Origin of the sequence: Azohydromonas lata (assembly GCF_034427735.1) — a bacterium.
GTDB classification, from domain to species: Bacteria; Pseudomonadota; Gammaproteobacteria; order Burkholderiales; family Burkholderiaceae_C; genus Azohydromonas; species Azohydromonas lata.
This window is the reverse complement of the sequence record NZ_JAXOJX010000002.1, coordinates 56486-111807: the sequence shown is the minus strand read 5'-3', so window position 1 is coordinate 111807 and position 55322 is coordinate 56486. Positions and strand designations below refer to the sequence as shown.

Below are 55322 nucleotides of genomic sequence, written 5' to 3'. Positions count from 1 at the left end.
TAGAGCGCCAGGCCGTGGGCCGCGCTTTTCTCCGGGTGGAACTGGGAGGCAAAAATGTTATCCCTGGCCACCACGCAGGTAAAGCTGCCACCGTAGTCGGTTTCACCCGCACTGTGAGCAGCGTTTTCAGGCACGGCGTAGTAGCTGTGCACGAAATAGAAATAAGCCTCGTCGGGCACGCCGGCCCAAATGGGGTGCGGCTGCGTCTGGCGCACTTGGTTCCAGCCCATGTGCGGCACCTTGAAGCGGCTGCCGTCGGCCTGCAGCCGGCCTTCGAGTTGGAAGCGGCGCACGCGGCCCGGGATCAGCCCCAGGCCCGGCGTGTCCTGCTCCTCGCTGTGGTCCAGCAGCATCTGCATGCCCACGCACACGCCCATGAGCGGCTTGCTGGCGGCGGCTTCCAGCACGGCTTCGCGCAGGCCGGAATGGCCCATCTCGCGCAGGCAGTCGGCCATGTGGTGAGGCGCCGCACCGGCCGGCTGGTGGTTGTCCAGCTCGCGCATGCAGTCGCGCATGGCGCCTTGGCCCGGCAACACCACACGCTCGGCGGCACGCACGTCCTCGGGACGCGAGGTGATGACGACGGTCAGGCCGGTGCCCTCGGCCACGTGCAGCACGGCCTGCGACACCGAGCGCAGGTTGCCCATGCCGTAATCGACGACCGCGACGGTGCGGTTGCTCATCTCAGAGACACCCTTTGGTGGAAGGAATCACGTCGGCGGCGCGCTCGTCCACCGTCCAGGCCATGCGCAGCGCGCGTCCAAACGCCTTGAAGATCGTCTCGCACTGGTGGTGCGCGTTGACGCCCTTGAGGTTGTCGATATGCAGGCTCACCAGGGCGTAATTCACGAAACCCTGGAAGAACTCGAACACGAGCTGCGTGTCCAGCGCGCCAATCGTGGCGCGCGTGAACTCCACGCCCATGTGCAGCCCCGGGCGGCCGGAGAAGTCCACCACCACGCGCGAGAGCGCCTCGTCCAGCGGCACGTAGCTGTGGCCGTAGCGGGTCAGGCCCTTCTTGTCGCCCACGGCCTTGGCCACGGCCATGCCCAGGGTGATGCCCACGTCTTCCACGGTGTGGTGGCCGTCGATGTGCAGGTCGCCCGCGCACTCGACTTCCAGGTCCACCAGGCCGTGGCGGGCGATCTGGTCGAGCATGTGGTCGAAGAAGCCGATGCCCGTGGCCAGCTTGGCCTGGCCGCTGCCGTCGAGGTTGATACGCACGCGTATCTGCGTTTCCTTGGTATCGCGCCGGACTTCGGCGATACGGGGTTCTCGGGACGACATCACAGGCTCGCTTTCAGGGCGTCGATCATCAAACGGTTTTCGGCGGGCGTGCCCACCGTCAGGCGCAGGCAGTTGGCCAGCAGCGGGTGCAGCGCGGAGACGTTCTTCACCAGCACGCCGCGGGACTTCATGCCCTCGAAGGCCTTTTTCGCATCCGGCACGCGCACCAGGATCATGTTGGCCTCACTGGGATACGCCCGCGCCCCGGGCAGTTCCCGCAGTTGGGCCAGCAGCGCGGCGCGCTCCTCGCGCAGCACCGCCGCCTGGCGCGCGAACTCGTCCGCATGCTCCAGCGCGAAGAGGGTGGCCTCCGCGTTGAGCGCGCTGATGTTGTAGGGCGGGCGCACCTTGTCGATCTCGTGCACCAGCGCCGCGGCGCCGGCCATATAGCCCAGGCGCACGCCGGCCAGGCCGAACTTGGAGAGCGTGCGCATCACCAGCACGTGCGGGTACTGCGCCATGCGCTGCATCCACGAGCGCGAGGAGAAGGGCTGATAGGCCTCGTCGAACACCACGAAGCCGTTGCCCAGCGCGCCCACGGCGTCCACGATGCGCTGCACCACGGCGTCGTCAAAGAGGTTGGCGGTCGGGTTGTTCGGGTAAGCGATGTAGGTGATGGCCGGGCGGTGCTCTTCGATGGCGGCCAGCATGGCGGCCTCGTCCAGCTCGAAGTCGGCCGTCATCGGCACGCCCACGAACTGCAGGCCCTGCAGCCTGGCCGACATCTCGTACATCACAAAGCCGGGCAGCGGCGCCAGGATCTTGGCGCCGGGCCGGTCACAGGCCAGCGCCAGCAGCGAGATCAGCTCATCGGACCCGTTGCCCAGCATCAGCGCGCAGCCCTCGGGCAGCTCGACGTGCTTGGACAGCGCCGCGACCACGTCGCCCACGCAAGTCGTCGGGTAGCGGTTGATGGCCACCTTGCCCAGGCGCTCGCCCAGCGCCGCCTGCAGCGGCTGCGGCAAGGTAAAAGGGTTTTCCATCGCGTCCAGCTTCACCAGGCCACGGCTGTCCTGGATGGCGTAGGCGTGCATGGACTGCACATCCTGGCGGATGACGCGCTGCATCAGCGCCTGCAGGGAATCCGTCGTGGGGGTCTTGGGGGCCGTCATCACACGCCCTCCTTCTTGATGAGGCGGAGCTCCGCGGCCTGCGCGTGGGCCTGCAGCCCTTCGCCGTAGGCCAGCTCGGCGGCGATGCGGCCCAGCTGCTGCGCGCCCTGCTCGCTCACCTCGATGAGGCTGCTGCGCTTCTGGAAGTCGTAGGTGCCCAGCGGCGAGGAAAAGCGCGCCGTGCCGGACGTCGGCAGCACGTGGTTGGGGCCCGCGCAGTAGTCGCCCAGGCTTTCGCTGGTGAACGCGCCCAGGAAGATGGCGCCGGCATGGCGCAGCAGCGGCTCCCAGCGGTGCGGCTCGCTGGAGCTGACCTCCAGGTGCTCCGGGGCGATGCGGTTGCTGATCTCGCAGGCCTCCTCCATGGAGCGCGTGTGGATCAGCGCGCCGCGGCCTTCCAGCGAGGCGCGGATCACGTCCGCGCGCGGCATGCCCGGCAGCAGCCGCTCGACGGCCTCGCGCACCTGCGCGATGTAGGCCTCGTCGGGGCACAGCAGGATGCTTTGCGCCAGCTCGTCGTGCTCGGCCTGGCTGAACAGGTCCATGGCCACCCAGTCCGCCGGCGTGCTGCCGTCGGCCAGCACCAGGATCTCGCTGGGCCCGGCAATCATGTCGATGCCCACCTGGCCGAAGACGCGGCGCTTGGCGCTGGCGACGTAGGCGTTGCCCGGGCCGGTGATCTTGTCCACGCGCGGGATGGACGCCGTGCCGTAGGCCAGCGCCGCCACGGCCTGCGCCCCGCCCACGGTGAAGGCGCGGTGCACGCCGGCCACGTAGGCGGCGGCCAGCACCAGCGGGTTCTTCTCGCCCTTGGGCGTGGGCACCACCATCACGATTTCCGGCACGCCGGCCACGTGGGCGGGAATGGCGTTCATCAGCACGCTGGACGGATAGGCCGCCTTGCCGCCGGGCACGTAGATGCCCACGCGGTCCAGCGGCGTGACCTTCTGGCCCAGCAGCGTGCCGTCCTCGTCGCGGTAGCTCCAGCTCTTGCCGCTGGCTTCGAGCTGGCGCTCGTGGTAGCTGCGCACGCGCTTGGCGGCGAACTCCAGCGCTTCGCGCTGCGCGGGGGTGATGGCGTCGAACGCGGCCTTGAGCTCCTCGCGGCCCAGCTCCAGAGCGGCGACGCTGTCGGCCTGCACGCCGTCAAAGCGGGCGGTGAACTCCAGCACGGCGGCGTCGCCGCGGGTGCGCACGGCCTCGATGATCTCCGCCACGCGATGCTCGATCGCGGCATCGGTCTCGGCCGACCAATGCAGGACACGCTGGAAGGCTGATTCGAAATCCGCGGCGGCGGTGCTGAGTTGGCGCAGCTGGAGGCTCATGGGATGGACGCAGTGGTTCCGGTTGGTGGAGAAAACTGGAAAGGTTGAAAGGGTCAGGCGGGGATGGCGCCGGCGAAGGCGTCGATGAGGGGCCGCAGCGCGGCGCGCTTGAGCTTCAGCGCGGCCTGGTTCACGACCAGGCGCGAGGAGATGGGCATGATCTGCTCGACCTCCACCAGGTGGTTGGCGCGCAGCGTGGAGCCGGTGGACACCAGGTCCACGATGGCGTCGGCCAGCCCGGTGAGCGGCGCCAGCTCCATGGAGCCGTAGAGCTTGATCAGGTCCACGTGCACGCCCTTGTCGGCGAAGTGCTGGCGCGCGATGTGGGTGTACTTGGTGGCCACGCGGATGCGCGAGCCCTGGCGCACGGCGGCGGCGTAGTCGAAATCGGAGCGCACGGCCACGCTCATGCGGCAGCAGGCGATGCGCAGGTCCAGCGGCTGGTACAGGCCCGTGGCCAGCTCGCCGCCCGCGTGCTCCAGCAGCACGTCCAGGCCGGCCACGCCCAGGTCCGCGCCGCCGTACTGCACGTAGGTGGGCACGTCGGTGGCGCGCACCAGCACCACGCGCACCTCGGCTCGGTTGGTGGGCAGGATGAGCTTGCGCGACTTCTCCGGGTCCTCGCCGACCTCGATGCCTGCGGCGCGCAGCAGCGGCAGGGTCTCTTCGAAGATGCGGCCCTTGGACAGTGCCAGGGTGATGGTGTCGTTCATGGGATGACTACGGCTCAGGCCTTGACGCGCTCGATGTCCGCGCCGACGGCGCGCAGCTTCTCTTCCATGCGGTCGTAGCCGCGGTCGAGGTGGTAGATGCGGTCCACCCGCGTCTCGCCCTGGGCCACCAGGCCGGCGATGACGAGGCTGGCCGAGGCGCGCAAATCCGTGGCCATGACGGTGGCACCGGAGAGCTGCGGAACGCCCTGGATGACGGCGGTGTGGCCGTCCACCTCTATCCTGGCGCCCAGCCGCAGCAGCTCGTTCACGTGCATGAAGCGGTTTTCGAAGATGGTCTCCGTCACCTTGGCGGCGCCTTCGGCCATGCAGTTGAGCGTCATGAGCTGCGCCTGCATGTCGGTCGGGAAGGCCGGGTATTCGCTGGTGCGAAAGCTCACGGCCTTGAGCCGGCCGTCGCCGCGCACGCGTATCCAGTCGGCGCCGGTTTCCATCTGCACGCCGGCCTCGCGCAGCTTGTCCAGCACGGCGTCCAGGTGGTCGGGGCGCGTGTTCTTCAACAGCACGTCGCCGCCGGCCGCGGCCACGGCGCAAATAAAAGTGCCGGTTTCGATGCGGTCGGGGACGATGCGGTGCGGCTCGCGCGGGGCGTGCAGCTCGGCCACGCCCTGGATGCGGATGCGGCTGCTGCCGTGGCCCTCGATGCGCGCGCCCATGGCGATGAGCATCTCGGCCAGGTCGATGACTTCCGGCTCCTGCGCCGCGTTCTCCAGCACCGTCTCGCCCTCGGCCAGCGTGGCGGCCATGAGCAGGTTCTCGGTGCCGGTGACGGTGACCATGTCGGTGGTGATGCGCGCGCCCTTGAGACGGCCGTCGCTGGTGGCGACGATGTTGCCGTGCTCCACCGCGATGGTCGCGCCCATGGCCTGCAGGCCCTTGATGTGCTGGTCCACCGGGCGCGAGCCGATCGCGCAGCCGCCGGGCAGCGACACCGTGGCGCGCCCCAGGCGGGCCAGCAGCGGGCCCAGCACCAGGATGGAGGCGCGCATGGTCTTGACCAGCTCGTAGGGCGCCACGGGCTCTATGCCGGCGCGGGCGTCGATGAGCACCTCGTCGCCGCCGGGGGTGCCGCGTTCGCCGCACCAGTCGGCGGCCACGCCCATGGTGCGCAGCAGCGCCAGCGTGGTGCCCACGTCGCGCAGGCGCGGCACGTTGGCCAGGCGCACGGGCTGCGCGGTCAGCAGCGCGGCGCAAAGCTCAGGCAGCGCCGCGTTCTTGGCGCCGGAGATGACGATCTCGCCCTTCAGGGAGCGGCCGCCGCGGATCAGGAGTTGGTCCATGCTGGGAATGCGGGCAAGGCGGCTCGGCGGCGGCGAAGGGGCTGGCGCGGTCGCCGCGCACGCCCACCGCGGCGACAAGGCCGCGTAGGCGTCAGTGGTGGTGGTCTGCGGAAGGCTGCTGCGCGGCCCATTCGGCCGGCGTCAGCGTCTTCATGGACAGCGCGTGGATTTGCTGGCGCATGCGGTCGCCCAGGGCGGCGTACACACGCTGGTGGCGCGCAATGCGCGAGAGACCTTCGAAGGCGGCGGACACGATGGTGGCGAAGAAATGTTCGCCATCCCCCTCCACCGCCAGGTGCGAACAGTCGAGGCCGGCAGCGATGTAGCTGCGGACTTCGTCAGGGGTGGGATTGGCCATGGTGGCGCGATTCTAGCGGGGCGCGCCAAGCTCCCCCGGCATGCTGGGCCATCTCCCGGGCTTCAACCCGTAACCAAGTCCTTGAAAAACGGCTGGAAAGTGGCCGAAAGCGGCGCCCGCGGCGCGCCGCCCAAGGCCTCAATGCCGCAGCTTGTAGCCGCTGCGCAGCAACTGCAGCGCCACGCCGGCGACGAAAACAAAACTCAGGCCGACCACCGCCAGGCTGGTCCAGGGCGAGACGTCGCCCACGCCGAAGAAGCCGTGGCGAAAGCCGTCGATCATGTAGAAGAAGGGGTTCAGGTGGCTCACGCCCTGCCAGAAGCCCGGCAGCGAGTGCACCGAGTAGAAGACGCCCGACAGGAAGGTCATGGGCATGATGATGAAGTTCTGGAAGGCGGCCATCTGGTCGAACTTCTCGGCCCACAGCCCGGCGATCAGGCCCAGTGCCCCCAGCATGCCCGCGCCCAGCACGGCAAAGACGATGATCCACCATGGCTCGGCCAGCCGCGGCGGCGCGAACCAGGCCGTGACGGCGAACACCCCCAGGCCCACGATCAGCCCGCGCGCCATGGCCGCGCCCGTGTAGGCCACGAACCAGGCCCAGTGCGACAGCGGCGTGACCAGCAGGAACACCAGGTTGCCCGTGATCTTGCTCTGTATGAGCGAGCTGGAGCTGTTGGCGAAGGCGTTCTGCAGCACGCTCATCATCACCAGCCCCGGGATGAGAAAGCTCGTGTAGGCCACGCCCGGATAGACCTGCACGTGCGCCTCCAGCACGTGGCCGAAGATTAATAAATACAGCACCGCGGTGAGCACGGGTGCGGCCACCGTCTGAAAGCTGACCTTGTAGAAGCGCAGGATTTCCTTGCGGAACAGCGTTCCGGCACCCTCGAAACGACCGGCCTTCATGCCGCCACTCCCTGCGCGGCGGCCTCGAACTCGGCGCCCTGCATGATTTCGATGAACACGTCTTCCAGGTCGGCGCGGCCGATTTCCAGCTCCTCCACGCGCACGCCGCTCTGGCGCAGCGCGGCCAGCAGCGTTTCGATCTCGGCGGCGTCATGCGCCTTGAGCTGCACGATGCGGCCGGTGACGCGGGCGTGGGCGGCCAGCGCCGCGGGCAGCACGTCGTCGGTCTTGAAGCGCAGCATGGTGCTGGCGGTGCCCGCGAGCAGGTTGGCCGTGCGGTCCAGCGCCACGATGCGCCCGCGCTTGAGCATGGCGATGCGGTGGCACAGGGCTTCCGCCTCTTCCAGGTAGTGCGTGGTCAGCAGCACGGTGTGGCCCTGGCGGTTGAGCTTGGCGATGAACTGCCACAGCGTCTGGCGCAGCTCCACGTCCACGCCGGCGGTGGGCTCGTCCAGCACGATCACGGGCGGCCGGTGCACCAGCGCCTGCGCCACGAGCACGCGGCGCTTCATGCCGCCGGAGAGCTGGCGCATGTTGGACTGCGCCTTGTCGGCCAGGCCCAGCTCGGTGAGCAGCTCGTCGATCCAGTCGTCGTTGGTCTTGACGCCGAAGTAGCCGCTCTGGATGCGCAGCGTCTCGCGCACGCTGAAGAAGGGATCGAAAACGAGCTCCTGCGGGACGATGCCCAGCTGCTTGCGCGCGCTGGCGTAGTCGCCAACCACGTCGTGGCCCAGCACGGTGACCTGCCCGCCGCTGGCGCGGCTCAGGCCCGCCAGGATGCTGATGAGCGTGGTTTTCCCCGCACCGTTGGGGCCCAGCAGGCCGAAGAACTCGCCCTGCTCGATGTCGAAACTCACGCCGTCGAGGGCGCGGAAAGCGCCGCGCGGCGTGTCGTAGGTCTTGCTGACGTTCTGGAAGCTGACGGCTGGCATAGGGGCGCGATTGTAGGGACGGCACCTCGGCGCCGCAGGCGGCGCGGGTGCGTCACCGGGCAGGCTGCGGGCCTGCGCATGGTCACTGGCCCTCCGCCCCCTGCAGCGCTTTTCTCCGCTGCGCCTTGGGCAGCTTGGCCAGCCGCGCCGCCTCGGCGTGGAACCGGTCCCAGTCGCCGCCCACGCGCTCGAAGAGGCGCATGAAGTCCGGCACCAGGTCGCCGTAGGCGCCCTGCACCGCCAGCGAGGCGTTGTTGGCGCGCTGGACCCAGCCGTCCCAGCCGCCGTCGCCGTGCCACTCGCGCTGCTTGAGCTGCTCGTAGTCGCGGCGGAAATCCGCCATCAGCTCGGCCTTGCGCGCGCGCTTGTCCGCGTCGGAGGCGTCGCTGCGGTAGAGCGCATCCAGCCGCTCGCGCAGGGCGCGCGTGAGAGAACGGAACTGCGCGCGGCGCGCCTCGGTCTCCTGGTACTCCTCACGCAGGTGCGGGTTGCCGCGGTGCGCCATCCAGCGCTCCAGCCCAAGGCGCTCCACCGCCGTGGCGTAGGACTCGTTGAAGGCCGTGTCGTCGTCCGCATAGGCCTTCTGGTGCGCCAGCTCGTGGAACAGCAGCCGCGCCAGGTCCGTCTCCGGGCCGCTCACGAAGGTGTTGAGCAGCGGGTCGCCCCCCAGCCAGTTGCTCCAGCCCAGCGTGGAATAGGCCGGCACGCCGTAGACCGACACCTCCCAGCCCGCATGCTTGAGCTCATCGCCCAGGCCGCGCGCCTCGTCGCGGTCGAAATAGCCGCGGTAGCCCACGCAGCCCAGGATGGGGAAGCACCAGGTCTTCAACTGCAGCGACAGCTCAGGCGCTGCCACCACGTTCCACACCGCCGCGTCGCGGTGCAGGTCGGCGTAGCGGCGGTAGCTGGCGTTGTCGGGCAGCTTCAGCTCGGTGATGGCGAAGTCGCGCATCTCCTGGCTCAGGCGCAGGCGCTCGCGCAAGTCGGCGGGCGTGGCCTCGTCGCTCACCCATTCCTTGACCGGCTTGGCACGGGTGAGCAGGTCGAAGTGGCCGCGCAGCGACTGCGCGTAGTAGCCGACGCTGGCGCAGCCGCCCAGCGCGGGCAGCAGCGCGGCCAGCACCAGGGCCCGCCAGGAGCGGCGCAGCGCGCGGCTCACGCCGGACGAACCTCCACCAGGCAGTCGTAGAAGCTGGGCGCGTTACCCATGTCGGTCAGGCGCTGGTGCGTCAGCTCGTTGACGTTGCGCCCGTCCGGCGCCAGCTTGCGCCACCAAAGCCCCAAGCCCACCACCACGCCCGCCCTCGCCCGCGTGCTCACCCGCGCGCGCAGCGTGATCTCGCCGCGGTCGTTGAACACGCGCACCAGGCTGCCGTCCACCACGCCGCGCGCCATGGCGTCGTCCGGGGTGATCTCCAGCGCCGGCTCGCCCTCCACGTCGCGCAGGCTTTTCACGTTGACGAAGGTCGAGTTCAGGAAGTGGCGCGCCGGCGGCGAGATCATGGCCAGCGGGTAGCGCGCGGCCAGCTCCGGCGAGGCCTGCACGCTCTCGTAGTTGGGCACGAAGTCCGGCACGCCCAGGCCCGGGGCATCCACGACGGCCTTGCCGTCGGCCGTCGGAAAGCCGCCCTCGGCAAAGGGCGCATCCGGCACCGGCAGCCGCGCCCAGCCGCGCGCGCGCAGGGCGTCGAAGTCGATGTTCTTCAGCGCCATGCGCGCCAGCATCTCGTCGTCGTCCTTGAAGCACGGCTCGTCGAAACCCAGGCGGGCGGCGAGCGCTCTGAAGATTTCCGTGTTGGGCCTGGCCTCGCCCAAGGGCGCGATGGCCGGCTCGTTGAGCAGCACGTCGGTGTGGCCGTAGGAGGTGTGGACGTCCAGGTGCTCCAGCTGCGTGGTGGCGGGCAGCACGATGTCGGCGTGGTCGGCCGTGTCCGTCATGAACTGCTCCAGGACGACGGTGAACAGGTCCTCGCGCTGGAAGCCCGCCGCCACCTGGGCCGACTGCGGCGCCACCGCCAGCGGGTTGCTGTTGTAGACCACCACCGCCTCCACCTTGGGGCCGAAGTCCGGCGAGGCCTCGCGCAGCAGGTCCTGGCCGATGGTGCTCATGTTGATGACGCGCGGCCGGCGCCCGGCCAGCAGGTCCGGGCGCTGCAGCGCCGCGTCGTTGCGCGCTTGGGCCGCCCAACCGGAGGCCGAGAGCAGCAGCCCGCCCGCGCGGTGCCGCCACGCGCCCGTGAGGCAGGGCAGCAGCGCGATCAGCCGCACCGCGTTGCCGCCGCCGCGCACGCGCTGCATGCCGTAGTTCAGGCGGATGGCGGCTGGCTTCACCGTGGCGTAGTCGTGGGCCAGCTCGCGGATGAGACCGGCCTCCACGCCGCAGACCTCGGCCGCGCGCTCCGGCGTCCAGGCCAGCGCCTGCTCGCGGATCTTCTCGAAGCCGCTGACGTGGCGCCGGATGTAGTCGTGGTCCAGCGCATCCTGGCGGATGAGCTCGCCCATGAGCGCCAGGGCCAGCGCGCCGTCGGTGCCCGGGCGCAGCGCCAGGTGGCGGTGGCACTTGTCGGCGCTGTCGGTGCGGCGCGGATCAATGCACCAGAGCTTGGCGCCGGCGCGCTTGGCCTGCTGCGCCAGCGTCCAGAAGTGCACGCTGGAGGTGATGGGGTTGCTGCCCCAGATCAGGATGAGCTTGCTCTCTGGGAAGAACTGCACCTGCATGCCCACCTTGCCGCCGTAGGTGGCGGCGAGCGCCGCACCGCCGGCCGAGGCGCAGATGGTGCGCTCCAGCAGCGAGGCACCCAGCTTGTGGAACACCCGCGCGGCCATGGCCTCGCCCTGCAGCAGCCCCATGGTGCCGGCGTAGCTGTACGGGAGGATGGCCTGCGGCTCGCGCACGGCGATCTCCTTGAGCCGCGCGGCCACCGTGTCCAGCGCCTCGTCCCAGGAGATGCGCTGGAACTGCCCGCTGCCCTTTGGGCCCACGCGCTTCATCGGATAAAGCAGCCGCTCCGGGTGGTAGGTGCGCTCGGTATAGCGGCTGACCTTGGTGCACAGCGCGCCCAAGGTGCGCTCATGCTCCGGGTCGGCCTGCACGCGCAAGGCGACACCGTTTTGCACGCTCACGCGCAGCGCGCAGGTGTCGGGACAGTCGTGCGGGCAGGCGCCGTGGACATGGCGCACGGGCGACGCGGCTTCAGTACCGGCGGGAGAAAGAGCGGGGGAAGATGCGGGAAAAGACGGCTGAACATCCATCGGCGAACTATTGCACAGCCCCTCCGGGGTCACCCTTGTGGGGGATGTGACGCCTTAAGATTTCCAGCAGCCGCCTTGAGCAGGAGCGCTTGATGTTGTTGATTGAATCCATCCTGGCCGAAGCCGCGGGCATTGCCGCGCTGCGCCGGGATATCCACGCCCACCCTGAGCTGTGCTTCGAGGAGGCGCGCACGGGCGACCTCGTCGCCCGCCAGTTGGAGGCGTGGGGTATCGAGGTGCACCGTGGCCTGGGACGCACGGGGCTGGTGGGCGTGATACGCAACGGCACGTCGGATCGCGCCGTGGGCCTGCGCGCCGACATGGATGCGCTACCCATCCAGGAGCACAACCACTTCGGCCACGCCAGCCGCCACGCCGGAAAAATGCACGCCTGCGGCCACGATGGCCACACCGCCATGCTGCTGGCCGCCGCGCAATACCTGGCCAGGCACCGCCATTTCGACGGCACGGTGTATTTGATATTCCAGCCCGCCGAGGAAGGCGGCGGCGGTGCGCGGGAAATGATGCGCGACGGTTTGTTCCAGCGCTTTCCCATGGAAGCCATCTTCGGCGCCCACAACTGGCCGGGGCTCAAGGCCGGGCAGATTGCAGTGAAGACCGGCCCCTGTTTCGCGTCCAGTAACGAATTCAAGATCGTGCTGCGCGGCAAGGGCTGCCATGGCGCCATGCCGCACATGGGCACCGACCCCGTACCGGCGGCCTGCCAGATGGTGCAGGCCTTTCAAACCATACTGACGCGCAACAAGCACCCGCTGGATACCGGCGTCATTTCGGTGACCATGATCCACACGGGCGAGGCCACCAACGTCATTCCCGAAAGCTGCGAAATGCAGGGCACGGTGCGAACCTTCACCACGCCCGTGCTGGACTTGATAGAACGGCGCATGCGCCAAATCGCCCAATCCACGGCCGAGGCTTTTGAATTGGAGTGCGATTTCGAGTTCGACCGCAATTACCCGCCCACCGTCAACCACGATGCCGAAAGCGCCTTCATTCGCGAGGTCGGCACGGAACTGCTGGGCGCCGACAACGTGCAGGAATTCGTGCCCACCATGGGCGCCGAGGATTTCAGCTATTTCCTGCAGGAAAAGCCGGGCTGCTATTTCGTGATCGGCAACGGCGACGGCACGCACCGCGACGGCGGCCATGGCTTGGGGCCCTGCACGCTGCACAATCCCAGCTACGATTTCAACGACGAATTGATCCCCATTGGCGCCTCCCTTTGGGTACGGGTGGCGGAACGCTGGCTCAACCGGCCGCGCTGAACGCGGCCCAGGAGATTCAAAATGGACGCGGACGCTCTGAACACCTGTTTCTCGCACAAGTATTCAGAGGCCCGCGAGAAATTCCTGGCCGCAGCCGATGCCGCGGGCCTGGACGCACATGCTGAAATTCACCCCCTGCTCGGCCAGGACGGCGAGACCCTAGCGCTGGACGTAGCGCGCTGCGGCCCCATCTCCGCCGACAAATTGCTGCTGGTGAGCAGCGGCTGCCATGGCGTGGAGGGTTACGCCGGCTCGGCCGTGCAAATTTCCCTGTTGCGCGACGCCAATTTTCTGGAGCAGGCGCAGCAGGCCGGCGTGGCGGTATTGTTTTTGCACGCCCTGAATCCCTGGGGCATGTCCTGGATGCGGCGCACCACGCAGGAAAACGTGGACCTCAACCGCAATTTCCAGGATTTCAACCACCCCCTGCCCGCCAACCCCGGCTACGACGAATTGCACCCGCTGCTGGTGCCCTCCACCTGGCCACCCTCGCCGGAGAACGAGCAGAAATTGCAGGCGGTCTTGGCGCAGCGCGGCATGGCGGTGTTGCAGCAAATCGTCAGCAGCGGCCAGTATTCCGAACCGGAAGGCCTCTTTTACGGCGGCCATGCGCCGACCTGGAGCCAGCAGGCCCTGCGCCACGTCCTGCGCGACCACGCGCGGCGGTGCTCGAAACTCGGCTGGGTGGATTTGCACAGCGGCCTGGGGGCCACCGGACAGGCTGAAATCATTTTCTCGGGCGACGGCAGCGACCCGGCGCAAGTCGAGCGCGCCCGCGCCTGGTGGCCGACCTTGAAAACCATGCACGAGCACACCTCCAGCTCGGCCGTGATTTCAGGCGCGATGTGGAGCGTGATCGGACAGGAATGCCCGCAGGCGGAATTCACGGGGATGGGGTTTGAATTCGGCACCGTGCCGCCGCTGCATATCCTGCAGGCGATGCGGGCGGACCAGTGGCTGGAGAATCACCCGGAAAAGCCGTTGAGGACGCCGCTGGCGCAGGGAATTCGCAAGGCGCTGTTCGGGGTTTTCTTCGTTGATACGATGGAGTGGAAGAAGGGGTTGATCGAGCAGGGACTTGCGACCACGCAGGCAGGATTACGAGGACTGATCGCTGGTTGAGGCCAGCAAAATGACGCATGGAAAAAGATTCAACGAATCAATTCATGTCTTTTGCGGACAGCGAAATATCAGCCATCACTTGCGGCGATGGCATCATCCGTATCCTGTTTTCTGCGGCAAACGTACGGCAGCACAACCCGGAAAATGGCAGTAGGCCGCTGGAAGGCTATGCACGCGGCGTGGAATTTATTTTGACAGGAACGAATCTCGAATTTGAAGATGAAGGCCTGATGGGACGAGTTTCGTTTGGGAGAGCCATGCTCGACAACAAGTGGACATTGCAAATACCTTTGCCATGCTCAATTACCGGGCGCATTGCCATGGAAATCAGTTTCGCCAATCAATCGCATTTGGAAATTGAAGCCACCGACCTGGAATGCCGCTTCACCGGCGAGCCCAATTTCTTCGAATCCATGGCCTGCTGAATTTCAGCACACAGCCTGCAAGCCACCACGCCACGCACCCCGCCCCGTTATTCCAGCGGAGGCGGAAATGATGACGGAGTGATGGGGACAAGTATCAGCCTGGTTAAGGCTTGCCACTAAAAGCCCGAGCACCATAACAAAGAAGCGCCTGCCTCCCGGCAGGCGCCTCATCGTCAGGCAACCCCCAATTCCTTGAGATCCAAGCTCACCTGCCCTGCATCCCTGAACAGCACCGCATTCCACCCGAATTCCCGCGCCGCCTGGATATTGGCCGGGGAATCGTCTATGAAAATAGCGCTGCGCCCCGCCAAATTGAACCGCTCGTGCGCCAACTCATAAAACTCGCGCTCGGGTTTCATGCGCCGCACACGGGCTGAAAACAGGCCGCCGTGGAACAGGCCAAAGAAGCCGTGCGCCTTTTCAATATGCGCCGCATAGCCCAGCGGCATGTTCGAAAAGAAATACTGCTTCCATCCCCGCTGCCGCAGCGCATGCAGCAGCGCCACGCTGTCGGGCAGCGGCTGCAGTTCCTCCGGCACGGCCTGGATGACGGCGTGCACGTCGGCTTCCGTCAGGCCCGTTCGGTGGGCAATGCGCTGCGCCAGGGCAGCCTCTTCCACGTCGCCACGGTCGTAGGCGCCCCAGTCGCCGCCTTCCACGAAGAAGCGGCGCGCCAGCGCCAGGGCGCTGGCTTCGTCGTGCGCGTGGCGCGGCAGCACGCGCTGCAGCAGCACGGCCGGACGCCAGCGCAGCAGCACCGCGCCCACGTCCCAGATCACCACGGGTTTCAGCTCCGCTGCACTCATCCCCTCAATCTCCTCAACAGTCCGGCGGTAGAAGCGTCCAGCCCCGTCACGTCCCCGGATTCAAATCGCGGCAGCAGCGCATTGCACAGTGCCTTGCCCAACTCCACGCCCCACTGGTCGTAGCTGTTGATGCCCCACACCACGCCGCTGGTGAACACACGGTGCTCGTACAACGCCACCAGCGCACCCAGGCTGCGCGGGGTCAGCCGCTCCAGCACCAGCGTCGTGCTGGGCCGGTTGCCGGGGAAACTGCGGTGGCGTGCCAACACGTCCCGGGCGATGTCCGGCGACGCGGTGGGCGCTTTTTCGCCCAGGGCTTCGTCCGCCGTCTTGCCCAGCATCAACGCCTGCGATTGCGCCAGGCAGTTGGCCAGCAATTTCGTCTGCAAGTCGGCATGCGGGTGCGCGGGCTCGCGCACGGCGATGAACTCCACCGGGATCACGTCCGTGCCCTGGTGCAGCATCTGGAAGAAGGCGTGCTGGCCGTTGGTGCCGGGCTCGCCCCACACCAGCGGGCTGGTGGCAAAGGGGACTTCCTCGCCGGCGTAGTCCACGCGCTTGCCGTTGGACTCCATCTCCAACTGCTGCAAATACGCCGGCAGCCGCGCCAGGCCCTGGTGGTAGGGCGCGACGCAGCGGCTGGTGAAGCCGTGGAAGTCGCGGTTCCACACCTCCAGCAGGCCCATGAGCGCGGGCAGGTTCTCTTCCAGCGGCGCCTCGGCGAAGTGGCGGTCCATGGCATGGGCGCCGGCCAGCAGCTCGCGGAAGTTGTCCGCGCCAATGGCGATGGCGATGGGCAGGCCGATGGCACTCCACAGCGAGTAGCGCCCGCCCACCCAGTCCCAGAAGCCGAAGGTCTTGTCGATGCCGAAGGCCGCCGCCGCGCTGACGTTGGTGGTCGTGGCGGCGAAGTGCCGGGCGATGTCGGTGCCGCCACCGGCCAGGAACCACGCCCGCGCCACCGCGGCGTTGGCCATGGTCTCCTGCGTGGTGAACGTCTTGCTGGCCACGATGAACAGCGTCTTGGCCGGCTCCAGTTGCGCCAGTAGCGGGGCGATGTCGTGCCCGTCCACGTTGGAGACGAAGTGGCTGCGCAGCCCCGGCTGCGTGTAGGGCTGCAGCGCCTTCACCGCCATCAGCGGCCCAAGGTCGGAGCCGCCTATGCCGATGTTGACCACGTCGGTGAAGCCGGCGGCGCGCACCTCCTCGGCATAGGCCAGCATGCGCTCCAGCACCTCGTGCACGTCGTCGCTGAAGGGGCCCTGCCCTTTGAGCGCGCGCAGCGCGGTGTGCAGCACGGCGCGGCCCTCGGTGGTGTTGACCGGCTCGCCGGCCAGCAGGGCGTCGCGCCGCGCCTCCAGGCCCACCTCGCGCGCCAGCTCCAGCAGCAGGCGGCGCGTGGCCTCGTCCCAGCGCTGCTTGGACAGGTCGGCAAACACCTCCGGCGCCTGCACGCCGAAGCGCTCGAAGCGCTGGGGGTCGCTCTTGAAGATCTCGCGCAGGTCGAGATCACGGCCGTGCGCCTGCCAGTGGCCTTGCAAACCACTCCAGGCCACGGTCTTGTCGCCGCGCACGAAGGCGGCGACGGCTGCTTGGGCCGCGTGGGACGTCACTTGCACAGCTCCTCGATCATGCGGTCGAGCTTGGCCGCGTCGGCGGCAAAGGCGCGAATGCCCTCGGCCAGCTTGTCGCTGGCCATGGCGTCGTCGTTCAGGGCGTAGCGGAAGCACGGCTCGTTGAGCGTGCGGGCGTGGATGTCCATGCCTTTGGCCGCGGCCGGGTCCAGCCGGCGCGGCACAGGGCCTTCGCTGCCCTGCAGCGCGGCCAGCAGGTCGGGGCTGATGGTCAGCAGGTCGCAGCCGGCCAGCGCCAGGATCTGCCCGGCATTGCGGAAGCTCGCGCCCATCACTTCGGTCGGGATGTCGAAGTGCTTGTAGTAGTTGTAGATGGCGGCGACGCTCTTGACGCCGGGGTCGTTCTCGCCGGCGTTGGCGGCCTCGTCCCAGGCGGCGCCGGCCTGCTTCTTGTACCAGTCGTAGATGCGGCCGACGAAGGGCGAGATCAGCGTCACGCCGGCATCGCCGCAGGCCACGGCCTGGCAGAAGGAGAACAGCAGCGTGAGGTTGCAGTGGATGCCCTCGTGCTCCAGCGCCTTGGCCGCCTGGATGCCTTCCCAGGTGGCGGCGATCTTGATCAGCACGCGCTCGCGCGCAATGCCGGCGCGCTCGTACAGGGCGATCAGGTGGTGCGCGCGGGCAATGGTGGCGGCCGTGTCGAAGCTTAGCCGCGCATCCACCTCGGTGCTCACGCGGCCCGGGACGACCTTCAGGATTTCCAGGCCGAAGCGCACCAGCACCTCGTCCACCACGCGCTCCAGCGGCACACGCGGGTGGGCCTTGACCACCTCGGTCAGCAGCGGTGCGTACTCCGCTTGCTGCACGGCCTTGAGGATGAGGGAGGGATTGGTCGTCGCGTCGCGCGGCGCGAACTGCGCCAGTTGCTTGAAGTTGCCGGTATCGGCCACGACGGTGGTGTGCTGCTTGAGCTGCTCGAGTTGATTCACGGCTTGGTCCTGCAGGCGGCGCCTGCGCATCGGTCTGACACGGTCTGCGGCGCGGCGTCCCCTTTGGCGAACGTGTGCGCTCGTTGACCCTCCTAAGAAACTCTAGCATCATGAACCATGTAACCCGGTTACATCCCAGGCTCGCTCCTCTCGGAAGGTTTTTTCACGATGTCTTTTGATCTGGTGTTCTTTGGCGGTACTGGCGACCTCACCTGGCGCAAGCTGATGCCCGCGCTGTTCCAGGCGTTTCGCCACGGCAAGCTGCCCGCGGGCGGCCGCATCCTGGCCGTGGCGCGCGAGGAGCGCAGCGACGACAACTACCGCGACTTCATCCGCCAGCGCTTCGACGAGGTCGAGCCCGCCAAGCGGCCCAGCGACGAGGAGTTCGCCCGCTTCGCCCAACTGCTGCACTACCGGCAGATGGACTTGTCCAAGCCGGACCACTACGCGCGGCTGAAGCGCTGGCTGGACGAGCCCAAGGCCGAGGAAGGCCGCGCCACCCCGGCCGACACCGCGGTGCTGTACCTGGCCACCAGCCCGCACCTCTTCCCCGTGATCTGCGAGCAGCTCGGCGCCGTGGGCCTGAACCACGACCGCGTGCGCGTGGTGCTGGAAAAGCCGCTGGGCCACGACCTGCAAAGCGCGCGCGAGATCAACGCCGTGGTGCGCTCGGTGTTCAAGGAGGCGCAGGCCTTCCGCATCGACCACTACCTGGGCAAGCCCGCGGTGCAGAACCTGGCGGCGTTGCGCTTTGGCAACGCGCTCTTCGAGCCGCTGTGGCGTCGCGAAAGCATCGCCAACATCCAGATCACCATCGCCGAGTCCTTGGGCGTGGGCACGCGCGGCGACTTCTACGACCGCACCGGCGCGCTGCGCGACATGGTCCAGAACCATGCGCTGCAGTTGCTGACCATGATCGCCATGGAGCCGCCGCCCACCGCCGACGCCTACGCCATTCGCGACGAGAAGCTCAAGGTGCTGAAGTCGCTGAAGCATTTCACCCCCGAGTCGGTGCAGCGCGACGTGGTGCGCGGCCAGTACCGCGCCGGCAGCGTCGGCGGGCAGTCGGTGCCCGGCTACCTGGACGAGGCCAAGGTGCCCGCGGGCAGCCGCTGCGAGACCTTCGTGGCCCTGCGCACCGAGGTGCAGAACTGGCGCTGGGCCGGCGTGCCCTTCTACCTGCGCACCGGCAAGCGGCTGGCCTCGCGCGAGGCGCACATCGTGGTGAACTTCCGCCCCGTGCCGCACCCCATCTTTGCCGGCATGAGCAACGCCAACAAGCTGGTGATCAAGCTGCAGCCGGAGGACGGGCTGGAGCTGCACCTGATGGCGGCCAAGGGCAGCGTGGGCAGCGGCAGCGAGGCGCTCTCCCCCGTGTCGCTGGACCTGGACTTCGACAAGGCATTCCCCAGTGAGCGCGTGGGCGCCTACGAACGCTTGCTGCTGGACGCCATCGCCGGGCGGCTGAATCTGTTCGTCCGCAGCGACGAGCAGGAGCAGGCCTGGGCCTGGGTGGAGCCCATACTTCAGGCCTGGAAACAGGACACCCAAGGCCCACGCCCCTACGTGGCGGGCAGCTGGGGTCCGCCGGCGGCCAGCGCCCTGGTGGCGCGCGACGGTTTCATGTGGGACGAAGAGCAGTAAACACAAGGCGGAGCGCCCACGCCGCCCTCTAGAGGGACATCCATGAGTAACGAAAGCCCGCTGCTGGAGCGCATTCGCGCAGCGCTGCCGGCGCTGTCGCCGGCGGAGCAGCGCGTGGGCGAGCTGCTGCTGGCCGATGCGCGCGCCTTTGCCGACCTGCCCGTGGCGCTGCTGGCCGAGCGTGCCAACGTCAGCAAGCCCACGGTGGTGCGCTTTTGCCGCAGCGTGGGCTACGGCGGCCTGGCGGACTTCAAGCGCCGCCTGGCCGGCGCGGCCAACGAGGGCGTGCCCTACGTGCACCGCGCGGTGGCCCCGGAGGACAGGCCCGCCGAGCTCATCGTCAAGGTGGTGGACAACGCCATTGGCGCGCTGCTGGCCTACCGCAACCAGGCCGCGCCGCAGGCTTTTGAGCGCGCCATGGACGCGCTGGAAGCCGCGCACCGCGCGCACCGCCGCGTGGAGTTCTACGGCGTGGGCACCTCCGGCATCGTCGCGCAGGATGCACAGCAGAAGTTCTTCCGCTTGGGCGTGACGGCCGCGGCGGTGAGCGACGGCCACGTGCAGGTGATGAGCGCCACCATGCTGCAGCCCGGCGACTGCGCGGTGATCATCAGCAACTCCGGCCGCAGCCGCGACCTGCTGGACGTGGCCGACATCGCGCGCCGGCGCGGCGCCACGCTCATCCTCCTCACGGCCAGCGCCACGCCGCTGGCCCAATCGGGCAGCGGCAACGGCGCGCACCAGATCCTGCTGGCCGTGGACCACCCCGAGGACGCCGACCGCTACAGCCCCATGGTGTCGCGCCTGCTGCACCTGCTGGCCATCGACGTGCTGGCCACCGGGCTGGCGCTGCGCCTGGGCATAGAGACGCTGCAGCCCATGCTCCAGGAGATCAAGAAGAACCTGCGCGCGCGGCGCTACGTCAACACGCCCTGAGCACGAGCGTCCGCAAAGAACAGGCGCCGGCTCTTTCGCCTCACGCAGCGGCCTTTGCGCCAGGCAACAGGGTGAAACGGTCGGCAACGAATCGCGGCGGGCTCTCAACTGCCTCCGCCAAGCGACGATGAACAGGGAGACCGGGCCCTGATTTGCCCACCTCCTCCAGGCCCCGGCGACGTGCGTCTGCTTGGCCTCCTTGTGCGGCGCAGGCGCGTGTGAAGAACGCAGGCACAGCGGCGATGGGGCCGGGAGGGCCCCCTCGCCGGGATGAAGCAGATGAACAGGCGCCAACTCGTCCAATCCCTGGCTCTCGCGGGGCTGCTGCCCTCGCTGCCCTTGCCGGGGCGGACCGCCGGTACGGTACGCACGCTCTACCCGGGCATGTCGCTGAGCGCCCTGCTGGCGCAGTGCGTGGACGACGACGTCATCGAAGTCAAGCCCGGCCTCTATTCCGCGCAGGTGGGCGCCATCACGCAAAGGCGGCTGACCATTCGCGGCATCGGCTCGCCGCGCCCGGTGTTCCGGGCCGATGGGGTCTCGGCGCTGGGCAAGGGCATCCTGGTGGTGCGCAACGCCGAGAACGTGCTGATCGAGAACCTGGAGTTCCGCGGTGCGCGCGTGGCCGACCTCAACGGCGCCGGCATACGCCACGAGCTGGGCAACCTCACGGTGAGGAACTGCGCCTTCTTCGACAACGAGATGGGCATCCTCACCAACAACGACGCCAACTGCACGCTGGACGTGAGCAACAGCGAGTTCGGCTTCGCGGCCAACAGCCCGGCCGCGACCTCGCCCTACCCGCCACACCTGATCTACGTCGGCCGCATCAAGCAGTTCAGCCTGACGGGCTGCTACTTCCACGACGGCCGGGTGGGCCACCTGGTCAAGTCGCGGGCGCAGACCAGCCTGATCTCCTACAACCTGCTGGTGGACGGCCCAAAGGGCACGTCCTCCTATGAGCTGGACTTGCCCGAGGGTGGGCTGGTCTGGGTGATTGGCAACGTCATCAGCCAAGGTGCGCTGTCGCCGAACTCCAACATCGTGAGCTACGGCGAGGAGACGTCCACCCTCACCCAGCACGGCCTCTACATGGCCAACAACACCATCATCAACAACCGCAGCGCCGGCACCTTCGTGCGCGTGAGCCCGGCGCGGCTGTCTGCCGGTCTGAGCATGCGCTTCACCAACAACCTGCTGGTGGGCGCGGGCAGCGTGGCCACGGGCACGACGCCGTGGACCACGGACAACCGCCTGACCACGCTGGGCTCGCTGGTGGCGCCGGCTTCGCTGAACTTCAAGCTGCTCTCCACCTCGCCGCTGCGCGGCACCGGCGTGGTGCCGGGCTGGGCCGGCGGCCGTTTGCTCAACCCCATGGCGCAGTTCAAGTTGCCCCTGGGCACCACGCCCATCACGGCACCGGCCGCATGGTCGCCCGGCGCGTTCCAGTAAACGCACGGGGGCGCGGCGGGCGGGCTGCCCGCAGGGCTTCGACCAAAGAAAAACCCGCCGTTCCGCTCACGCGGAACCGGCGGGTTGCTTGTTTCAGGCGCGGGCCGCTGCGCCGTTGACCGTCAATCTCAGGCGGCGGCCTGCTCTTCCAGCCCCGGCAGCGCGCCGTCCACGCCGTAGAGCTGGGCCAGCTCGGCCAGCAGCTTGGGCGCACCCTTGATGCACAGGTCGCCGCCGGCAGCCTGCACGTTGCGGCGCAGTTGCAGCAGCACGGCCAGCGCAGCGGAGTCGTAGTCGCGCAGCGCGGTGGCGTCCACTTCCACCTGCGCCCCACCGCTGCCGGCCAGCGCCGGCTCCAGCCCCCGCAACGCCTGGGTTGCCGTGGCCATCGTCAAGGTATCGGGCAAAGCCAGCAGCGCCACGGTCATCAGCCCTTGCCGCCGGTCTTGTTGCGCTCGGCCAGCTTGGCGATCAGGCCATCGATGCCGCCGGAGGCAATCTCCTGCGCGAAGCTGTTCTTGTACTGATCCACCAGCCACACGCCCAGGACGTTAACGTCATAGATGCGCCAGTCGTCGCCGGCCTTCTCCAGGCGGTAGTCCAACTGCACCGGGTCGCTGCTGCCGCGCACTTCGGTGCGGACCACGGTTTCCGCATCGGTCGCATTGCCGCGCCAGGGCTTGAGCTGGATGGTGGTGGAGCTCTTCACCTGCGTGAGCGCGCCGGCGTAGGTGCGCACCAGCAGGGTCTTGAACTCGTCCTGCAGGCGCTTTTGCTGCTCCGGCGTGGCGGTGCGCCAGGCGCGGCCCACGGTGGCGGCGGTCATGCGCTGGAAGTTCACGTGCGGCAGCACCTTGGCATCGACCAGATCGCGGATGCGCGCCACGTCGCCGCCCTGGATGGCCTTGTCGGACTTGATGGCGTTGAGCACGTCGTCCGAGAGCTGGCGGACGAAGGCGTCAGGCGCCACGCCCTGCGCATGCAGCGAGCCTGCCAGCAGGAAGCTGCCCAGGAAAGCGAAGAGGGTCAGAAACTTTCTGATCACGGAGAGGTTTCCTTCAGAGGTTGCGGGGCACCGAAGCCGGCGTCCCGGTCACTTCAACGCGCGAGAGCGCCGAACGGTTCACTCGCTGCCTTCACTGCGCCGACGCGGGTGCCGGAGCAGGCGTCGCGGGCGGCGGCGCGGCAGGGTTCAACGTGGCAGGAGCAGGCTGCGTGCCGGCGTCGCCGGTGCCGGTGTCGTCGTCCTGCTCATCCGGCTGCTCCGGCGGGTTGCCGTCGTAGACCTGGCTGCGCCGGCGCGCGAGGTAGCCGTCGCGGATGAACTGGTACTTGTCCAGCGCGATCTGGTCCACCACGTCGGTGGCGCCCAACAGCTCGGAGCGGCGGTTGATCACCTGCAGCGAGGTGGCCATCACGCGGTCGGAGGTGGAGCTGAACAGCACGCTGCTGGGCGTGGTCTGCAGGTCCAGCGTCAGGCCGGCCGTGTCGCGCAGCGAAGACGGGCCCAGCAACGGCAACACGATGTAGGGGCCACTGCCCAGGCCCCAGCGGCCCAGGGTCTGGCCGAAGTCCTCGCTCTGGCGCTCCAGGCCCATGGGCGTGGCCCAATCCACCAGCCCGGCCAGGCCGAAGGTGGAGTTGACCAGCACGCGGAAGGTCATGGAGATGCCCGCCTCGCCCTTGCCCTGCAGGAACTGGTTGATCGCCGACCAGGCGTCGGAGAAATTGCCCATGAAGTTGCTCACGCCGGTGCGCACCGGCGAGGGCACGACGTCGCGGTAGGCCGTGGCCACGGGCTTGAGCACCGTGCGGTCCAGCCCTTCGTTGAAGTTGAAGATGGAGCGGTTGAACCCCTCTAGCGGGTCGACGGGCGAGGACGCGGCCTGCTGCGCCTGGGCCTGCGCGGCGCCGCCGGCACACAGCAGCGCGGCGGCCAGCAGCAGGGTCATGTTCTTCTTCACGGCTGCACTCCTCTTTTGGGCCGGCTGCAAGGAATCAGGGCTTGGCTGGGGCTGCGGGAGCCGGCGCACCGCCGCCATTGCCGTTGCCGGTGCCACCACCGGCGTCGGCCGCCTTGCTGAACAGGAACTGGCCGATCAGGTTTTCCAGCACCACGGCCGACTGCGTCTGCGTGATGACGGTCCCCGGCTCAAGCATCTTGTCGTCCGCGCCGGGCTCGATGCCAATGTACTGGTCTCCCAGGAGGCCGGAGGTCAGGATCTTGGCCGAGGAGTCGCGCGGAAACTCCACGCCCTGGGACACCTGGAAGGTGACCTCCCCCATGTAGGTCTTGGGATCGAGCTTGATGGACTCGACGCGGCCCACGGTCACGCCCGCGCTGCGCACGGCCGCGCGCGCCTTGAGGCCGCCGATGTTGTCAAAGCGCGCCTTGAGCTGGTAGGTCTGCCCGCCGTTGCCGATGTTCGTGAGGTTGGCCGCCTTGAGCGCCAGGAACAGCAGCGCCGCCAGACCCAGCAGCACGAAGCCGCCCACCATGATTTCGATACTTTTCTTAGCCATGAATTACCAATGTCGAATGCGGAGCCGTCGAGGACGATGCGCGGACGTCAGCGCGTGGAAAACATCAGCGCCGTGAGCACGAAGTCCATCGCCAGGACTCCCAGCGAGGAGATGACCACCGTGCGCGTCGTGGCGTAGGCCACGCCCTCCGGCGTGGCCTCGGTCTCGTAGCCCTGATAGAGCGCGACGAAGGTGCAGATCACGCCGAACACCGCGCTCTTGACCAGGCCGTTGCCCACGTCGCGCCACACGTCAACGCGGTCCTGCATGATCGACCAGAAGTTGCCCGCGTCTATGCCAATGAGCAACACGGCCACGACGTAGGCGCCCATGATGCCGATGGCCGAGAACATCGCCGCCAGCAGCGGCATGGCCACCACGCCGCTGATGAAGCGCGGTGCCAGCACGCGGGCGCGCGGATCGACGGCCATCATCTCCATCGCGGAGAGCTGCTCGCCGGCCTTCATCAGGCCGATCTCGGCGGTCAGCGACGTGCCCGCGCGGCCTGCGAACAGCAGTGCCGCCACCACGGGCCCCAACTCGCGCACGAGCGAGAGGTTGACGATGAGGCCCAGCGACTCCGTGGCACCGTAAGTCACCAGCGCGTAGTACATCTGCAGCGCCAGCACGAAGCCCACCGAGAGGCCCGACGCCAGGATGATGAGCAGCGACAGATTGCCGATGGCGTGCAGTTGCGCAGTCACCAATGAGAAGCGCGCCAGCGCCGCCGGCGTGGCGCGCAGCAGGTCCAGGAAAAAGAAGGCTGCATGGCCCAGCGAGCGCAGCATCAAAAGGGTGCCCGCGCCCAGGCGCGCCAGCGCATCCAGCGGTGTCTTCATGCCTTGGTCCCCGTGCGGCCCACGCCGAAGTCTTGCGCCAGCGGCGGCGCGGGGAAGTGGAATTTCACGGGGCCGTCCGGCTCGCCGCGGACGAACTGGCGCACCTCGGGGTCGGTGGAGGCCATGAGCTCAGCGGGCGTGCCCTGCGCCACTATGCGGCCGCCCGGCGCGGCCATCAGGATCACGTGGTCGCTGATGGCCATGCACTCCGGGATGTCGTGCGACACCACCAGCGAGGTGGCGCCCGTCGCATCGTTGAGCTTGCGGATGAGGTTGGCCGCCACGCCCATGGAGATGAGGTCCAGCCCCGCGAAGGGCTCGTCGTACATGATCAGCTCGGGGTCCAGCGCGATGGCCCGCGCCAGCGCGATGCGCCGCGCCATGCCGCCGGACACTTCGGAGATGCGCAGCCTCGCCGCCCCGCGCAGCCCAACGGCATTGAGCTTCATCAGCACGATGTCGCGTATCAGCGCATCGGGCAAATCCGTGTGCTCGCGCAACGGAAAGGCGACGTTGTCGTACACGTCCAGGTCGGTGAACAGCGCACCGAACTGGAACAGCATGCCCATGCGCCGGCGCAGCTTGAGCAGTTGGTTGCGGTCACGCGCGTTGATGACTTCGCCGTCAAAGCGAACCTTGCCGGAAGACGCCGCGTTGATGCCCCCGATAAGCCGCAGCAGCGTGGTCTTGCCGCAGCCGGAGCCTCCAAGAATGGCCGTGACCTTGCCGCGGGGGAAGCGCAGCGTCACGTCGTTGAGGATCAGCCGACGGGCGTCATAGCCGAAGCTGACATGGTCGATCTCGATCAGGGATTCCGGCATCGGGCAGGCAATGAACAGCGGGCCACGGCCCGTGCAATCGAAAAGAAGAAAGGCCCGCCGGTACCTTTTTGTTACCAACGGGCCTCGATTGTCTCACGCATGCCGGCAAGGCGCCGGCAGCGTTGGTGCGACGCAGCAAGCCCTGGGCCTGCCCGCGCCTTGCAACATGGCGGCAACACGGCCGTGTACACGAACACACGGCCTGCCGCGGGGCACTTTCAGCGCGGCAGGTCGCTGGCGCCCATCAGGAACTCGTCGATCGCGCGGGCGGCCTGGCGGCCTTCGCGGATGGCCCACACCACCAGGCTCTGGCCGCGGCGCACGTCGCCGGCGGCGAAGACCTTGGCCACGTTTGTGGCGTAGCCGCCGGTGAAGTCGGTCGTGGCCTTGGCGTTGCCGCGCGCATCACGCTCGACGCCGAAGCCTTCCAGCAGCGTGTTCACCGGGTTGGTGAAGCCCATGGCCAGCAGCACCATGTCGGCCTTGAGCACCTGCTCGGAGCCCGGCACCTCGACCATCTTGCCGCCTTCCCATTGCACGCGCACCGTCTTGACGCCGGTGACCTTGCCCTTCTCGCCGACGAATTCCTTGGTGGCGATGGCGAACTCGCGCTGGCAGCCTTCCTCGTGGCTGGAGGAGGTGCGCAGCTTGTACGGCCAGTAGGGCCAGGTCAGGTCCTTGTTCTCCTGCTCCGGAGGCATGGGCAGCAGCTCAAACTGCGTCACGTTCACGGCGCCGTGGCGGTTGCTGGTGCCCACGCAGTCGCTGCCGGTGTCGCCGCCGCCGATGACGATGACGTGCTTGCCGTCGGCACGCAGTTGGCCCTTGACCTTGTCGCCGGCGTTGACCTTGTTCTGCTGCGGCAGGAACTCCATGGCGAAGTGCACGCCGTCCAGGTCGCGGCCCGGCACGGGCAGGTCGCGCGAGACCTCGGAGCCGGCGGCCAGCAGCACGGCGTCGAACTCGGCCTGCAGCTGTTCCGGCGTCACGCGCTCCTTGGCCCAATTGGTGACCTTGGAGCCCTTGGGCAGCTCGCCGACGATGACGCCGCAACGGAACACCACGCCTTCGGCCTTGAGCTGCTCGGTGCGGCGGTCGATGTGCGACTTCTCCATCTTGAAGTCGGGGATGCCGTAGCGCAGCAGGCCGCCCACGCGGTCGTTCTTCTCGAACACCACCACGTCATGGCCGGCGCGCGCGAGCTGCTGCGCCGCGGCCAGGCCGGCCGGGCCGGAGCCGATGACGGCGACCTTCTTGCCCGTCTTGAGCTTGGGCAGCTGCGGCTTGACCCAGCCCTCGGCCCACGCGCGGTCGATGATGGCGTGCTCGATGGACTTGATGCCCACCGGGTCGTCGTTCACGTTGAGCGTGCACGAGGCCTCGCAGGGCGCCGGGCAGATGCGGCCGGTGAACTCGGGGAAGTTGTTGGTCGTGTGCAGGACCGTGATCGCGTTCTTCCAGTCGTTGCGGTAAACGAGATCGTTGAAGTCCGGGATGATGTTGTTGACCGGGCAGCCGTTGTTGCAGAACGGCGTGCCGCAGTCCATGCAGCGGGCGCCCTGCACCTGCGCCTGCTCGGCGGTGAGACCGATCACGAACTCCTTGTAGTTCTTGACCCGCGTCTCGACGACCTCGTAGCCCTCCTCGATGCGCTCGTATTCGAGGAAGCCGGTGACCTTACCCATGATGTTTCTCTACCTTCGCTGATCGTTGGCTGCCGCCGCCCACCGCGGCGCTCCCCACAGGGGGCGCTCGGGTGGCGGCGGCCTTGCCGGCGCGGCGGCGGATGCCGCGGCCGGCCTCCCCTTTACTTCGCCGGGACGCTGCCCGCGGCCTTGCTCTCCACCGCCTTGGCCTTGGCGATGGTGGCGCCGGCCTCGCGACGCGCCGCCATCTCGCCCAGGGCGCGCTTGTACTCGTTCGGGAACACCTTGACGAACTTGGCGCGCGAGGCGGCCCAGTTGTCCAGGATCTCGCGAGCACGCAGCGAGCCGGTCCACTTGTGGTGGTCTTCCACGAGCTTGCGCAGCAGGGCTTCGTCAGGCTGGCCCTTGTGGAAGGTCACCTCGTCCTGCGCGGCGCGCTGCTCCTCGGCGGGCAGCACCTTCTCCAGCGCGACCATGGCGGTGTTGCAGCGCTTGGCGAACTGGCCGTCCTCGTCATAGACGTAGGCCACGCCGCCGCTCATGCCGGCAGCGAAGTTGCGGCCGGTCTTGCCCAGCACGACCGCGGTGCCGCCGGTCATGTACTCGCAGCCGTGGTCGCCCGTGCCTTCCACCACCGCGGTGGCGCCGGACAGGCGCACCGCGAAGCGCTCGCCCGCGACGCCGCGGAAGAAGGCCTCGCCGGCCGTGGCGCCGTACAGCACCGTGTTGCCCACGATGATGTTCTGCGTCGCGTCGCCGCGGAACTCGATGCTCGGACGCACCACGATACGGCCGCCCGACATGCCCTTGCCGGTGTAGTCGTTGGCTTCACCGATCAGGTAGAAGGTGATGCCCTGGGCCAGGAAGGCGCCGAAGCTCTGGCCGCCCGTGCCTTCCATCTGCACGAAGATGGTCTGGTCCGGCAGGCCCTCGGGGCGGTGGCGGATCAGCTCGCCCGACAGCATGGCGCCCACGGAGCGGTTGACGTTGCGCGCCTGCTCCATGAACTGCACCTTCTCGCCGCGCTCGATGGCCGCCTTGGCCTTCTCGATGAGGCGCTGGTCCAGGGCCTTTTCCAGGCCGTGGTCCTGCGTCTCGACGTGCAGGCGGGGCACCTCGGCCGGCACGGCCGGCTGGTGGAAGATGCGGCCGAAGTCCAGGCCGCGCGCCTTCCAGTGCTCGATGCCCTTCTTCATGTCCAGCAGGTCGGCGCGGCCGATGAGCTCGTCGAACTTGCGGATGCCCAGCTGCGCCATGATCTGGCGAGCCTCTTCAGCCACGAAGAAGAAGTAATTCACCACGTGCTCGGGCTTGCCCGAGAACTTGGCGCGCAGCACCGGGTCCTGCGTGGCCACGCCCACCGGGCAGGTGTTGAGGTGGCACTTGCGCATCATGATGCAGCCCTCGACCACCAGCGGCGCGGTGGCGAAGCCGAACTCGTCGGCGCCCAGCAGCGCGCCGATGACCACGTCGCGGCCCGTCTTCATCTGGCCGTCGGCCTGCACGCGCACGCGGCTGCGCAGGCGGTTGAGCACCAGCGTCTGCTGCGTCTCGGCCAGGCCCAGCTCCCAAGGCGTGCCGGCGTGCTTGATGGACGACCAGGGCGAGGCGCCCGTGCCGCCGTCATGGCCGGCGATCACCAGGTGGTCGGCCTTGCACTTGGCCACGCCCGCGGCGATGGTGCCCACGCCCACTTCCGACACCAGCTTGACCGACACGTCGGCGCGCGGGTTGGCGTTCTTGAGGTCGTGGATGAGCTGCGCCAGATCCTCGATCGAGTAGATGTCGTGGTGCGGCGGCGGGGAGATCAGGCCCACGCCCGGCACGGAGTAGCGCAGGAAGCCGATGTACTCGGACACCTTGCCGCCGGGGAGCTGGCCGCCCTCGCCGGGCTTGGCGCCCTGGGCCATCTTGATCTGGATCTGGTCGGCGCTCACCAGGTACTCGGTGGTCACACCGAAGCGGCCGGAAGCGACCTGCTTGATCTTGGAGCGCAGGCTGTCGCCGGCCTTCATGGCGTAGTCGGTGACGACCACGTCCGTGCCCACCACGTCCGACACCTTGGTGCCGTCGGCAATGGGAATGCCCTTGAGCTCGTTGCGGTAGCGCGCCGGGTCCTCGCCGCCTTCGCCGGTGTTGCTCTTGCCGCCGATGCGGTTCATGGCGATGGCCAGCGTCGAGTGGGCCTCGGTGCTGATGGAGCCCAGCGACATGGCGCCGGTGGCGAAGCGCTTGACGATGTCGGCTGCGGACTCAACCTCTTCCAGCGGAATGGCCTTGCTGGGATCGAACTTGAACTCGAACAGGCCGCGCAGCGTCAGGTGGCGCCTGGACTGGTCGTTGATGAGCTGCGCGTACTCCTTGTACGTCTCGTACTTGCCCGCACGGGTGGCGTGCTGCAGCTTGGCGATGGCGTCGGGCGTCCACATGTGCTCCTCGCCACGCACGCGCCAAGCGTACTCGCCGCCGGCGTCCAGCATGGAGGCCAGCAGCGGGTCGTCGCCGAAGGCCGCGCGGTGCATGCGGATGGCTTCCTCGGCGATCTCGAACACGCCGATGCCGCCCACCTGCGTGGCGGTGCCGCGGAAGTACTTGTCCACCACGGCCTTGTCCAGGCCGATGGCCTCGAAGATCTGGGCGCCGCAGTACGACATGTACGTGCTGATGCCCATCTTGGACATGATCTTGGAGAGACCCTTGCCGATGGCCTTGATGTAGTTGTAGATGGCCTTCTCGGCGCTCAGGTTGCCCGGCAGCGACTGGTGCATCTCCACCAGCGTCTCCAGCGCCAGGTAGGGGTGCACGGCCTCGGCGCCGAAACCGGCGAGCACGGCGAAGTTGTGCACTTCGCGGGCCGAGCCCGTTTCCACCACCAGGCCGGCGGTGGTGCGCAGGCCCTCGCGCACCAGGTGCTGGTGGATGGCCGACAGCGCCAGCACGGCGGGGATGGCCACCTGCGTGCGGTCCATCTTGCGGTCCGTGATCACCAGGATGTTGTGGCCGCCCTTGATGGCGTCCACGGCCTCGGCGCACAGCGACGCGAGCTTGGCTTCCACGCCCTCGTGGCCCCAGGCCAGCGGGTAGACGATGTTCAGCTCATAGGTCTTGAACTTGCCGTGCGTGCTCTTCTCGATGGAGCGCAGGCGGGCCATGTCGTCGAAGTCCAGCACGGGCTGGGATACTTCGAGGCGCATCGGCGGGTTGACCGCGTTGATGTCCAGCAGGTTCGGCTTGGGGCCGATGAAGCTGTTCAGGGACATCACGATGGCTTCGCGGATCGGGTCGATCGGCGGGTTCGTGACCTGGGCGAACAGCTGCTTGAAGTAGTTGTAGAGCGGCTTGTTCTTGTCGGAGAGCACGGCCAGCGGGCTGTCGTTGCCCATGGAACCGGTGCCCTCTTCACCGGCGGTGGCCATGGGCGCCAGCAGGAACTTCATGTCTTCCTGCGTGTAGCCGAAGGCCTGCTGGCGGTCCAGCAGCGTTTCGCTGAACTGCGGCAGCTCGCCCTTGGCGTCCACCGAGTCGAGCTTGATGCGCACGTTCTCGATCCACTGGCGATAGGGGCGCGCGCTGGCGAACTGGTTCTTCAGCTCTTCGTCATTGACGATGCGGCCCTGCTCGAAGTCGATCAGGAACATCTTGCCCGGCTGCAGGCGCCACTTCTTGATGATGCGGTTCTCGGGGATGGGCAGCACGCCCGTCTCGGAGGCCATGATCACCAGGTCGTCGTCGGTGACGATGTAGCGCGCCGGACGCAGGCCGTTGCGGTCCAGCGTCGCGCCGATCTGCTTGCCGTCGGTGAACACCATGGAGGCCGGGCCGTCCCAGGGCTCCATCATGGCGGCGTTGTATTCGTAGAAGGCGCGGCGGCGCTCGTCCATCAGCGTGTGCTGCTCCCAGGCCTCCGGGATCATCATCATCGCCGCGTGGGCCAGCGGGTAGCCGGCCATGGTCAGCAGCTCCAGCGCGTTGTCGAAGGTCGCCGTGTCGGACTGGCCTTCGAAGCTGATCGGGTAGAGCTTGGGCAGGTCCTCGCCCAGCACGGGCGACTTCATCACGCCTTCGCGGGCGCGCATCCAGTTGAAGTTGCCCTTGACGGTGTTGATCTCGCCGTTGTGGGCCACCATCCGGTACGGGTGGGCCAGCGGCCACTCGGGGAAGGTGTTGGTGGAGAAGCGCTGGTGCACCAGGGCCAGGGCCGAGACGGTGCGCTCGTCCTGCAGGTCCAGGTAGTACTGGCCGACCTGGTCGGCCAGCAGCAGGCCCTTGTAGATGATCGTGCGGCAGCTCATGCTGGGCACGTAGTACTCGTGGCTGTGCGTCAGGCGCAGCTTCTGGATGGCCGCCGACGCCGTCTTGCGGATCACGTACAGCTTGCGCTCCAGCGCATCGGGAACGATCAGGTCCGGGCCGCGGCCGATGAAGACCTGGCGGATCACGGGCTCCTTGGCACGCACCGTGGGGCTCATGGGCATCTCACGGTCCACCGGCACGTCGCGCCAGCCCAGCAGCACCTGGCCCTCGGCACGGATGGCGCGCTCCATCTCCTGCTCGCAAGCCAGGCGGGAAGCGTGCTCCTTGGGCAGGAAGATCATGCCCACGCCGTACTCGCCCGGCGGGGGCAGCTCGACGCCCTGCTGGGCCATCTCGGCACGGTAGAGCTCGTCGGGGATCTGGATCAGGATGCCCGCGCCGTCACCCATGAGCTTGTCGGCACCGACCGCGCCGCGGTGGTCCAGGTTCTCCAGGATCTTCAGACCCTGGCCGACGATGCTGTGCGCCTTCTGTCCCTTGATGTGGGCCACGAAGCCGACGCCGCACGCGTCCTTTTCACCGGTGGCCTGGTACAGGCCGCCTTCAGCCAGCGCCGCGATCTCGGCAGCCGTTGCAGTGTTGTTAGTGGGACCGGCAGCCGTGCTCATGGCGCTCTCCATCAGGAAATCAGGGAAGACGCGGAGACTAGACGAGGATGCCCCCCGATTCAAGCGATATAAAACAGGGTCAGACCACTTTTATTTCTCGCACCGTGAGTGTGCAGAAATAAATGGGGACAGTTCACTTTGGTGCCTGATTCCTCAATCCGTTCAAGGATTTAGCGGTCGCACGGCGGCGGGTGGCGCGTTTGCCGGCCTGCTTTGTACCGGCTGGAACACTGCTTGCGGATGCAGTTTCGGAAAGCGATGTGACCAACTTCGCGCTGCCGTCGTGTGGGCTCTTTGCGACAGCCTGGGTGCCGGTCTTGGCGGCGGGCGTGGTGGCCGCCGGCGCGGCTGCCTTGCGGGGCCGCCCGCGCGGGCGCGGCTGCAGGGGCCGTTCGGTATGCGCCGACAGCGCGGCGATGAAGGCCGCGTCGCCCAGCACCCAACCCTTGAGCGTGGCGTCCATGAGCGTGAGCGCCTGCGCTTGCGGCAAGCCGGCTTCCAGGCGCGCGCGGTGCGCCAGCTCGCGCTCGAACGGCGTGTTGCCCGTGGCCCAGAACAGCGGGTGATCCGTCACCAGCGGATCGCGCCGGCGGCCGATGTGGTGGGCGGCGCTGGACCACGGCCAGTCCAGCGCGCTGCCGGCCAGGCCCAAGTGCTGCGGCTGCCACTCCACCAGCGTGAGCAGCGGCAGGAAATGGCGCTGCGCCTGCACCACGGTGGCGCGGTAGCGCCCCTCCCACAGCGTGCCGGCACGGCCGTGGCGGCGGTTGAAGGCGGCCACGTAGCGGCGCCCCAGCGCCTGCATGGCGGTGCTCAGGCCCTCGCCGCTCTCCGGGGTGAGCAGCAGTTGAAGGCTGTCCTCCAGCAGCACGTAGCCGTGCAGCGCGACGCGGTGCAGCCGCAGCGCCTCGCGCAGCATGTCCAGGCAGCGCTGGCGGTCCTCGTCATCGACGAACAGCGCCTGCCCGCCGTTGCCGCGCAGCACCAGGTGGTGCAGTTGGCCGGCCAGCGCCAGGCGGGGAAGGCGCGCCATCTACGACAAGCCCTCGAACGCCGGCGCGCCGGTGAGGCGCGCGTGCTCGCGCAGGGCGAAACGGTCGGTCATGCCGGCGATGTAGTCGGCCACGGCGCGCGGCAGGTCGGCGCGCTGGGCGAAGTCGGCCGGCATCTCGGCGGGTTGCTCCAGGTAGGCCGCCACCAGCTCGTGCACCACGCGCTTGGCGCGGCCGGTGGTCTCCATCACTTGCGGATGGCGGTAGAGGTGGCGCATCAAGAAGCTTTTGAGCTGGCGGCTCTCGTCGCGCATGGCGTCGCTGAAGCACACTAGCGGCGCCGCGCGCCGCACGTCGTCGGCGCTTTGCGGCGCATGGCGCTCCAGGCGCGCGCGCGTGGCGTCCATCACGTCGTACATCTGCTGCGAGAGCATGCGGCGTATGGCCTCGAACAGCAGCCGCCGGCCGGCGAGCCTGGGATGCTCGGCCAGCGCCTCGTCGTGAAAGCGCGCGAACAGGGGCACCGCCCTCATCTGCTCCACCGACAGCAGCCCGGAGCGCACGCCGTCGTCGATGTCGTGGGCGTTGTAGGCGATCTCGTCGGCCAGGTTGGTGAGCTGCGCCTCCAGCGAAGGCTGCGTGCCCTCGATGAAGCGCCGCGCCACGCCGCCGGGCTCCTGCGCCTCCAGCTTGCGGGCGTTGCTTGGGCTGCAGTGCTTGAGGATGCCCTCGCGCGTCTCGAAGGTGAGGTTCAGCCCGTCGAAGTCCGGATAGCGCTGCTCCAGCGCGTCCACCACGCGCAGGCTTTGCAGGTTGTGCTCGAAGCCGCCGTGCTCGCGCAGCGCGTCGTTGAGCGCGTCCTGCCCGGCGTGGCCGAAGGGCGTGTGACCCAGGTCGTGGGCCAGGGCGATGGCCTCCACCAGGTCCTCGTCCAGCCCAAGCGTGCGGGCGATGGAGCGCCCAAGCTGCGCCACCTCCAGCGAGTGCGTGAGCCGCGTGCGGTAGAGGTCGCCCTCGTGGTTGAGGAAGACCTGGGTCTTGTAGACCAGGCGGCGGAAGGCCGTGCTGTGGACGATGCGGTCGCGGTCGCGCTGGTAGTCGCTGCGCGTGGGCGCGGCCGGTTGCGCGTGCCGCCGCCCGCGGGTGCGCGCCGGGTCGCTGGCATAGGGCGCCAAGGGCATGGATTCATCCTCCTTGTCAGGTCCGGCGCAGGGTGCCGGACCTTTGGGCCGGGCAGGCCGCGGGCCTTGGGCCGCTCGCCCAAGCCCGGCGGCGCGTGGCGCTTCAGGCTGGTCAGGCGCTGCAGGCCGCGATCACCTCGCGCACCAGCGCTTCCGGCGCGGTGCGCTGCACGGCCTTGCCCAGGCCGTCGATCAGGACGAAGCGGATCTCGCCCGCCAGCGCCTTCTTGTCCAGCCGCATGAGCGAGAGCCACTGCTCCATGGGCAGCGCGGGCGCGCGCACGGGCAGCCCGGCGCGCTCCACCAGCGTGCGCAGGCGGCGCGGGAAGTCCGCCTGCACCAGGCCCAGCCGGGCCGAGAGCTCGGCGGCCATCACCATGCCGCAGCCCACGCCCTCGCCGTGCAGCCACTGGCCGTAGCCCAGGCCCGCCTCGATGGCGTGGCCGAAGGTGTGGCCGAAGTTGAGGATGGCGCGCAGGTCGCTCTCGCGCTCGTCGGCGGCCACCACCGCCGCCTTGATCTCGCAACTGCGCCGCACGGCGTGGGCCAGGGCCGCCTTGTCCAGCGCGCGCAGGGCATCGAGGTGGGCCTCGATCCAGTCCAGGAAAGCCAGGTCGGCAATCGGCCCGTACTTGATGACCTCGGCCAGGCCGGCGGAGAGCTCGCGCGGGGGCAAGGTGTCCAGCACGTCCAGGTCGCAGATCACGCGCTGCGGCTGATAGAAGGCGCCCACCATGTTCTTGCCGCGCGGGTGGTTGACGGCGGTCTTGCCGCCCACCGAGGAGTCCACCTGCGCCAGCAGCGTGGTGGGCACCTGCACGAAGGGCACGCCGCGCATGTAGCAGGCCGCGGCGAAGCCGGTGATGTCGCCCACCACGCCGCCGCCCAGGGCGTACAGCACGGTACGGCGGTCGCATTCGTTTGCCAGCAGCGCGTTGAAGATGCTGTTGAGCGTGGCCCAGTCCTTGTATTCCTCGCCGTCGGGCAACACGACCTGCAGCACGCGCGCGTGGTGCGGCGCCAGCGCCTGCTGCAGCCGCTGGGCGTACAGCGGCGCCACGGTGGTGTTGCTGACGATGAGGGCCTGCGAGGCGCGCGGCAGGCCGGCCCAGGACGCGGGGTCGGACAGCAGGCCGCAGCCTATGCGGATGTCGTAGCTGCGCTCGCCAAGGTCAATGCGCAGCTCGCTGGTGGGGACGGAGTTCATGCGGAAATTTTAGGCAGGGCCCGGCTCGGGGCCGACAGCGGGGCCGGCAAAGGGTTCGACGTGGGGATCGATGGGCGAAGGCACGCGCGAAGCATCTACCAGGCCGGCAAGCTCCAGCTGCATCAGGATCATCTGCAGCAGCGCCGGCACCGAGGGCCGGCCGGTCTCGATCACGAAGTGCGCCGCGCGCAGGTAGAGGGGGTCGCGCTCGCGGAAGAGGTCGCGCAGCCGCTTGAGCGGGTCCTTCACCTGCAGCAGCGGCCGCGTGGTGTCGTGGCGCAGGCGCCTGAAAAGGTCTTCCGGCGTGGAGCGCAGGTAGATCACGTGCGTGTGCTCGCGCAGGATCTGGCGGTTTTGCTCGCGCAGCGGCGCGCCGCCGCCGGTGGCCAGCACGCAATGCGGGCCGCGGGACAGGCGCTCAATGGTCTGCGTCTCCAGGTCGCGGAAGGCCGGCTCGCCGTGCAGCTCGAAGAAGGAGCGGATGGACATGCCGATGTGCGCCTCGATCTCGTGGTCGGAGTCGAAGAAAGGCAGGCCGAGCTGCTTGGCGAGCTGGCGGCCGACGGTGGACTTGCCACCACCGGGCATACCGACGAGGGAGATCAAGGGCACGGCGCGGGAAGCGGCGCGAGAAGCGCGCTGCGGGCTTGCGAAAAGGCGCGAGTATGACGCGGCGGCGCCTTCGCGCCGCTGACGCGCCGGCGCGGCCTCAGCGAGCGGGCGTGCGTTCGTCCGGTCGTTGGGCGGGCTGCGCATCCTCGCGAGCGGCCGCGCGGCCGGCCACCACGCTGGGCGTGATGAACACCAGCAGCTCGGTGCGGTTGTCCACGCGCACGCTGTCGCGGAACAGCGCGCCGATGCCGGGCAGGTCGCCCAGCACGGGCACCTTGTTGACGTCCTTGCGCTCCTCCTGGGTCAGGATGCCGCCCAGCGAGACGGTGCCGCCGTCCTCCACCAGCACCTGCGTGCGCACGCGCTTGGTGTTGATGGCCGGGCCCGTGGGAGTGAGCGCGCCGCGGCTGTCCTTGCTCACCAGCACGTCCAGGATGACCTGCCCGTCCGGCGTGATCTGCGGCGTCACCTCCAGGCGCAGGCTGGCCTTCTTGAACTCGACCTGGGTGGCGCCGCTGGAGGTGCCGGACTGGTACGGAATCTCCTCGCCCTGCTCGATTTCAGCCTTGACCTGGTCGGCCGTGACCACGCGCGGGCTGGAGACGACGCGGCCCTTGCCGTCGGCCTCCAGCGCCGAAAGCTCCAGGTTGAGGAAGCGGTGCGCCGCGGCGCTGTAGAGCGTGAGCGCCAGCGTGGCCGGCGTGGCGGCCGTGCCCAGCGCGCCGGCGTTGGCCGGCAGGTTGACGAAGCGGGTGTCGTTGTACGTGGCCGTGGCGCCCTGCCCGGTGCTCGCGCCCACGGCGTTGTAGTTGCCGCCGGGGGCGATGAAGCTGCCGCCCAAGCCGAAGCCCGGGCGCTGGCCCGCGGCGCCGCGCAGGTCGGAGGTGCCCAGGCGCACGCCCAAGGCGCGGCCGAAGCGGTCGTCGGCCTCGACGATGCGGGCCTCGATCAGCACCTGGCGCACGGGGATGTCCATGCGCGCGATCAGCGCCTGCACGTCGGCCAGCCGCGCCGGCACGTCGGTGACGAAGAGCTGATTGGTGCGCGGTTCCGCCAGCACGCTGCCGCGCGCGGACAGCAGCCGGGTCACCGGCGGCATGGCGCCCGCGCCGCCGAACAGGGGTGCCAGCGCCGCGGCCGTGGCGCCGCCGGGCGCGGGCGTTGCCGCCGGCTGCTGGCCGCCCAGGGCGCGGGCCACGGCCTCGGCCTTGGCGTAGTTGAGCTGGAAGGCGCGGGTCTGCAGCGGCTCCAGCTCGGCCACCCGCTTCTGCAGCTCCAGCTCCGACGCCTCGCGCGCCAGCAGCTCCTCGCGCGGCGCCACCCAGATCACGTCGCCGCTGCGGCGCATTGATAAGCCCTTGGCCTGGAGGATGGTGTCCAGCGCCTGGTCCCAGGGCACGTCCTTCAATCGCAGCGTGACGCTGCCGGTGACGGTGTCGCTGGCCACGACGTTGATGCCGGTGAAGTCGGCGATCACCTGCAGCACCGAGCGCACCTCGATGTTTTGAAAGTTCAGCGAGAGCCGCGCGCCCCCGTAGCGCGCCGAGGCACCGGGAATGGGGCGCGGCGCGGCAGCGGGCGCCGCCACGGCCACGGTGGCCGCCGCGTCCGGGGCGGTGGTCGCATCCGCCTGCTGCGTGCGGGCCGGCGGACCCCAACTGCCCACCGCCAGGGCGCAGGCCAGGGGCACAAGGCGTGCGGCAGCCGGACTCCTCATCGTCCCGTCTCCTGCAGTGCCAGCGTGGCGCCGCGTTCGCTCCAGGCGCCCGCGGCGTCCCGCACGCGCTCGCGCAGCGTGATGGCGGTTTCGGTGATGGCCGTGATGCGAGCGCCCTGCGTGCCCAACCGGTTGCCGACCTGCACCGTGTGAATGGCGCCGGGCGCCTGCACCAGCGCCTGCATGCGGCCGTCGCCCGCCAGGCTGCCCACCATGCGCAGCGAATCCAGGGGGAAAGCCTCCAGCGGCTCGCGTTCGCGGCCCGGGTCCGGCACGTCTGCTGCGCCGCCCGCGGGGGCCGACGCCGCAGCGGGCGCGGGATCGAGCCTGTGCGCGTCGAACGGGTTCTGCACCGGCTCGACGCCCTCGGCAACGAAGGCCACGGCGGTTTCCGGTGCGAGCACAGGCAGCACCAAGGGCGGCAGGGCCGGTGCGGACGCGGCTTGGCGTTCGCGCTCCATCCAGGCCTGCAGCTCGCCCGTGTCGGCGCCGCAGGCGGCCAGCAGCGCTGCGGCGAGTGCCACGGCGGCGCGGGGCAGCACGCGGCTCATGGGCGCGCCTCCGCCGGGCGCACGGCCTTGTCCGCGTCCGCGGGCTGGGCCAGGGCGCGCGCCGTGGCTTCCAGGACCAGCCCCGCGTCGCGCGCGGCGGCCAGTTGCAGGTCGTGCAGCGCCACGGGCGGCTGCAGCGCCGCGACGTCCGCGGCAAAGGCGCCCAGCGCGTCGTAGCGGCCCACCAGGCGCAGCGTGACGGGCACCAGCGCCGGCACGGCGTGCGGCTGCGCCGGCTCCGGGCGCATGAGCTCCACTTGCAGGCCATGCCGCAGCGCGGACTGGTGCAGCGCGGCTTCCAGGGTTTCAGCCCGCCCGGGTTCGATCCGCCGTTGCTGGGCCGCTTCCCATTCGCGCAGCGCCTGACGGCGGCGCTGCAGCGGCTCCACCTGTGCGGCCTGCGCCAGCTTGGCCGTGTAGGCCTGGCGCAACTCGGCTTCGCGGGCCTGGGCGGCGGCGAGATCGCTGTCGGCTTGCGCGGACAGCAGCAGCCACGCGGGCGCCGCCACTGCCAACGCCACGGCGGCCTGCAGCGCGCGGCGCGGCCACAGGGGCCACGAGGCGGGGTCGGACCCATCCAGCCCAAGCCTTGGGGACCCACTGCCCGCAGGCGCCGGCCAAGCTGCATTGCGGAACCAGGCGCCGCGCGTCACGACGCCACCTTGCCAGCACGGCCGGCCCCGGGCGCCTCGCCGCCGGCCACGCCACTGGCGGCCCGCGCGAGCGGCTGCAACCGCAGCTCCAGCGTGAAATCGAAGCGCCGCCTCGGCTCGGAGCCGGGCGCGGCAACGGCTTTCATCTCCACCAGCGCGGGTGGCGGCAGTGCCGGGGCGGCCTGCGCCAGCGCCTCGGTGAGCGCCGCTACGCCGGGGCTATCCAAGGCAGTGCCGGAAAGCGTGGCCCCTTCTCCCCGCTGGCGCAGCGCAGTGAGCTGCACGCCGGCCGGCGTGTGCCGCGCCAGCGCCTGCAGCAGCCGCACGGGCCGCAGGCGCTCGGCCTGCGCGGCGGCCCAGGCGTCCTGGCGGGCCTGCAACGCGGCGACGTCGGCGCGCAGCCGCGCGGCGGCCTGCAGCGGTGCATCCAGCGCGGCGCTCCCGGCGGAGAGCAAGTCGTTGCGCCGCTCCTGGGCGGCGGTGCGCATTTGCAGGCCGGCACAGCCCAGCAGCGCCAGCAGCAGCCCCGCGCCGGCCGAAACGGCCAGGGAGTGCCGAAACGCCTGGCGCCGCTGGCGGCGGCGCGCTTCGCGGTGGGGAAGCAGGTTGATCAGCAGCATGGGTGAAAGCGGCGCAATGCCAGCCCGCAGGCCGTCAAGCAGCCCGGCGCCAGCGCAGCCAGACGCTCGGCAGCCAGGCCATCCGCCCGCGCCATGCCCGCGAAGGGGTCGGCCACGTGCGTTTCCAGGTGGGTGAGACGGGCCACGCACGCCTGCAGGCCAGGCAGCGCGGCGGTGGCACCGGCCAGCACGATGCGGCAGGCGTCGTGGCACGGGCTGCTGGCTAGGCCGATGCGCAGCGCCCGCGCCAGCTCCTGCGCCAGCCCGTCCGCGAACTCGGCCTGCAGCATGGGTGCCAGCGCGGCGGGCACCGTACCGGCAAGCTTCATCTGCTCGGCGGCGTCGAAGCCCAGGCCGCAGTGCCGGGCAATGAGCCGCGTGAACTGTGCGCCGCCCACGGGCAGTTCGCGCGCGTACAGCACCTCCTCCCCGCGCAGCAGTTTGAGCAGGGTGGCAAAAGCGCCTATCTCGAACAGCGCCACCGCCGCCGCCGGCCCTGGCCCGGCGCCCGCCGCATCCGCTTGCGCCCCAACCGGCAGCGACGCGGCGATGCGGGCCAGCGCGCGGTGCGCGGCATGGGGCTCGACGTCCAGCACCACCGGTTCCAGCCCCGCGGCCTCGGCCACGCCCTGGCGGTCCTGCACGCGGTCTTGGCGCGAGGCGGCCATGAGCACGTCCACCTGGCCTGCGGCCTCGGCGGGACCCAGCACGCAGAAGTCCAGCCCCATCTCGTCCGGCGCGAACGGGAAGTGGTGCTGCGCCGCGGCCTGCACCCGCTGCTCCAGCGCCGCCTCGGTCAAACCGGCAGGCAGGCTCAGGCGTTGGGTGACCACGCCCGCCGCCGGCAAGGCCAGCGCGGCGCGGCGCGTACCGGTGCCGCAGCGCTGCACGGCGCGGCGCAGGGCGGCGGCCGCGGCGTCGAAGTCCTCGACCTGTCCGTCGTTCATGACGCCCTTGTCCAGCGCCTCACACGTCAGCGCCTGCAGCACCGGCCGTTCGGCACTGCCGCCCAACTCCACCACGCGCACGCTGGCGTTGCCCAGGTCCACGCCCAGCAACGACGCCTGGCTGCCGCCACGCCGCAACCCTCGCAGCAATCCGCGCAGGAAAAGTCTCATCTGAAACGCGTCGTATCCATAAGTAACTTAATGCTATGCGCCGCTTTTGCTGCGCTGCACTAGGGAAAAGACCTGTGGGAAGACACGCAGGCCGCGTGCGCACCGGACAGTGCTGCCGTACACCGGCTCGGGATTGGGGCTTGGCGCCGGGACGCGAGGGGGCGTTTTCTATAATTGAAGTCTTTTCTGCCTGGCCGAGCCCGCCTCATGACCGAACCCGGGCGTCCGCCCAACTCCTCTTCCAAACCCGCCTCCCCCACCCGTCGCAGCCCTTTGTCCCGCTGGCTTTTACGCCCGCTGATGGTGCTGCTGGGTGCCTGCACGGCGCTGGCGCTGTCGGTGGCCGTGTTGGGCGCCATTGCGCTGGCAGTGGCCTATCCGCAACTGCCACAGATCGACGGCTTGGCCGACTACAGGCCCAAGCTGCCCATGCGCATCTACTCCGCCGACGGGGTGATGCTGGCCGAGTTCGGCGAGGAGCGCCGGCGCTTTCTCCCCATCGCGCAGATCCCCAAGGTGATGCAGGACGCGGTGCTGGCCATCGAGGACGCGCGCTTCTACCAGCACGGCGGCGTGGACTACCTGGGCGTGCTGCGCGCGGGCCTGGCCAACTTCGGCGAGTCGCGCAGCCAGGGCGCCTCCACCATCACCATGCAGGTGGCGCGCAACTTCTACCTCTCCCGCGAGAAGACGTTCACTCGCAAGATCTACGAGATCCTGCTCGCGCTCAAGATAGAGAACCAGCTCAGCAAGGAGCGCATCCTTGAGCTGTACATGAACCAGATTTACCTGGGCCAGCGCGCCTACGGCTTCGCCGCCGCGAGCGAAACCTACTTCGGCAAGCCACTGGAAAAGGTTTCGATTGCCGAAGCGGCCATGCTGGCCGGGCTACCCAAGGCGCCCTCGGCCTACAACCCCGTGGCCAACCCGCGCCGCGCGACCATTCGGCAGCAGTACATCATCGACCGCATGCTCGAAGGCGGCTTCATCACGCAGGCGCAGCACGATGCGGCCAAGCACGAGGAGCTGCACTACCGCACGCCCTCGGACGTGGCCGTGCACGCCGAGTACGTGGCCGAAACGGCGCGCCAGCTCATGTTCAGCCAGTACGGCGACGAGGCCTACACGCGCGGCTTCAACGTGCAGCTCACGCTCAATGCCGAGGACCAGAAGGCGGCCTACCAGGCGCTGCGCCGCGGCCTCATGGACTACGAGCGGCGCCAGGTCTACCGCGGCCCCGAGGCCTACGTGGACCTGCCCAACGACCCCAAGGAGCTGGACCTGCGCATCGCCGAGGCGCTCAATGACCACCCGGACAACGACGACCTGCGCGCCGCCGTGGTGCTCGAAGCCTCGCCGCGCAAGGTGGTGGCGGTGCTGCAATCCGGCGAGTCCATCACCGTCACGGGCGACGGCCTCAAGCCCGTGGCGTCGGGCCTCTCCGACAAGGCCGCGGCGCAAAAGCAGATTCGCCGCGGCGCCGTGGTGCGTGCCGTCAAGGGGCCCAAGGACAGCTGGACGCTGACGCAGCAGCCCGAGGTCGAGGGCGCCTTCGTGGCACTGGACCCGCGCGACGGGGCCATACGTGCGCTGGTGGGGGGCTTCGACTGGCGCAAGAACAAGTTCAACCACGTCACGCAGGCCTGGCGCCAGCCGGGCTCCAGCTTCAAGCCGTTCATCTACTCCGCGGCGCTGGAAAAAGGCTTCACGCCGGTCACCATCGTCAACGACTCCCCGCTGTTCTTCGATGCCGGCACCACCGGCAGCCAACCCTGGGAGCCCAAGAACTACGACGGCACCTTCGACGGCCCCATGACGCTGCGCCGCGCGCTGGCCAAGTCCAAGAACATGGTTTCCATCCGCGTGCTGCAGAACGTGGGCACGCACACGGCGCAGCAGTGGATCACGCGCTTTGGCTTCGAAGCCGAGAAGCATCCGGCCTACCTGACCATGGCGCTGGGCGCAGGCTCGGTGACGCCCATGCAGATGGCCACCGCCTACAGCGTGTTCGCCAACGGCGGCCACCTGCTCAACCCGGTGCTGATCCGCCGCGTGACGGATGCCGACGGCCGCGTGCTGCACGACAGCCCGCCGCAGGCGCTCACGGACGACAACCGCGTGCTCAACGCCCGCAACGCCTTCGTGATGGACAGCCTGCTGCAGGAGGTGGCGCGCTCCGGCACCGCCGCCAAGGCGCAGGCCACGCTGCGCCGTCCCGACCTCTACGGCAAGACCGGCACCACCAACGATGCAATGGACGCCTGGTTCGCCGGCTTCCAGCCCTCGCTGGCCGCAGTGGTGTGGATCGGCTACGACCAGCCACGCAAGCTGGGCGACCGCGAAACCGGCGGCGGCCTGGCGCTGCCGGTGTGGATCGAGTTCATGGGCCGGGCGCTGCGCAACGTGCCCGTGCAGGAGATGGAGGCGCCGCAGGGCGTGGTCAACGTGGGCGGCGAGTGGTTCTACGAGGAGTACGCCCACGGCGAGGGCGTGACCGGCGTGGGCTTGGGCGACAAGCCGCCGGCCGGCGCGGAACCCGCGGCCTCGGAGGAGGAACGCAAGTCCATCCTGGACCTGTTCAAGCGCTGACGCTTTTCTCAAGCGCCGCACCAGCGAAAACGCCGGCCCAGGGGCCGGCGTTTTTCTTGGCGGCGGCGTTCAGCGCGTCACCGGGGCGCGACTGTTCAGGGGTTGAAGCGCAGCGGCTTGCCGCCCTGGGCGGTGGCGGACTCGGAGAGCAGGTCGAAGAAGTCGCGGCCCTCGCGCTCCAGCCAGCGCCCGCCTACGCAGCGGAAGTGGTAGCCGCCGCTGCGCGCGGCCAGCCACAGCTCCTGCAGCGGCGGCTGGGTGTTGATGACGATCTTGCTGCCGTTGGCAAACGACAGCTCCAGCAGCCCGCCGGTGCGCGCGGCGTCGATGTCGATCACGTCGTCCTGCAGCCAGCGGTCGATCTGTGCTTCCACGCTGGCGAGCACGGCCTGGGCGATGCGGTGGTATTCGGCGTCGGAGAGCTGGTCGGCGGCGGGGGTGTCGCTCATGGCGGTGGGTAAGATTTGGGAGATGAAGACGAAAGCCCGATCGAGTGTAGCGGCGCGGTGCGCCGGGTCCGGGGTCAAGCTGCTGCTGGCTGTGGGTGCATTGGCTGCTGTGGCCGCCTGCGGCCAGAAGGGGCCGCTGCGGCTGCCGCCACCTCCTCAAGCCCAAGCCGCGCCCGCGGCGGCTGCGGCGGCCTCCGCGCCGGCGTCAGCCCCGCAGGTCACGCGCTGAGTTTCAAAGCCACCGCCGTCAACCCACCATCACCAGCCGCCGCGCCCTGCGGGCCACGGCGGCTTTTTCATGGGTGCGTGGTTGAGCATGCCCAAAGAAAAAAGGCGTCCCGAAGGACGCCTTGAGGCAAGGGCCGCCGCACGGGCCGGCCCGGAATTTCTGATTCTGAAGAATTAGAAAGCCTTGCGCAGGCCGATTTCGACGCCGCGCTTCTCGTTCACGTTGTCCTTCAGGTCGCCAGTGGCTTGCTGGTAGGCGGTGAACAGCGTGGTGGTCTTGGACAGCGAATAGGTGGCGCCCACGGCGGCACGGCCGATGGTCTTGTCGCCCACGACCACGCCGGTGGCGTCGTCGTACTTGGCGCGGACGTAGTTGGCACCGATGGTGAAGGCACCAACCGGCACGCCAACGCCCACGGTCCAGGTACGCAGCTTGTCGGCGGTCAGAGTGCCACCAGACTGGAGCACGTTGCCGCTGCTGGCGCTGTTGGCCAGATCCTTGCCTTGCTGGAAGCCGGCGTAAACGCGGGCCATGCCGAAGTCGTAGTTGGCGCCCAGGGTCCAGGTCTTGTTGGCCTTGTCCTCACCAGCCACGGCCGTCAGCAGCTTGTTCTGCTCGTAGGCCAGGGCCACGTTCAGCGGACCATTGGCATAGACAGCCTTCAGGCCGTAGTAGCGGTCTTGAGCCTTCTCGTCAAAGCCGTACATGCCCTGCAGGCGGAAACCGCCGAACGAAGGCGAGATGTACTGGAGAGCGTTGTCGATACGCGGCGAGTCGATGAACAGCGGGAGACCGCCGCCAACGACGGTGTACTTCACGCCCGTGTGAAGGAACATCGTGTTGCCGAACGGGTTGTTCAGCGCGACCGTTTCGTCGTTGAACGTGTACTGGCGGCCCAGGCGAACTTCACCGGCAGAAGTGGAAGCCAGCGAGATGAACGCTTGGCGACCGAACAGGCGACCGCCTTGGGTCGAGAGGCCGGTGTCGGCGGAGAAGCCCGACTCCAGAACCACGTTGGCCTTCAGGCCGGAACCCAGGTCTTCCGACACGCGCAGGCCCCAACGCGAACCAGGACCCCACTCCACGCCGTCAGCCAGCTTGGTCACGCTCTTGCCGGCGTTGGGGCTCAGGTCGCCCGACTTGACGTGTTGCACGCTCAGGTCCACCAGGCCGTACAGGGTCACCGACGATTGGGCCGAAGCAGCACCGGCGAACGCACCCAGCGTGGCCAGGGCGATCAGGGATTTCTTCATTTGCAGTATCTCCATCCAGGGTTGTTACCAGAGGTCCCGAAGCGGCGCCCTAATGGACCGGGCGCTCAAGTGCTGATCAGGCCTACCTCCTCAACGGAAGCTGGCGCTATTGCAACAGAGGGGGTTTCGGCTTGCCAAGGACGAAGGCCAAAAAGAGGCTTTGCTTGTTGTCCTCACACAACGGCAGCGGCACGTCATGTCGATGCCATACTTTCATGCTTCCCTGGCTGCTTTCCGTGCCCTGCTCCCATGTCCCGTTCGCTCAGTGCCCTTGACCTTTGGTTGACCTCGCTGGACCGCGCGTTGCGCACCGTCACCAGCAGCGTGCATGCGGCCCAGCCCGTGCCAGCCGCCACCGGCGCGGCCGCCGGCATGGAAACACCGCTGAGCGAGGACGAAAAGCGCGAGGCCGCGGCACTCATGCGCGTGAACCACGTGGGCGAGGTCTGCGCGCAGGCGCTGTACCAGGCACAGGCGCTCACGGCGCGCTCGGCCGGATTGCGCGACCAAATGGCCCAGGCCGCGCGCGAGGAAATTGACCACCTGGCCTGGACACAGCAGCGACTGGACGAGTTGGGCGCGCGGCCCAGCCTGCTCAACCCGCTGTGGTACGCCGGCGCCTTCGGCATAGGCCTGCTGGCCGGGCGCCTGGGCGACCGCGTGAGCCTGGGTTTCGTGGTGGAAACCGAGCGCCAGGTCGAGCAGCACCTGGCCAGCCACCTGCAGCGGCTGCCTCAACACGACACGTCCTCGCGCGCCATCGTCGAGCAGATGAAGGTGGACGAGGCTCGCCATGCCGACAACGCACTGGCCGCCGGCGGCATGGAACTGCCCGCGCCGGTGCGCGGCCTCATGCACGCCGCCGCCAAGGTCATGACGACCACGGCGCACTACATCTGACGGCCCACCCCAGGCGCTGCGACCACGGCGCCGGCGTGGGCCGGCGGTTTCCTCAAGCCTCGACGATCTCGTAGCCCGTCGTCACCTCGGCCGTGCGGCCGAGCATGATGGTGGCCGAGCAGTACTTCTCGTGCGACAGCGCAATGGCGCGCTCCACGGCGGCGGCCGGCAGCTTGCGGCCGCTGACGATGAAGTGCAGGTGGATCTTCGTGAAGACCTTGGGGTCCGTCGCCGCGCGCTCGGACGACACCTTGAGTTGGCAGCCGCTGACCTCGTGGCGGCCCCGCTTGAGGATGAGCACCACGTCATATGCGGTGCAGGCGCCGGCACCAGCCAGCAGCGTTTCCATGGGTCGCGGCGCCAGATTGCGGCCGCCGCCGTCGGGCGCGCCGTCCATGGTCAGCAGATGGCCGCTGCCGGTCTCGGCCACGAAAGCCATGCCGCTGGCGGGCACCCAGTTGATCGTGCATTCCATCGTCTCAAGCCCCGTGGCAGGGCTCCCTGCTGAAAAGCCGTGCATTTTGCAACGCGCCTGCGCCTGAAATTGCGTTCGGAACAAGGGTTTTTGCGGATGGATATATTGCGCCGCGACAAGATCGCAGATACACTGAAGGCGTTGTCTGCATCGGGACATACCCGAGTTGGCAGACGCAGGTTGTCTCCTCCACCTCCTCCATTGGTGGATTCAAGCCCAGGGCAAACCCCCTGGGCTTTTTTTTGGCCGCGCAAGGCACGCGTTGCCGGGCACGGCCCCCGTGAGCAGCGTCTTGTCAGGCCTGTCCGGCGGCGGCGCTTATGATCCGTGGTTTTGCTGCAACAGCCCTAGGAGTCATCACCCATGGTCGGTCGCCGACCCCCTGCACAGCGCCGCAAGGCCGCGGCCCCTGGGCCGGACTACCTGAAGAAGATCCTGACCGCCAAGGTCTATGACGTGGCCGTGGAGTCGCCGCTGGACGCCGCGCGCAACCTGTCGCGGCGTCTGGGCAACCATGTGCTGCTCAAGCGCGAGGATCAGCAGCCCGTGTTCAGCTTCAAGCTGCGCGGGGCCTACAACAAGATGGCCCACCTGTCGGCCGAGCAACTGGCGCGCGGCGTGATTTGCGCCTCCGCCGGCAACCACGCGCAAGGCGTGGCGCTGGGCGCCAAGCGGCTGGGCTGCAAGGCCGTAATCGTCATGCCGGTGACCACGCCGCGCGTGAAAGTTGACGCCGTGCAACAGCTCGGCGGCGAGGTGGTGCTGCACGGCGACAGCTACTCCGACGCCGCGCTGCACGCCAGCGCGCTGGAGAAGGAGCGCGGCCTGACCTTCGTCCACCCCTTCGACGACCCGGACGTCATCGCCGGCCAGGGCACCATCGCCATGGAGCTGCTGCGCCAGCACCAGGGCCCGCTGGACGCGGTGTTCGTGGCCATCGGCGGCGGCGGGCTCATCAGCGGCGTGGCGTCCTACATCAAGGCCGTGCGGCCGGAGATCAAGGTCATCGGCGTGCAGACCGTGGACTCCGACGCCATGCTGCGCTCGGTGCGCGCCAAGAAGCGCGTGCAGCTCAGCGACGTGGGCCTGTTCGCCGACGGCACGGCGGTCAAGCTGGTGGGCGAGGAAACCTTCCGCATCGCGCGCGAGCTGGTGGACGACTTCGTGGTGGTAGACAACGACGAGGTCTGCGCCGCCATCAAGGACGTGTTCCAGGACACGCGCAGCATCGTCGAGCCCTCGGGCGCCATGGGCGTGGCCGCGATCAAGAAGTACGTCGCACAGCACAAGCTCAAGGGCCACACCTTTGCCGCCATCACCTGCGGCGCCAACATGAACTTCGACCGGCTGCGCTTCGTGGCCGAGCGTGCCGAGGTGGGCGAGCAGCGCGAGGCGCTGTTTGCCGTCACCATCCCCGAGGAGCGCGGCTCCTTCCGGCGCTTCTGTGAAGTCATAGGCACGCCCTTGCACCCGCGGGCAGTCACGGAGTTCAACTACCGCATCTCCGACCAGAAGGTGGCGCACGTGTTCGTGGGCATAGGCATCAGCAAGCGCGAGGAAGCCGACAAGCTGGCCCGCAGCTTCGAGCGCCACGGCTTCACGACGCTGGACCTCACCGACGACGAGCTGGCCAAGCAGCACGTGCGGCACATGGTGGGCGGACGCTCGGAGCTCGCGCGCGACGAGCGGCTGTTCCGCTTTACCTTCCCGGAGCGGCCGGGGGCGCTGATGCGCTTCCTGGAGGCCATGCAGCCGGAGTGGAACATCAGCCTCTTCCACTACCGCAACCAGGGCGCCGACTACGGCCGCATCCTGGTGGGCATCCAGGTGCCGCGCGGCGACCGCACGGCGTTCAAGCGCTTCCTGGACACGCTGGACTATCCCTGCGTGGACGAAACCGACAACCCGGTGTACCGGCTCTTCCTGCGCTGAAGCCTCTGGGCGGGCCGGCGCCGCCGGCTCGCTTCAAGGCAAGGCCGTACCGCTGACCCGCGGTCGAGCCCTGAACCCTCAGCCGCCCTGGTTTTGCGGATCGGGCACGGGCTGCTGCTCCATCTCCTGCTGAGGCACGGCCATGTCCTGCGGCGGCATCTCCTGTGGAATGGGCTGCTGCTGCGGCATGGGTTGCGGCACCATGGGTTGGCGCATGCCGCCCTGCACGCCCGGGTAGCCCTGGCCCGGCGCCATCCCGCCGCGCGGCAGGGCACCGCCCATGGGCGCGCCTGCGCTCGGCACGCCGGCAGGCGCTTCGCTGCCCGCCGGCGGCAGCACGCCCGTGCTGGCCACGGGCAGCGGCGGCAGCTCCAGCTGGATTTGCGCATTGCCGCCCCGCGGCCCAAGCTCGGCGCCGCGGATGCGCACGGACTGCAGCACGTAGCGGTCGTCCACCGCAGCGCCCACGCGGTAGGTGCGCGGCGGCTTGCCGTCCACGGCAATCACGGCCAGGCCTTCGCGGGTGCCGGTGTCGCGCGGAGCCACCACCCCCACGAGCTGAAAGCGGCCGGCGTCGGCCGAGACCACGGGCTCGGCCTCGGCCTGCGCCGCACGCTCGCCCAAGAGCCGGCCCAGATCGCCGCGGGCGCCCGCGGCGGTGGACACGGCCACCGCCTGCGCCGGCACGGCCGGTGCGCGCGGCCCCAGCCGCAGCGCCCAGAACACGATCGTGGCGGCCACGGCGGCCCAGAGAATGAAGGCGATCAGGCGGGCTTGCATGCGGCGATTATCATGGCCGCCCTTCGACTTGTTGACTTGCGTGGCAGCCATGCGTGTTTCTTCGTCTCTTCGCCGGCGCGAGCGCGGCTTCACGCTCATCGAGCTGATGGTGGTGCTGGTCATCATCGGCGTGCTGGCGGCGCTCATCGTTCCCAACGTCCTCAACCGCGCCGACGATGCCCGCGTCACCGCCGCGCGCACCGACGTGAACAACCTGATGCAGGCCCTCAAGCTCTACAAGCTCGACAACCTGCGCTACCCCGACTCGGCCCAGGGCCTGGACGCACTGGTGCACAAGCCCACCTCCGGCTCCGTGCCGCCCAACTGGCGCCCCTACCTGGAAAAACTGCCCAACGATCCCTGGGGCCACGCCTACCAGTACGTCAACCCGGGCGTAAAGGGCGAGATCGACGTCTTCAGCTTCGGCGCCGACGGCCAGCCCGGCGGCGAGGGCAACAACGCCGACGTCGGCTCCTGGCAGTAAGCGACGTCCGCCCGGCGGCGCGCACCGCCTCCATCCGCAGCACCGCCCGGCGCCCCCGGCAGCTCCCATGAAACGCCTGCAGCGCGGCTTCACCATCATCGAGCTGCTGGTGGTCGTGGCCATCATCGCCATCGCCGCCGGCGTCACCAGCCTGGCGCTGCGCGACAGCGACGCCAAGGCGCTGGACCAGGAGGCCGCGCGGCTGTCGGCCCTGCTCGAATCGGCCCGCGCCCAAGCCCGCGCCGGCGCGCTGTCGGCGCGCTTCGAGCTGGCGGCGCAGGGCAACACCGAGGGCGCTTTCCGTTTCGTGGGCCTGCCCCCGGCGGTCAAGATGCCCTCCAACTGGCTCAACGAGCGCACCACTGCCGAAATCGTGGGCGCGCGCGCGCTGCGCCTGGGCCCCGAGCCGCTCATTGGCGCGCAGCGCATCATGCTGCGCTTGGGCGAGCGCAGCCTGGTGCTGGCCACCGACGGGCTGGGCCCTTTCTCCATGGTGGAGACGCCCCAGCCATGAAGCGCGGCGCGGCGGCGGGCTTCACGCTCATCGAGGTGCTGGTGGCGCTGGCCATCGTGGCCATCGCGCTGGGCGCGGGCATGAAGGCCTCCGGCTCGCTTGCCGGCAACGCGCAGCGCCTGGCCGACGTCAGCGCCGCGCAGTGGTGCGCCGAGAACCAGCTCACCGAAATGCGCCTGACCCGCCAGTTCCCCGGCATAGGCGACACCGAGTTCGCCTGCGAGCAGTTGGGCCGCCAGTACGGCGGGCTCATGAAGGTGCGACCCACGCCCAACCCCAACTTCCGGCGTGTGGACGCCATCGTCAAGGACGAGGCCGGACTGACGCTGCTGGTCATCTCCACCATCCTGCCGAGGCTGTGAGGCCATGAGACGCGCGCGCAACACGGCCCAACGACACCAAGGCGGCTTCACGCTGGTGGAGGTGCTAGTGGCGCTGGTGGTGATGGCCGTGATGGCGGGCCTGGCGTGGCGCGGCATTGACGGGCTGGCGCGCGCGCGGGAGGTCACGCAGTCCAACCTGGAGGCCACCGAGCGGCTCAACACCGTGATGGCGCAATTGGAAGCCGACCTGCTGGCGGTGTACGACACGCAAGGCGTCGTCCCTGCCGTGAGCTGCGACGGCGCCACGCTGCGCATGACGCGCACCGCCCCCGACCAGGAAGGCGTGCAACTGGTGGCTTGGCAACTGCGCAGCCCACAGTGGACGCGCTGGGCCAGCCCCGCGGCGCTGCGCAGCGGCGAGCTGCAGGAGCACTGGCTGCGCAGCCAGCAACTGCTGGGCAACGAGACGAATCAACTGTTGCTGCTCGGCGGCGTGACCGGCATGCAGGTGTACTTCTTCCGCGGCAACGCCTGGACCAACTGCCAGTCCAGCGCCGGCACCGCGACCGCGGCTACGGGCACGCCCGGCACTTCGGCCGGCACGGGCACGCCGACCCAAGCCACCCCGCCACCGGCGGGCGTGCGCATCGTGCTCACGCTGGCGCAGCCGCGCACGGGCACGCTCACGCGCTCCTTCGCGCTGGGGCCGCAGTGATGGCCTGGCGTCGCCCACTCCTCCTACCCCACCGCCGCCAGGCGGGCGCGGCGCTGCTAGTGGCCATGATCCTGGTGACCGTGGTGAGCACGCTGGCCGCCGGCATGGTGTGGCAGCAGTGGCGCGCGGTGGAGGTGGAGGCGGCCGAGCGCGCACGCACGCAGTCGGCCTGGATACTCAACGGCGCGCTGGACTGGGCGCGGCTGATCCTGCGCGAGGATGGCCGCACCGGCCAGACGGACCACTTGGGCGAGCCTTGGGCCGTGCCGCTGGCCGAGGCGCGGCTGTCCACCTTTCTGGCCGCCGAGCGCAGTGAGAACGCGGACGACGGCCCCGAGGCCTTCCTCTCCGGCGACATCACCGACGCCCAGTCCCGCTACAACCTGCGCAATCTCATCAAGGACGACGGCAAGCAGGACCCGGCACAGGTGGCCGTGCTGCAGCGGCTCATGGCCAACGCCGGTCTGTCGTCGGGCCTGGCCACCCAGATCGCCAACGGGCTGCAACAGGCCCTGGCGCAGCCGCCGGAGTCTCAGGCGCCGCTCATGCCGCGCAGCATCGAGCAGTTGGGCTGGCTGGGCGTGGATGAAGCCACTCGCACCAAGCTCGCGCCGTGGATCGTGCTGCTGCCCGTGGCCACCAAGATCAACCTCAACACCGCCCCGCGCGAGGTGCTGGCGGCGGTGATAGGCGTGGACGTGGCCAGCGCGCAGCGCCTGGTCATCACGCGCGAGCAGTCGCCCTTCAAGGAGATCTCGCAAGCACAGGCGCTGCTGCCCTCCTCCGGAAGCACGCCGCCCAAGTTCGACGGTACCGACGTCAAGACCAGTTACTTCGAGGTGCGCAGCCGGCTGCGCCTGGGCGATCAGGTGCTGGAGGAGCGCTCGCTGGTGTCCCGTGATGGCAACAACAACGTGCAGGCCATACGGCGCCAGCGCGTGAACCTCGCGCTCACCCAGGCCGGGGCAGGAACTGCCGCCCGTTAACGTCTCCGTTACGCAACTGCGGTAGCCTGCCGCCCCGAGCGCCGGCTGCCCGGCGGCGGCCGCCCGCTACAGTGCCTGCGACGCAGCGAACTCAGTCAGCATCAACTCACATGTCCATTCTTGTGGTCCAAATCCCGCCCCGCGAACGGCTGAGCGTCGCCGGAGGCGAGGCGGCAGTGCGTGGCGGCGAATTCAGCTACGTCCTGAGCCCGGACGGGCTCGCCGTGGGCAGCAGCGGCCGCTGCGCCCCAGCCCTGCTGCCCAAGGCCGACACCGTGCTGGCCCTGCTGTCCGACACCGATTGCAGCTGGCTGCGTGCCGCCGCCCTGCCCAAGGCGCCGGCGGGCAAGCTGCGCGCGGCACTGCTGGGCCTGCTGGAGGAGTCGCTGCTGGACGATCCGGAGCTCGTCCACCTGGCGCTGGCGCCCAAGGCCACGCCGGGCGAGCCCACCTGGATCGCCGCCATGCACAAGCCCTGGCTGGCCGCGCAGCTGGCGCAGCTCGAAGGCGCCGGGCTGATCGTGGAGCGCGTGCTGCCCTGCGCCTGGCCGGACGCCACGCAGCCGCACGGCCACTTCAGCACCGTGCCCGGCAACGACCCGCAGGCGCCGCTGCGCCTGACCTGGAGCGACGCCGACGGCGTCACCGCGCTGCGCCTGCAAGGCGGCATGGCGCGGCAACTGTTGTCGCGCTGGCAGGAAGGCCCCGCCCGCTGGACCGCCACGCCCGCCGCCGCCACCGAGGCCGAGCGCTGGCTGGGCACCCCCGTGCAGTTGCTCGGCGACGAGGAGCGCGCCCTGGAGGCGGCCCGCTCGCTGTGGAACCTGCGCCAGTTCGACCTGGCGCCGCAGCACCGCGGCATGCTGGCGCTGCGCGACGCCTGGCGCCAGTTCCGCAGCCCGCCCTGGCGCCCGGTGCGCTGGGGCCTCGCAGGGCTGGCGGTGGCCCAACTGCTGGGCATGAACCTCAGCGCCTGGCAACTGCACCACGGCATACAGCAGCGCAAGCTGGCCATGGACCAGGTGCTGCGCGGGACCTTCCCGCAGGTGCGCGCCGTGCTGGACGCGCCGCTGCAGATGGAACGCGAAACGCAGGCGCTGCGCACGGCCGCCGGCCGCCCCGGCGAGTCGGACTTCGAGTCCCTGCTCTCGGCCGCCGCGCTGGCCTGGCCGCAGGGGCGGCCGCCGCTGGAGGGGCTGAAATTCGAGCCGGGGCGGCTGACGCTGCCCGCCACGGGCTGGAGCCCTGCCGAGATCGAAAACTTCCGTGCCCAGTTGCGCCCGGGCGGCTGGGCCGTCGAGGCCAGCGACGGGCGCCTGACGCTGCGGCCGCAGGGGGGCGTATGAACAAGGCCATGGCTTCCCGGGAACTGCAGCGCCTGCAGGCGCTGCGCGAGCAGTTGCGTGCGCGCTGGCGCGCCCTGGCACCGCGCGAGCGCCGGCTGTTGAGCGTGGCCGGCGTGCTGCTGGGCTTGCTGCTGCTGTGGCTGCTGGCCGTGCAGCCGGCCCTGCGCACGCTGCGCGAGGCGCCGACGGAGATTGACCGCCTGGAAACCCAGTTGCAGCGCATGCAGCGCCAGGCCGCAGAGGCGGGCGAGCTGCGCAACACCACGCCCGTGGCACCGGCGCAGAGCCTGGAAGCGCTGCGCGCGGCCACGCAGCGCCTGGGCGAGCGGGCCAAGCTGGTCGTCGCCGGCGAGCGCGTCACGGTCACGCTCACCGGCGTCGAAGGGCAGGAGTTGCGCGACTGGCTGGCCGAGGTGCGCAGCGGCGCCCGCGCCCGCCCGGTGGAAGTACAGCTCACGCGCGCCGGACAGGGCTTCAACGGCAGCCTGGTGCTGGCCCTGGGAGGCACGACTTGAAGCGCGCCCTGCCCTGGCGCCGCCGCGGCGGCCCGCGCGCCGATGCGCTGGCGCAGGCTGAAGCCGCGCTCACGGCGCAGGCCTGGCAGCGCATGCACCGCGCCAGCCGGCGTTGGGCCCTGTGGGGCGCGCTGGTGGGCGCGCTGCTGGCGCTGGTGCTGTTCGCGCCGGCGGCGTGGCTGGCGCAGGCCGTGGCCTCGGCCAGCAACCAGCGCGTGCTGCTGGTGCAGACGCGCGGCACGCTGTGGAACGGCAGCGCCGCGCTGGTGCTCGGCGCCGGCCCCGACAGCCGCGACGCCGTGCTGCTGCCCGGCCGGCTGGAGTGGACGCTGCGCCCGGCCGGCCTGCAGGCGGCGTTGCGCTTGCGCCAGGACTGCTGCATGGAGCAGCCGCTGCTGCTGACGCTGCAGCCCGGCCTGGGCCGCGTGCGCGCCACGCTGCAGCCGCCGCCGGGCGGCCGCCTGGGCCAGTGGCCCGCAGCCTGGCTGGCCGGCCTGGGCACGCCCTGGAACACGCTGCAGCTCGGCGGCCTGCTGAGCATGAGCTCGCCGGGCCTGCAGTTCGACTGGGCGCAGGGCCGGCTGGCCATGCAGGGCAGCGCGCAGATCGAGGTGCTGGGCATGTCCTCGCGGCTGTCCACGCTGCAGCCGCTGGGCAGCTACCGGCTGCTGGTGCAGGGCAGCGGCCAGGCCACGACCATGGAGCTCTCCACGCTGCAAGGTGCGCTGCAACTCTCGGGGCAAGGCCAGTGGGCCGGGTCCCGGCTGCGCTTCAGCGGCGAGGCCCGCGCCGCCGAGGGCAGCGAAGCCGCCTTGAACAACTTGCTGAACATCATCGGCCGGCGCCAGGGCGCGCGGGCCATCATCACGATCGGATGAGAATGAAGAAGATGCGCCCCATTTCCGCGCCGCAACGGCGCTCGTCCTTCTTCCTGGCGCGGCCGATTTCCTGCGCCGTGGTCGCCACGCTGCTGCTGCCGCCGCCGCTGTGGGCGCAGCAACCCCGCGCCG

General features: G+C 69.3%; 54 protein-coding genes (2 of these 54 running past the window's edge). 19 read left to right on the top strand and 35 right to left on the bottom strand.

Translation table 11 applies throughout. From position 1 onward, the window contains the following. From hisH to SM757_RS02520, 11 genes are all read right to left on the bottom strand, one after another. Positions 1-683 carry the 5' portion of an imidazole glycerol phosphate synthase subunit HisH gene (hisH, locus tag SM757_RS02570; RefSeq protein ID WP_322464271.1) on the bottom strand. 28 nt of this gene lie to the left of the window's left edge, so the window shows 683 of its 711 coding nt (coding positions 1-683); it begins with the start codon at positions 681-683; its stop codon lies off the left edge, out of view. Between the two features lies 1 nt (position 684). Continuing rightward, positions 685-1287 carry an imidazoleglycerol-phosphate dehydratase HisB gene (gene hisB, locus SM757_RS02565; protein ID WP_066332047.1) on the bottom strand — a complete coding sequence of 201 codons (603 nt, stop codon included), beginning with the start codon at positions 1285-1287 and terminating at the stop codon, positions 685-687. Continuing rightward, positions 1287-2399 (bottom strand): histidinol-phosphate transaminase, encoded by a 1113-nt coding sequence (hisC, locus tag SM757_RS02560; protein WP_322464270.1) that lies wholly within the window; start codon positions 2397-2399, stop codon positions 1287-1289. Before hisC ends, hisB begins: the two co-directional genes overlap by 1 nt. Beyond that, positions 2399-3724: a histidinol dehydrogenase gene (gene hisD, locus SM757_RS02555; protein ID WP_322464269.1), complete on the bottom strand. Its 1326-nt coding sequence runs from the start codon at positions 3722-3724 to the stop codon at positions 2399-2401. Before hisD ends, hisC begins: the two co-directional genes overlap by 1 nt. 53 nt (positions 3725-3777) lie before the next feature. Further along, the gene (gene hisG / locus SM757_RS02550; RefSeq protein WP_322464268.1) at positions 3778-4437 is read right to left on the bottom strand and encodes an ATP phosphoribosyltransferase; all 660 of its coding nucleotides are present in this window, start codon (positions 4435-4437) and stop codon (positions 3778-3780) included. Positions 4438-4451: 14 nt separating this feature from the next. Next, a complete protein-coding gene (gene murA / locus SM757_RS02545; protein WP_322464267.1) occupies positions 4452-5735 on the bottom strand; it encodes a UDP-N-acetylglucosamine 1-carboxyvinyltransferase in 1284 nt (427 codons plus the stop codon). A gap of 91 nt (positions 5736-5826) precedes the next feature. Then, positions 5827-6093: a BolA family protein gene (locus SM757_RS02540; protein WP_066332058.1), complete on the bottom strand. Its 267-nt coding sequence runs from the start codon at positions 6091-6093 to the stop codon at positions 5827-5829. A 138-nt stretch (positions 6094-6231) separates the two neighbouring features. Beyond that, on the bottom strand, positions 6232-7002 hold the full coding sequence (locus tag SM757_RS02535) for an ABC transporter permease (RefSeq protein WP_066332060.1): 771 nt from the start codon (positions 7000-7002) through the stop codon (positions 6232-6234). Continuing rightward, positions 6999-7934, bottom strand: coding sequence for an ABC transporter ATP-binding protein (locus tag SM757_RS02530; protein ID WP_322464266.1), 936 nt, complete (start codon positions 7932-7934; stop codon positions 6999-7001). The genes SM757_RS02535 and SM757_RS02530 overlap by 4 nt, the downstream gene beginning before the upstream one ends. Positions 7935-8016: 82 nt before the next feature. Next, on the bottom strand, positions 8017-9093 hold the full coding sequence (locus SM757_RS02525) for an aminopeptidase (RefSeq protein WP_322464265.1): 1077 nt from the start codon (positions 9091-9093) through the stop codon (positions 8017-8019). Beyond that, positions 9090-11186: a molybdopterin-containing oxidoreductase family protein gene (locus tag SM757_RS02520; RefSeq protein ID WP_322464264.1), complete on the bottom strand. Its 2097-nt coding sequence runs from the start codon at positions 11184-11186 to the stop codon at positions 9090-9092. Before SM757_RS02520 ends, SM757_RS02525 begins: the two co-directional genes overlap by 4 nt. A gap of 92 nt (positions 11187-11278) precedes the next feature. Here SM757_RS02520 and SM757_RS02515 point away from each other — a divergent pair, with 92 nt between their 5' ends. Genes SM757_RS02515 through SM757_RS02505 form a run of 3 tightly spaced genes read left to right on the top strand, consistent with a single transcriptional unit; the run spans position 11279 to position 14019 of the window. Then, a complete protein-coding gene (locus tag SM757_RS02515; protein WP_322464263.1) occupies positions 11279-12472 on the top strand; it encodes a M20 aminoacylase family protein in 1194 nt (397 codons plus the stop codon). Positions 12473-12493: 21 nt separating this feature from the next. After that, positions 12494-13594 carry a M14 family metallopeptidase gene (locus SM757_RS02510; protein ID WP_322464262.1) on the top strand — a complete coding sequence of 367 codons (1101 nt, stop codon included), beginning with the start codon at positions 12494-12496 and terminating at the stop codon, positions 13592-13594. A gap of 17 nt (positions 13595-13611) precedes the next feature. After that, positions 13612-14019 carry a hypothetical protein gene (locus SM757_RS02505; protein ID WP_322464261.1) on the top strand — a complete coding sequence of 136 codons (408 nt, stop codon included), beginning with the start codon at positions 13612-13614 and terminating at the stop codon, positions 14017-14019. 173 nt (positions 14020-14192) lie between these two features. Here the strand turns inward: SM757_RS02505 and SM757_RS02500 are convergent, their stop codons facing one another. From SM757_RS02500 to tal, 3 genes are read right to left on the bottom strand one after another with little or no spacing between them, the layout of a single operon-like run. Next, a complete protein-coding gene (locus SM757_RS02500; RefSeq protein WP_322464260.1) occupies positions 14193-14825 on the bottom strand; it encodes an HAD family hydrolase in 633 nt (210 codons plus the stop codon). Then, positions 14822-16438 carry a glucose-6-phosphate isomerase gene (pgi, locus tag SM757_RS02495; protein WP_322464259.1) on the bottom strand — a complete coding sequence of 539 codons (1617 nt, stop codon included), beginning with the start codon at positions 16436-16438 and terminating at the stop codon, positions 14822-14824. The genes SM757_RS02500 and pgi overlap by 4 nt, the downstream gene beginning before the upstream one ends. Further along, positions 16435-17388, bottom strand: a complete 954-nt coding sequence (tal, locus tag SM757_RS02490; RefSeq protein ID WP_066332248.1) for a transaldolase — start codon at positions 17386-17388, stop codon at positions 16435-16437. Before tal ends, pgi begins: the two co-directional genes overlap by 4 nt. Before the next feature lie 168 nt (positions 17389-17556). Between tal and zwf the strand changes: the two genes are divergently transcribed. The 3 genes from zwf (at position 17557) to SM757_RS02475 (ending at position 21420) form a co-directional block, all read left to right on the top strand. After that, positions 17557-19032: a glucose-6-phosphate dehydrogenase gene (gene zwf, locus SM757_RS02485; protein ID WP_322464258.1), complete on the top strand. Its 1476-nt coding sequence runs from the start codon at positions 17557-17559 to the stop codon at positions 19030-19032. Positions 19033-19092: 60 nt separating this feature from the next. After that, a complete protein-coding gene (locus SM757_RS02480; RefSeq protein WP_066332250.1) occupies positions 19093-19968 on the top strand; it encodes an SIS domain-containing protein in 876 nt (291 codons plus the stop codon). A gap of 279 nt (positions 19969-20247) precedes the next feature. Further along, the gene (locus SM757_RS02475; protein ID WP_066332086.1) at positions 20248-21420 is read left to right on the top strand and encodes a right-handed parallel beta-helix repeat-containing protein; all 1173 of its coding nucleotides are present in this window, start codon (positions 20248-20250) and stop codon (positions 21418-21420) included. Positions 21421-21548: 128 nt separating this feature from the next. Here the strand turns inward: SM757_RS02475 and SM757_RS02470 are convergent, their stop codons facing one another. The 17 genes from SM757_RS02470 to pilM all read right to left on the bottom strand — a co-directional run bounded on the left by SM757_RS02470 (position 21549) and on the right by pilM (position 40822). After that, positions 21549-21848 (bottom strand): STAS domain-containing protein, encoded by a 300-nt coding sequence (locus tag SM757_RS02470; protein WP_066332088.1) that lies wholly within the window; start codon positions 21846-21848, stop codon positions 21549-21551. Beyond that, a complete protein-coding gene (locus tag SM757_RS02465) occupies positions 21848-22462 on the bottom strand; it encodes an MlaC/ttg2D family ABC transporter substrate-binding protein (protein ID WP_373862975.1) in 615 nt (204 codons plus the stop codon). Before SM757_RS02465 ends, SM757_RS02470 begins: the two co-directional genes overlap by 1 nt. Before the next feature lie 94 nt (positions 22463-22556). Beyond that, positions 22557-23384 carry an MlaA family lipoprotein gene (locus SM757_RS02460; protein ID WP_322464257.1) on the bottom strand — a complete coding sequence of 276 codons (828 nt, stop codon included), beginning with the start codon at positions 23382-23384 and terminating at the stop codon, positions 22557-22559. Positions 23385-23418: 34 nt separating this feature from the next. Beyond that, the gene (gene mlaD, locus SM757_RS02455; RefSeq protein ID WP_066332093.1) at positions 23419-23943 is read right to left on the bottom strand and encodes an outer membrane lipid asymmetry maintenance protein MlaD; all 525 of its coding nucleotides are present in this window, start codon (positions 23941-23943) and stop codon (positions 23419-23421) included. Between the two features lie 47 nt (positions 23944-23990). Continuing rightward, positions 23991-24782 carry a lipid asymmetry maintenance ABC transporter permease subunit MlaE gene (gene mlaE / locus SM757_RS02450; RefSeq protein WP_084267177.1) on the bottom strand — a complete coding sequence of 264 codons (792 nt, stop codon included), beginning with the start codon at positions 24780-24782 and terminating at the stop codon, positions 23991-23993. Next, on the bottom strand, positions 24779-25603 hold the full coding sequence (locus SM757_RS02445) for an ABC transporter ATP-binding protein (RefSeq protein ID WP_322464256.1): 825 nt from the start codon (positions 25601-25603) through the stop codon (positions 24779-24781). The genes mlaE and SM757_RS02445 overlap by 4 nt, the downstream gene beginning before the upstream one ends. Positions 25604-25821: 218 nt before the next feature. After that, on the bottom strand, positions 25822-27288 hold the full coding sequence (locus tag SM757_RS02440; RefSeq protein WP_322464255.1) for a glutamate synthase subunit beta: 1467 nt from the start codon (positions 27286-27288) through the stop codon (positions 25822-25824). A gap of 122 nt (positions 27289-27410) precedes the next feature. Beyond that, complete coding sequence (locus tag SM757_RS02435; protein WP_322464254.1) at positions 27411-32171, bottom strand: glutamate synthase-related protein; 4761 nt, start codon at positions 32169-32171, stop codon at positions 27411-27413. 133 nt (positions 32172-32304) lie between these two features. Further along, positions 32305-33204 (bottom strand): transposase, encoded by a 900-nt coding sequence (locus tag SM757_RS02430; protein ID WP_238455680.1) that lies wholly within the window; start codon positions 33202-33204, stop codon positions 32305-32307. Further along, positions 33205-34344, bottom strand: a complete 1140-nt coding sequence (locus SM757_RS02425; protein WP_322464253.1) for a deoxyguanosinetriphosphate triphosphohydrolase — start codon at positions 34342-34344, stop codon at positions 33205-33207. Between the two features lie 112 nt (positions 34345-34456). Then, positions 34457-35551: a 3-dehydroquinate synthase gene (gene aroB, locus SM757_RS02420; protein WP_322464252.1), complete on the bottom strand. Its 1095-nt coding sequence runs from the start codon at positions 35549-35551 to the stop codon at positions 34457-34459. Positions 35552-35560: 9 nt separating this feature from the next. Then, entirely contained in the window at positions 35561-36163 is a 603-nt protein-coding gene (locus SM757_RS02415; RefSeq protein WP_322464251.1) for a shikimate kinase, read from the bottom strand. A gap of 97 nt (positions 36164-36260) precedes the next feature. Next, positions 36261-37880, bottom strand: coding sequence for a type IV pilus secretin PilQ (locus tag SM757_RS02410; protein ID WP_322464250.1), 1620 nt, complete (start codon positions 37878-37880; stop codon positions 36261-36263). Further along, on the bottom strand, positions 37877-38431 hold the full coding sequence (locus SM757_RS02405; protein WP_322464249.1) for a pilus assembly protein PilP: 555 nt from the start codon (positions 38429-38431) through the stop codon (positions 37877-37879). The genes SM757_RS02410 and SM757_RS02405 overlap by 4 nt, the downstream gene beginning before the upstream one ends. Then, positions 38428-38952 (bottom strand): type IV pilus inner membrane component PilO, encoded by a 525-nt coding sequence (locus tag SM757_RS02400; protein ID WP_322464248.1) that lies wholly within the window; start codon positions 38950-38952, stop codon positions 38428-38430. Before SM757_RS02400 ends, SM757_RS02405 begins: the two co-directional genes overlap by 4 nt. 128 nt (positions 38953-39080) lie before the next feature. Next, on the bottom strand, positions 39081-39704 hold the full coding sequence (locus SM757_RS02395; RefSeq protein ID WP_322464247.1) for a PilN domain-containing protein: 624 nt from the start codon (positions 39702-39704) through the stop codon (positions 39081-39083). Continuing rightward, the gene (gene pilM / locus SM757_RS02390; protein ID WP_322464246.1) at positions 39695-40822 is read right to left on the bottom strand and encodes a type IV pilus assembly protein PilM; all 1128 of its coding nucleotides are present in this window, start codon (positions 40820-40822) and stop codon (positions 39695-39697) included. The genes SM757_RS02395 and pilM overlap by 10 nt, the downstream gene beginning before the upstream one ends. A gap of 207 nt (positions 40823-41029) precedes the next feature. On the opposite strand from pilM, the gene SM757_RS02385 reads away from it, so the two are divergent. Further along, on the top strand, positions 41030-43411 hold the full coding sequence (locus SM757_RS02385) for a penicillin-binding protein 1A (protein ID WP_407655732.1): 2382 nt from the start codon (positions 41030-41032) through the stop codon (positions 43409-43411). A gap of 95 nt (positions 43412-43506) precedes the next feature. On the opposite strand, the gene cyaY is transcribed toward SM757_RS02385, so the two are convergent. Beyond that, on the bottom strand, positions 43507-43860 hold the full coding sequence (gene cyaY, locus SM757_RS02380; protein WP_066332255.1) for an iron donor protein CyaY: 354 nt from the start codon (positions 43858-43860) through the stop codon (positions 43507-43509). Between cyaY and lptM the strand changes: the two genes are divergently transcribed. Beyond that, on the top strand, positions 43808-44089 hold the full coding sequence (gene lptM, locus SM757_RS35510) for an LPS translocon maturation chaperone LptM (protein WP_407655731.1): 282 nt from the start codon (positions 43808-43810) through the stop codon (positions 44087-44089). The genes cyaY and lptM overlap by 53 nt on opposite strands. 173 nt (positions 44090-44262) lie before the next feature. Here the strand turns inward: lptM and SM757_RS02375 are convergent, their stop codons facing one another. Next, on the bottom strand, positions 44263-45342 hold the full coding sequence (locus SM757_RS02375) for a porin (RefSeq protein ID WP_322464244.1): 1080 nt from the start codon (positions 45340-45342) through the stop codon (positions 44263-44265). Between the two features lie 249 nt (positions 45343-45591). On the opposite strand from SM757_RS02375, the gene coq7 reads away from it, so the two are divergent. Further along, positions 45592-46242, top strand: a complete 651-nt coding sequence (gene coq7 / locus SM757_RS02370) for a 2-polyprenyl-3-methyl-6-methoxy-1,4-benzoquinone monooxygenase (protein WP_322464243.1) — start codon at positions 45592-45594, stop codon at positions 46240-46242. 52 nt (positions 46243-46294) lie between these two features. Here the strand turns inward: coq7 and SM757_RS02365 are convergent, their stop codons facing one another. Next, positions 46295-46717, bottom strand: a complete 423-nt coding sequence (locus tag SM757_RS02365) for an OsmC family protein (protein WP_066332146.1) — start codon at positions 46715-46717, stop codon at positions 46295-46297. A 363-nt stretch (positions 46718-47080) separates the two neighbouring features. On the opposite strand from SM757_RS02365, the gene ilvA reads away from it, so the two are divergent. Next, positions 47081-48649 carry a threonine ammonia-lyase, biosynthetic gene (gene ilvA / locus SM757_RS02360; protein WP_066332148.1) on the top strand — a complete coding sequence of 523 codons (1569 nt, stop codon included), beginning with the start codon at positions 47081-47083 and terminating at the stop codon, positions 48647-48649. 78 nt (positions 48650-48727) lie between these two features. On the opposite strand, the gene SM757_RS02355 is transcribed toward ilvA, so the two are convergent. Further along, positions 48728-49429, bottom strand: a complete 702-nt coding sequence (locus tag SM757_RS02355; protein WP_322464242.1) for a type II secretion system protein N — start codon at positions 49427-49429, stop codon at positions 48728-48730. 49 nt (positions 49430-49478) lie between these two features. Between SM757_RS02355 and gspG the strand changes: the two genes are divergently transcribed. The 9 genes from gspG to gspD form a co-directional block, all read left to right on the top strand. Next, a complete protein-coding gene (gspG, locus tag SM757_RS02350; RefSeq protein ID WP_322464241.1) occupies positions 49479-49913 on the top strand; it encodes a type II secretion system major pseudopilin GspG in 435 nt (144 codons plus the stop codon). Between the two features lie 67 nt (positions 49914-49980). Beyond that, positions 49981-50427: a prepilin-type N-terminal cleavage/methylation domain-containing protein gene (locus SM757_RS02345; RefSeq protein WP_322464240.1), complete on the top strand. Its 447-nt coding sequence runs from the start codon at positions 49981-49983 to the stop codon at positions 50425-50427. After that, positions 50424-50789 (top strand): type II secretion system minor pseudopilin GspI, encoded by a 366-nt coding sequence (gspI, locus tag SM757_RS02340; RefSeq protein ID WP_322464239.1) that lies wholly within the window; start codon positions 50424-50426, stop codon positions 50787-50789. Before SM757_RS02345 ends, gspI begins: the two co-directional genes overlap by 4 nt. A gap of 4 nt (positions 50790-50793) precedes the next feature. After that, positions 50794-51465, top strand: a complete 672-nt coding sequence (locus SM757_RS02335) for a prepilin-type N-terminal cleavage/methylation domain-containing protein (RefSeq protein ID WP_066332160.1) — start codon at positions 50794-50796, stop codon at positions 51463-51465. Further along, positions 51465-52451 (top strand): type II secretion system minor pseudopilin GspK, encoded by a 987-nt coding sequence (gene gspK / locus SM757_RS02330; protein ID WP_322464238.1) that lies wholly within the window; start codon positions 51465-51467, stop codon positions 52449-52451. The genes SM757_RS02335 and gspK overlap by 1 nt, the downstream gene beginning before the upstream one ends. A 110-nt stretch (positions 52452-52561) precedes the next feature. Next, positions 52562-53797 carry a type II secretion system protein GspL gene (gene gspL, locus SM757_RS02325; protein WP_322464237.1) on the top strand — a complete coding sequence of 412 codons (1236 nt, stop codon included), beginning with the start codon at positions 52562-52564 and terminating at the stop codon, positions 53795-53797. A gap of 8 nt (positions 53798-53805) precedes the next feature. Then, a complete protein-coding gene (gene gspM, locus SM757_RS02320; protein ID WP_322464236.1) occupies positions 53806-54312 on the top strand; it encodes a type II secretion system protein GspM in 507 nt (168 codons plus the stop codon). Then, positions 54309-55190 carry a type II secretion system protein N gene (gene gspN, locus SM757_RS02315; RefSeq protein ID WP_322464235.1) on the top strand — a complete coding sequence of 294 codons (882 nt, stop codon included), beginning with the start codon at positions 54309-54311 and terminating at the stop codon, positions 55188-55190. Before gspM ends, gspN begins: the two co-directional genes overlap by 4 nt. Positions 55191-55192: 2 nt before the next feature. Further along, a protein-coding gene (gene gspD, locus SM757_RS02310; protein WP_238455683.1) for a type II secretion system secretin GspD crosses the window boundary here: on the top strand, positions 55193-55322 show its start. It continues 2306 nt past the right edge of the window; the window shows 130 of its 2436 coding nt (coding positions 1-130); it begins with the start codon at positions 55193-55195; its stop codon lies off the right edge, out of view.

Excerpts from the sequence above, each read along its gene's own strand:
- lptM (WP_407655731.1), top strand. The coding sequence starts at position 43,808 with ATGCGGTGGTATTCGGCGTCGGAGAGCTGGTCGGCGGCGGGGGTGTCG.
- murA (WP_322464267.1), bottom strand. The coding sequence starts at position 5,735 with ATGGACCAACTCCTGATCCGCGGCGGCCGCTCCCTGAAGGGCGAGATC.
- aroB (WP_322464252.1), bottom strand. The coding sequence starts at position 35,551 with ATGAACTCCGTCCCCACCAGCGAGCTGCGCATTGACCTTGGCGAGCGC.
- coq7 (WP_322464243.1), top strand. The coding sequence starts at position 45,592 with ATGTCCCGTTCGCTCAGTGCCCTTGACCTTTGGTTGACCTCGCTGGAC.
- SM757_RS02435 (WP_322464254.1), bottom strand. The coding sequence starts at position 32,171 with ATGAGCACGGCTGCCGGTCCCACTAACAACACTGCAACGGCTGCCGAG.
- SM757_RS02425 (WP_322464253.1), bottom strand. The coding sequence starts at position 34,344 with ATGCCCTTGGCGCCCTATGCCAGCGACCCGGCGCGCACCCGCGGGCGG.
- SM757_RS02535 (WP_066332060.1), bottom strand. The coding sequence starts at position 7,002 with ATGAAGGCCGGTCGTTTCGAGGGTGCCGGAACGCTGTTCCGCAAGGAA.
- SM757_RS02395 (WP_322464247.1), bottom strand. The coding sequence starts at position 39,704 with ATGCTGCTGATCAACCTGCTTCCCCACCGCGAAGCGCGCCGCCGCCAG.
- SM757_RS02345 (WP_322464240.1), top strand. The coding sequence starts at position 49,981 with ATGAAACGCCTGCAGCGCGGCTTCACCATCATCGAGCTGCTGGTGGTC.
- SM757_RS02430 (WP_238455680.1), bottom strand. The coding sequence starts at position 33,204 with ATGGCGCGCCTTCCCCGCCTGGCGCTGGCCGGCCAACTGCACCACCTG.
- SM757_RS02440 (WP_322464255.1), bottom strand. The coding sequence starts at position 27,288 with ATGGGTAAGGTCACCGGCTTCCTCGAATACGAGCGCATCGAGGAGGGC.
- hisC (WP_322464270.1), bottom strand. The coding sequence starts at position 2,399 with ATGACGGCCCCCAAGACCCCCACGACGGATTCCCTGCAGGCGCTGATG.
- SM757_RS02470 (WP_066332088.1), bottom strand. The coding sequence starts at position 21,848 with ATGACCGTGGCGCTGCTGGCTTTGCCCGATACCTTGACGATGGCCACG.
- SM757_RS02510 (WP_322464262.1), top strand. The coding sequence starts at position 12,494 with ATGGACGCGGACGCTCTGAACACCTGTTTCTCGCACAAGTATTCAGAG.
- gspI (WP_322464239.1), top strand. The coding sequence starts at position 50,424 with ATGAAGCGCGGCGCGGCGGCGGGCTTCACGCTCATCGAGGTGCTGGTG.
- SM757_RS02505 (WP_322464261.1), top strand. The coding sequence starts at position 13,612 with ATGGAAAAAGATTCAACGAATCAATTCATGTCTTTTGCGGACAGCGAA.
- SM757_RS02475 (WP_066332086.1), top strand. The coding sequence starts at position 20,248 with ATGAACAGGCGCCAACTCGTCCAATCCCTGGCTCTCGCGGGGCTGCTG.
- SM757_RS02410 (WP_322464250.1), bottom strand. The coding sequence starts at position 37,880 with ATGAGGAGTCCGGCTGCCGCACGCCTTGTGCCCCTGGCCTGCGCCCTG.
- SM757_RS02405 (WP_322464249.1), bottom strand. The coding sequence starts at position 38,431 with ATGAGCCGCGTGCTGCCCCGCGCCGCCGTGGCACTCGCCGCAGCGCTG.
- gspL (WP_322464237.1), top strand. The coding sequence starts at position 52,562 with ATGTCCATTCTTGTGGTCCAAATCCCGCCCCGCGAACGGCTGAGCGTC.
- pilM (WP_322464246.1), bottom strand. The coding sequence starts at position 40,822 with ATGAGACTTTTCCTGCGCGGATTGCTGCGAGGGTTGCGGCGTGGCGGC.
- gspG (WP_322464241.1), top strand. The coding sequence starts at position 49,479 with ATGCGTGTTTCTTCGTCTCTTCGCCGGCGCGAGCGCGGCTTCACGCTC.
- SM757_RS02335 (WP_066332160.1), top strand. The coding sequence starts at position 50,794 with ATGAGACGCGCGCGCAACACGGCCCAACGACACCAAGGCGGCTTCACG.
- cyaY (WP_066332255.1), bottom strand. The coding sequence starts at position 43,860 with ATGAGCGACACCCCCGCCGCCGACCAGCTCTCCGACGCCGAATACCAC.
- hisB (WP_066332047.1), bottom strand. The coding sequence starts at position 1,287 with ATGTCGTCCCGAGAACCCCGTATCGCCGAAGTCCGGCGCGATACCAAG.
- gspM (WP_322464236.1), top strand. The coding sequence starts at position 53,806 with ATGGCTTCCCGGGAACTGCAGCGCCTGCAGGCGCTGCGCGAGCAGTTG.
- SM757_RS02500 (WP_322464260.1), bottom strand. The coding sequence starts at position 14,825 with ATGAGTGCAGCGGAGCTGAAACCCGTGGTGATCTGGGACGTGGGCGCG.
- SM757_RS02515 (WP_322464263.1), top strand. The coding sequence starts at position 11,279 with ATGTTGTTGATTGAATCCATCCTGGCCGAAGCCGCGGGCATTGCCGCG.
- zwf (WP_322464258.1), top strand. The coding sequence starts at position 17,557 with ATGTCTTTTGATCTGGTGTTCTTTGGCGGTACTGGCGACCTCACCTGG.
- SM757_RS02365 (WP_066332146.1), bottom strand. The coding sequence starts at position 46,717 with ATGGAATGCACGATCAACTGGGTGCCCGCCAGCGGCATGGCTTTCGTG.
- SM757_RS02530 (WP_322464266.1), bottom strand. The coding sequence starts at position 7,934 with ATGCCAGCCGTCAGCTTCCAGAACGTCAGCAAGACCTACGACACGCCG.
- hisD (WP_322464269.1), bottom strand. The coding sequence starts at position 3,724 with ATGAGCCTCCAGCTGCGCCAACTCAGCACCGCCGCCGCGGATTTCGAA.
- gspK (WP_322464238.1), top strand. The coding sequence starts at position 51,465 with ATGGCCTGGCGTCGCCCACTCCTCCTACCCCACCGCCGCCAGGCGGGC.
- SM757_RS02540 (WP_066332058.1), bottom strand. The coding sequence starts at position 6,093 with ATGGCCAATCCCACCCCTGACGAAGTCCGCAGCTACATCGCTGCCGGC.
- SM757_RS02445 (WP_322464256.1), bottom strand. The coding sequence starts at position 25,603 with ATGCCGGAATCCCTGATCGAGATCGACCATGTCAGCTTCGGCTATGAC.
- mlaD (WP_066332093.1), bottom strand. The coding sequence starts at position 23,943 with ATGGCTAAGAAAAGTATCGAAATCATGGTGGGCGGCTTCGTGCTGCTG.
- SM757_RS02385 (WP_407655732.1), top strand. The coding sequence starts at position 41,030 with ATGACCGAACCCGGGCGTCCGCCCAACTCCTCTTCCAAACCCGCCTCC.
- SM757_RS02375 (WP_322464244.1), bottom strand. The coding sequence starts at position 45,342 with ATGAAGAAATCCCTGATCGCCCTGGCCACGCTGGGTGCGTTCGCCGGT.
- SM757_RS02520 (WP_322464264.1), bottom strand. The coding sequence starts at position 11,186 with ATGGATGTTCAGCCGTCTTTTCCCGCATCTTCCCCCGCTCTTTCTCCC.
- SM757_RS02355 (WP_322464242.1), bottom strand. The coding sequence starts at position 49,429 with ATGCAAGCCCGCCTGATCGCCTTCATTCTCTGGGCCGCCGTGGCCGCC.
- mlaE (WP_084267177.1), bottom strand. The coding sequence starts at position 24,782 with ATGAAGACACCGCTGGATGCGCTGGCGCGCCTGGGCGCGGGCACCCTT.
- ilvA (WP_066332148.1), top strand. The coding sequence starts at position 47,081 with ATGGTCGGTCGCCGACCCCCTGCACAGCGCCGCAAGGCCGCGGCCCCT.
- hisG (WP_322464268.1), bottom strand. The coding sequence starts at position 4,437 with ATGAACGACACCATCACCCTGGCACTGTCCAAGGGCCGCATCTTCGAA.